The sequence below is a fragment of the Massilia sp. Root335 genome (assembly GCF_001425685.1).
In the GTDB taxonomy this organism is placed as follows: domain Bacteria; phylum Pseudomonadota; class Gammaproteobacteria; order Burkholderiales; family Burkholderiaceae_D; genus Telluria; species Telluria luteola.
In genome coordinates, this window is record NZ_LMCY01000037.1 from 1422 (window position 1) to 59092 (window position 57671).

Consider the following 57671-nt stretch of genomic DNA (forward strand, 5'->3'; position numbering starts at 1 on the left):
GGCACCGGCGCCGAATTCGCCGGCGCCATCGCCGGTTCCGGCGGCCTGACGGTGGCAGGCGGCACCGAGCAGCTCAGCGGCGTCAACACCTACACCGGCGCGACCGGCATCAACGCGGGCGCGACCCTGGGCCTGGCCGGCTCGGGCAGCATCGCGCTGTCGAGCGGCGTGGCCGACTACGGCGTGCTCGACATCTCGGCGGCCAGCAATGGCGCGCACATCCAGTCGCTGTCCGGCTCGGGCAGCGTGCTGCTGGGCGCGCAGACCCTGACGCTCACGAATGCGGCCGGGGCTTTCGCGGGTACGGTCTCCGGCAGCGGCGCCGTGACCGTCAGCGGCGGTGCACAGCAGTTCGGCGGGGCCAATACCTACGCCGGTGCGACCACCATCGGCACAGGCGGCACGCTGGCGCTGGCTGGCACCGGCAGCATCGCAACGTCGAGCGGCGTGGCCGACGACGGCGTGTTCAACATCGCCGCCACCGACAACGGCGCCGCGATCCGCACGCTGTCCGGCTCGGGCAGCGTGGTCCTGGGCTGCAAGGATCTGACACTGACCCATGCGAGCGGCAGCTTCTCCGGCACGATCGACGGCGGCTGCGGCGGCGTGAACGTCGCCGGCGGCGCCGAGGTGCTGTCCGGCGCCAACAGCTACACCGGCGCCACCACGATTGGCGCGAACGCGGCCCTGGCGCTGTCCGGCTCGGGCAGTATCGCGCTGTCCAGCGGCGTCGTCGACAATGGCAGCCTCAGCATCGCGGGCACCGGTAACGGCGTGCAGATCAAGTCGCTGTCCGGTTCGGGCAGCGTGATCCTGGGCGGCCAGACCCTGACGCTCACCAATGCGAACGGCGTGTTCGCCGGCAGCATCAACGGTTCCGGCGGCCTGGCGCTGACCGGCGGCGTGGAAACCCTGACCGGCAACACCAGCCACACCGGCGCCACCACCATTGGCCACGACGGTACGCTGGCGCTGGCCGGCACGGCATCGATCGCATCGTCGAGCGGCGTCGTGGCCGACGGCACGCTGGATATCGCGGGCATGTCCGGCCAGGCTGCGGTGAAGACCCTGTCCGGTTCCGGCAGCGTCATCCTCGGCGGCCAGAGCCTGACCCTGACCGCTGCATCCGGCAACTTCCGCGGCGCGATCTCCGGTGCGGGCGGGCTGGCGATCGCGTCCGGCACCGAGACGCTGAGCGGCACCAACACCTACAGCGGCGACACCGGCATCGGCCAGGGCGCCACCCTGGCGCTTGCGGGCGCGGGCAGCATCGCCTCCAGCCGGGTCGTGGATAACGGCACGCTGGACATCTCTGCCGCGCGCGGCGGCGCGGCGATCAAGAGCCTGGCCGGCGACGGCGACGTGCTGCTCGGCGCTAATACGCTGACCCTCAGCGCGGCCGGCGACAGCTTCGGCGGCCGGATCTCCGGCGCCGGCGGCTTGAGCGTGACCGGCGGCACCGAGACCCTGACGGCGGCCCAGGACTACACCGGCGCGACCGATGTCGCCCATGGCGCCACCCTGCTGCTGGCCGGCAGCGGCGCGATCGCCGCGTCCGGCGCGGTGACGGTGGACGGCAATCTCGGCATCGGCGCCACCACCGACGGTGCGTCGATCAAGAGCCTGTCCGGCAGCGGCCAGGTCGATCTGGGCGCCCGGACCCTGGCGCTGACCCAGGCCAACGGCAGCTTCGCCGGTACGATCAGCGGTTCGGGGGGACTGAACGTCGACGGCGGTACGGAAACGCTGAGCGGCGTGAACGCCTACACCGGCGGCACCGCGATCGCCAGCGGCGCCACGCTGGCCCTGGCCGGCCAGGGCAGCATTGCGGCCTCGTCCGAGGTCGACAATGCGGGCACCTTCGACATCGCCGCGACCAGCGACGGCGCCACGCTGCACAAGCTGACCGGCGCGGGCGACGTCAACCTGGGCGGCAAGACGCTGACCCTGAGCGACGCGTCCGGCGTCCTGGCGGGCAGCATCCATGGCGCCGGTGGCGGCTTGACGGTCAGCGGCGGCAACGTCACCCTGACCGGCAACGACGACTACAGCGGCGCCACCACGATCGCCAGCGGCGCGACCGTCGCGCTGGCCGGCAGTGGCAGCATCGCCGCCAGCACGGTGGCCGACGCGGGCACGCTCGACCTCACGGGCGCCAGCGGCAACGTCGGCATCCGCGGCCTGTCCGGCGCGGGCCTGGTCAAGCTGGGGGCCAACTCGCTGACCCTGAGCAAGGCCGAGGGCCAGTTCGGCGGCGTCATCAGTGGCAGCGGCGGCCTGAACGTCAACGGCGGCAGCTTCACGCTGGCGGGCAACAACAGCTACACCGGCAAGACCAGCGTCGACAATGCGATGCTGACGATCTCGTCGATGCTCAACCTGGGCACCGGACAGAGTGCGCTGGCGCTGAACGACGCCACCCTGCACACCACCGCCAGCATGGACGCCGACCGCGCGATCACGCTCACCAACCAGGGCACGCTCGACGTCGACGCCGGCACCACACTGGCGCAGACCGGCACGGTGTCCGGCAGCGGCACCCTGGTCAAGCAGGGCAGCGGCTTGCTGACCATGAACGGCACGCTGGCCAACAACGGCGGCCTGAAGGTTGCCCAGGGCACGCTCGCGTTGTCCGGCGTGAACAGCTATACCGGCGACACCACCGTCAGCAGCGGCGCCCACCTGCTCATCGACGGCGACGCCAGCCTGGGCGCGGCGAGCGGCAAGCTGAACTTCGACGGCGGCACCGTGCAGACCAGCGCTTCGCTCGACTCCGCGCGCGCCGTCACGGTGAGCGCGCAGGACGGCCATCTCGATACGGCGGGCGCGGACAGCGTGGTGACCCTGAACGGCAACGTCAGCGGCGCCGGCCGGCTGTACAAGGACGGCGCCGGCACCCTGGTGCTGGCGGGCGACAACGCCGGCGGCAACGGTGCACTGAACCAGCCGGGCGACGGCTGGACCGGCGGCCTGACCGTCAACGACGGCGTCGTCAAGGTGACCAATTCGTACGGCCTCGGCTGGGGTAGCGTCATGACCTTCAATGCCGGCACGATCTACGCGACCGTCGACATCCTGACCGGCCAGGCCATCCACATGGGTCACGACATCAGCATCAACACCGACTCCGGCACCACCACCACGCTGTCGGGCGTGCTGACCTCGAGCGATGTGGGCGACGGCTGCTTCACCAAGACCGGCACCGGCACGCTGAACGTCACCGGCACGGCCACCATCGACGCCACCTGCGTGGCGCAGGGCAAGCTGCTGGCCAACGGCAGCTACACCAGCAATGTCACGGTGGCGCCGGGCGCAACCCTGGGTGGCAGCGGTCACATCCAGGGCGACGTGATGGTGCGCGGTATCCTGTCGCCGGGCAATTCGCCGGGCATGCTGACCGCCGACGCGACCGTCACGATGGCGACCGGCAGCAGCTTCAAGGAAGACATCGGCGGCGACAAGCAGGCCTCGGCCAGTTCGCCGATCGGCGCCACCGGCTACTACTCCTATTTGCACGTGACCGGCACCAGGCAGTTCGTGATCCAGCCCGGATCGACGCTGGCGCCGGCCCTGAAGGACCTGTATTCGGTCAACGAGTCCGGCTACGGCTCGGCGCCGGTGACGCCGGCGATGGGCCAGACCTACCGCATCATCACGGCGGACGGCGGCATCGTCGGCCGCTTCGATACCGTGACCCAGCCGGATGGCCTGGACGGCCTGCGCATGGCGGCCTTCTACGATTACGGCGGCAACAACAGCATCGAGCTGAAGGTGCTGCCGGCCTCGTACAAGACCTGGTTCAAGGATGGCAACGGTAACGGCCGTTCGGTGGCCGCGGCGCTCGACCGCATCGTCGACCTGGACCAGTCCGGCCACGCCAGCACATTGCAGGACCAGCTGCTGTACCGCACGGCGTCCTACGATGCGGACAAGCTCGGCGTCCTGGTCAAGGACCTGTCGGGCGAGGTGCACGGCGCGCTGGCGGCCGCGGCGCCGCAGGCCGGCTGGAACCTGCAGCGCAGCGTGCTCAAGCGCGACGCCAAGGATGACGGCCGCGCCCTGTGGATCGACATCGGCGCCAACCACGGCGACTGGCGTGGCGACCGGAAGGCGTCCGGCTTCGATACCGACACCGTCCAGATCACGGTCGGCGGTGACCTGCTGCACACGCGCGGCGCGCGCCTGGGCGTGGGCGCGAGCCGGGCGAACACCAACCTGAGCGCGGGCGCCGCCTCCGGCACCCTGCATCAGAACAAGGTCTTCGTGTACGGCGAAGCCGCCACCGCGGGCCTGGTGTTCGACGGCATCGGCAGCGTCGGCCGCGACAAGGTCGACAGCAACCGTTCCGATCCGTTCGAGCAGGCATTCCTGCTGCGCGGCCACGCCGGCGGCAACAGCGCCATGCTGGGCGCCGGCGTGCGCGCGCCGCTCGAGGTGAACGGCACCAAGGTCGAGCCCTTCGCGCGGGTGACCGTGCAGAAGGCCGAGCGCGACGCCTACGCCGAAAGCCCGGATGGGCTGGGCGCCCTGGCGCTGGACCGCTACGCGGCCACCGGGACGCGCATCGTGGCCGGCCTGTCGGCCGACTCGCGCAATACCGACCCGCTGCAGGCCTCGACCTGGCGCTTCAACCTGGGCGCGGGCGTCGACGCCGGTGCGCTGGCCCGTCCGACCCTGGCGGCGTCGCTGGCCCAGACCGGCACCGCGATCGCAGGGCCGGAAAGCGGACGCGTCTTCGTGCAGGGCGGCGTCAGCGGGTCGCTGCAGATGAAGAAGGGCGCCTACCTGTACTACGGTCTGACCGGCGAAGCGCGCAGCGGCTACACCCAGCTGGGCGGCAACGGCGGCGTGCGCGTCGTGTTCTGAGCCCTGGGGCTCCACACCACAGGCCGGCTTTTTGCCGGCCTGTGTTTTTTTCGCTAGACTGCAGCCATGCTCGAAGGATTACCGCATTACTGGATCAACCGCCAGGCCGACGTCGAACGGCGCCGCCTGGCCGAAGCGGCGTTCGCGCGCGCGGGCGTCGCGCATGCGCGCGTGGAGGCGGCCACGCCCGACACCCTGCCGCAGGTGAATCTGCGCAAGCCCCTGGCCAACTCGCTGCCCGAACTGGCGATCGTCGTCTCGCACCTGCGCGCCATCGGCGCCGGGCACGCCGGCGGCGGCGCGGCCGTGGTCGTGATGGAAGACGACGTGCGCTCGCATCATGTGTACGATGCCCGGGCCCTGATGGCGTCCGCGCCGCCCGACTGGGAAATCCTGCAGCTGCACGTGAGCCATGCGCCGGTGGTGCTGGCGCTGGGCGAGCTCTACCTCGCGCACGGCATCCTGTGGCATGAATGGGAGCCGAGCTTCTATTCGGCCGGCGCCTACCTGATCCGGCGCGCGGCGATGGAGCGGCTGCTGGCGCGCTACTGTCCGGACGGCGGGCACCTGGAGCTGGGCGGGGTGCACGCGCACGGCAAGCTGGTCGCCGACCACCTGCTGTACCGGCGCAGCATTTGCTATACCGCGACCGTGCCGCTGTTCTTCAACGATGTCGCGCTGCATTCGACCCACGCGCCACAGCGCGACGCCACCCACCATCGTCCCGGCGCGGCCGGCGTCGAAGCGGTGCGCCGGCGCATCGCCGATGCCATCGCGGCCGGCCGCGGATGGCCCGGCGTCCCGGCCCGGGCCGGCTATCCGTTCGCGCTGCGGCCGTCATGAACGATACCCGCCACGCGCTCGCGGTCGTGCTGCTGACCACCTGCCGGCTGTCGCTGGCGCGCGCGCTGCGCTCGGTGTTCCGCCAGCGCCTGGCCGCCGGCGTCCGCATCCAGGTCCTGCTCGGCGTCGACGGCGATCCGCACGGCCGCCTGCAGGCCCTGCTGGCGGCGCTGCTGCCCGAATGCCCGGCGCACGTCACGCTCACCCTGATCAATCCCGGCTATTCGACCTCGCGTCGCCACGGCGGACCGCATGCCTCGTTCTACGGCGGCGCGCTGCGTTCGGCCCTGACCCTGCTGGCCGACAGCCGCGTGGTGGTCTACCTCGACGACGACGACTGGCTGAAGGAAGACCACTGCGCCGCCATCCTGCACGCCATCGACGGGAAGGCGTGGGCGTTCTCGTACTCGATCTACGCCGACGGCAACACCGGCCAGGAACTGTGCGTGGACGGGCTCGAGAGCGTCGGCGTCGGCCGGGGCATCTACGCCGAGCGCTTCGGCGGCTTCGTGCGCCCGAGCGGCCTGGCGATCGACAAGCTGCGACTGCTGCACCTGGTCCACCTGTGGTCGTGCGCCGCCTTTCCCACCGGCGACGGCGAGGACCGCCTGGTGTTCGAGCAGCTGCGCCACGAGCCGCACGGCTGCACCGGCGTCGCCACCGTCTGCTGCGCGCTCGACCCCAACGACGCGCTGCATGCGCGCCGCGTCGAGTTCATGCGCAGCCAGGGCGTCGACTACGCCGGCGCGGCCAAGATCGAATCGAGCCGCTAGGCGGCCGCCTGGGCCAGCGCGGCGCGCGCATAATCCGCATGCGGCCCGCTGGCGCCCAGGGCGGCCAGCGCCTGGTCGTAGCGCCCGGGTGTCTCGACCAGGCTGGCGGCCTGCCAGATCGCCTCGAAATGTTGCGAGGTCCAGGTGTTGGCGCCGGTCTGCACATACGTGTAGAGCCAGGGCGCATCGAGCAGCACGACCCGGCCGCGCGCCACCATCGCATGCATCACGGCGGTGTCCTCGCCGCGCGCCAGCGCCGGATAGGCCGGCACCCCGGCGGCCCGGGCCAGCATCGATCCTTCCCATTCGCGTGCGCCCGACACGCCGATGCGGCGCGCGGCCGGCGCCCACAGCATCCAGCGGCTCAGGAACAGGGTGTCGGCCTGCATCGACTGCAGGAGCAGCATGCCGACCTCGATGCGCTGCGGATGGTAGAGGTCGTCGTCGTCCCACTGGCAGATCCAGTCGCCGCGCGCCGTGCGCAGCGACAGGTTGCGCAGCGCACCGAGGCTGGCCGCGTCCGCGGCCGTTTCCGGGTACACGATGCGGATGCGGGTGTCGCCCAGCGCCTGGCAATATGCCTCGACCTCGGTGGCGGGCGCGTCGCACACCAGCACCAGCTCGCGCTCGGCCCAGCTCTGGCGCAGGAAGCAGTCGACCGCGAAGCGCGCCGGGAACAGGCGGCCGCGCGTGACCATCAGGCAGGACACCAGCGGCCGGCGCCCCGGCCAGGCCAGCAGGTCCAGCGTGCCTTGCTGGACCAGGGCGCCGTCCTGGCCGAGCTTGAAACCGAGGCCGCGGCCGGGCCGCGGCAGGAAGTCGGCCAGCGTCGTCGCCGCGGTGGACGTGCTCATGGCAGGTAGGGCCGCGCCAGCGCGGCATAGGTGCTGGCGCCGGCGCGCACGTAGTCTTCGGTCAGCAGGCCGGCGTGGAAGGTCGTGAAGTCGGTGCGCCCGGCATCCCACCACAGGTGACTCCACAGGTGCAGGCTGAAGACGTCGCGCAGGTCCGGGTCGCGCCGCTCGAACAGCGACTGGATCCCGGCCACGGTCCACGGGTGGCGGTAGAAGTAGTGGCGCGGCGCCACGTGCACCAGTTCGGGGTGCCGTTCCCACAAGCGCGTGGCCAGTTCGCAGGAATGGCTGGTCCACTTGCCGTCGAAGGCGCCGTAGGATTGCTCGAGCCAGCGCGTGACGAACAGCGAGCCGGGCGCGGCGGCGATCAGGGCATTGCACAGCGACGGGCGCAGCACGCCGCGCGGGTCCGCCAGCGCGCCTTCGTCGCCCAGCACGCAGCCGTAGTCGTACAGGTGGTCCGGCAGCGGCGCCACGAACAGCGTGTCGATGTCGGCATACACGCCGCCGTGCTCGAGCAGCACCTTGAGCCGGATGAAGTCGGCCTCGTGCGCGTAGCTCCAGCCGGCGGCGGCGATCAGTCGGCCCTCTCCGGAGCCCTGGTAGGCCGCCTGGGGCAGGGGCTCGCGCGCCACCTCGCGCAGCGTCAGGTACGGCTTGATGCGCTCCCACAGCGGGCCGTGGGGCTCGTTCGCGTAGTGGAAGAGAATCGCGTCGGGGCGGTTGACCTGGCGGCACGATTCGAGGCACAGGTAGTGCGCCAGGTGGAAGGGCTCGGTCTGTTCCTTGAGGCCGAACACGAAGTGGAAGATGCGGGGAACCATGCTGCTCATGCTCCGATGATGCGCCGGAACTGGCGCATGACAACGCCTTCGGCGTAGCGGTTGGCGATCGTCTCGCTGAGGCGCCGCGCGTGCGCGTCCGGGCGGCTGCGCTGTTCGAAGCGGGCGCGCATCCTGCGGCGTGCGTCGGCGACGTCGGCGACCGCCCACTGGTGGTCGCGGCCATAGGTGGTGCCGGGCCAGTCGATCGGTTCGAGCCTGTAGTCGATCAGGCCGGGATGGTCGCTGCCGAGGAAATCCAGGTGGCCGCTCCAGCCGGTCATCAACACCGGGCGGCCCAGGGCGGCGGCCTCGAACGCGCCCATGCCCCAGCCTTCGGCGCGCGCCAGCGAGACATACGTGTCGCCGATCTGGTGCAGGCAGTCGATCCAGGCGCCGCTGACGCCGTCGCCGGCCAGCACGGCGACCGTGGGCAGATGGGTGCGCCCCGCGCGCGCGGCGAACGCGCGCGTGGTCTCCTGCACCAGCTGCAGCGAGGTCTTGCCCTGTTCATCGGGCAGCGGGGCGTGGACCGGCTTGGCCGAGGTCTTGACGCACAGCGCGACCGGTTCGGCGGCGCCGAACTCGGCGAGGAAGGCTTCGACCAGGCGCGGCAAGTCCTTGCGCAGCATCCACGCGCCGATGGTGTAGAACACGAAGTGGTCCGGGCCGATGCCGAGCTGGCGCCGCAGGGTGTCGCGCTGGTCGGGCGCGACCTCGTCGTGCGCATGGCGCCGGATGTGCGGCACCACGTGCACCGGCGCCGAGACGCCGCCGGCGCGGAACACGTCGGCATTGAAGCGCGACGGCACCATCACGGCATCGAAGCGGTTCAGGATCGCCGGCCAGTGCGCCGGAATCTTGTCCGACTCCCAGGCGCAGTAGGCCACGTTGACCTTGCCTTCTTCGATGCAGCTGGGCAGGTAGTCGGGGATCATGTGCGATACGACGATGCGGTAATCCCTGGGCGCGGCGGTGAGCGCGAGGATGGCCGGCAGGTCGCGCAGCGCCGGATCGCCCGCGCTGGCGCGCACGGATTCGAGCAGCTGCGGCGCCATGTCCGGGCGCCAGAACTGCAGGCCATGCGCGCCCCAGAACACCGGCTGCCAATATACCTCCAGGCCGAGGTTGAGGAGCCCGCGCAGGTAGGACAGGCCGGACAGGCCGTAGCCGGTGGTGTCGCCGTATGAAATGTACTTGATCATGATGGTGTGTCGTCCGGCAGGCGTTCGATCCGCAGGCCGCGGATACGCAATTGCAACGGCCGCGCCTCGCCCTCCGCGAGTATACCGACGATGACGTCGTTGCGGGTGCCCGGCATGTCGAGCGTCAGCGCCAACGCGGCCGGCCCGGCGCCGTCCTGCCGGAGGACCGTGCGCGCCAGCACCTGGCCAGTGCCGTTGGCGGCCGCGAACAGGGTCAGGACAGCGCCCGGCGGGGCCTGCGCCAGGTCGAGCAGCACGCGGTAGGCCCCCGCGGCGAAGGGAAAGGGCATCAGGCACAAGGCCACCTCCTGCGCGGCGCCGGCGGTCGCGTCGCCGCGGTAGACCAGCTCGCCGCGTTCGAGGCTGCAGACGCTGCGCCCGTGCCGCTGCAGGGCGTCGGCGCCGAGCGTGACCGGAAAGTCGCCGGCATAGCTCAACCCCGCATGGTAGAACTCGTTGTAGTTGTTGACGCCGTCCTGCAGGCCGAGTTCGCGCAACCCGGCCATGCTCTTGGTACGATAGGCCACCAGGCGGCCATCGGTGGCGTCGACGAAGACCAGGGCTTCGGCCGTATTCCGGCCGGACACGTTGGCGACCTCGCCCAGGTGAATCTGGTCCGGTTCGCAATGCAGGGCGAGCGCCTTGCCGAACAGGACAGGCCCGGTCGGGCACAGCGGGGACGCGCCGCGGTAGCGCGTGCGGCAATGCGCGACGATCATGCGGATCGCGGCCTCGAGCGCGGGAAAGCGGGCCGGGGTGCTGATGATGGTATTGCTGACGATCCAGGGCGCGACCGTGGCGCGGTCGCGAAACACCGCAATCTTGCCGGGATGAACGGGCCAGCCCGCGTGAAAGAACACCGACAAATCGGCATACACGCCGCCGAATTCATGCAGCAGGCACAGGCGCGCCAGATCCGCGCGATAGGCATAGGGCAGCAGTTGCTCGTAAGCCCACACGACATCGGGCTCCGTGTTTTCGCGAAGAAATGCGCGAATGCCGCGCTGGTCGAACAGGCGATGCGTGGCGTCCGGGTGATGGGCCTTGAAAGACGCGATATTCCGCGCGATCGCCGGCGGCAAGGCGGCGCTATCGGCGGCTGCCTGGTCGTTGATGAGGATACTGAAGGCATTCATGGTCCGTACATGGTACCGGACCCGGCGATTCCATGCGCCCGTCGCCGATCGCCAAACCGTGCCGCGGGGGGAGCAACGGTAACGAGACCTTCTTCGCGGCGTCCCGGGCCATGGCCGCGGTGCGCGATTTCACGCAGCGCCTGGCGTCGTCAGGCGCCGCTCATCGCCGGCCCGCCTTGGCGGGTCCATCGTTGCGGCGGGTATCGACGGCGATCCAGTTCGTTTCCCAGCGCTGACCACCATCGGCGGAATAAGCCTGCTCGAAGCGCCACCTGGCGGCATCGATCGGCACGATCAGGAACCGGACCAGGACCGCGCGCCCGTTCAACGTGTCCCGGCCGTAGAAGCTGCCCTGTCCGTCCTTGAAGGCGCCGTGCATCGGGTCGGTCATCAAGCCATTGGCCAGGTTCGCGAAATGCAGGGTCCACTGGCCACTCGCCGGCTGGTACAGGCGCAGCGACACGCCCGCGATGCGGCCGGCACTGCCGCGCACATCGAGCTCGACGAGGTTGGCACGCGCGCCTATGACCGGTTTCACGACCGACGTGCCCGTGTACTCGACCCAGTCGGTCTTGCCGCTGAGCGGTTCACGCAGGCGTTTCAGGTGCGTATCCCAGTTACCGATTTCCCAATCGAAATCGTGTTGGCCGTCGCGCGGCACCGCGGACGGGCTGGCGGCCGGAACGTCCGGTCCGGCCGCATTCGCCTGGACGACCGCCAGCAAGGCAGACAGCACGACGGCAACGACGAGTGGCTTCATGGCAGGGCTCCGATCGACATGCGTGGTTGCCCAGTGTACGTGGCTTGTTGCTGTTCCGGCAACCGCGGATTCGCGGCGGGCCGTACGCACGGCGCCCGGTATGAATTTTTTCGTCGTATCTATGCCATTTCGGGCATGCCTCGCGCGCAAGGGCACCCGTCCGGACGGTGTTTTCAGGGCCCGCTCGTGCTTCCACGCCCGTGGATTCGGGCGCGGCCGCCCGGTCGGGACTGCCGCATCCGGCAACGCGAGGTAACGATAACAAATCCGCGCCCTTTTTATTGTCTTCGTGATACGATCCGCCCGCTATCGATAACACAACAGGCGGAGGAGGCGTGTCGCCGATGGCATGACAACGATCTGGTTAGCAAACAAATAAGGACAATCATGTATAACCATTCGCATCCGAGGTGGAGGGCGTTGCGCAGCAACGCGGGAGCAAACATCGTGGCGCTGGCATTGGCGGGGGCGGGGGCGCTGCCGGGCGGCGCGTACGCCGTGCCGTTCGTGGCCACGCCGATGGCGCAGCCGGTGGTCAGCAGCGCCGGCTTCCGGCATCCGGACCTGGGCTTCACGCCCGAGCAGCTGGAGTATGTGCGCCAGCAGATCCGTGCCGACGTCGAGCCGTACAAGACGTACTACAACATCCTGGCCACCGTGTGCTGCAACTACGCGAACATCAACCTGCAGCCCACGAACCGCGACGCCACGAAGATCGACACGCCGAACACCCCCAACTACAACGGGTCGACGGCGCAGACGCGCATGATCAACGATTCGCAGGGCGCGCTGACGCAGGCGCTCCTGTACTACGTCACGGGCCGCAACGAGTACCGCCGCAACGCGATGCGCATCCTGCGCACGTGGAGCAACATGAATCCGAACGGCTACGCCTATTTCCCGGATGCGCACATCCACAACGGCGTGCCGCTGTCGCGCATGCTGATGGCCGCCGAGATCATGCGCTACACGCCGGCCGATCCGACCTACACCGATTATCCGCTCGCGTGGACGGACACCGACACGCAGAAGCTCAAGGACAACCTGGTCGATCCGATGGAGCGTACCTTCTTCTCCAGTAACGAGCGGTTCCGCAACCAGCAGCAGTATTCGCTCGTGGGCCGGATCGCCGGCGCGATCTTCACGGACAACCGCGCCCGCTACGACGAAAGCGTCGAGTGGCTGACGGTGAACGCGACGTCGACGCGCCAGGACATCAACGGCGCGATCATGTCGGCGATCGCCCGGATCGACGCCGACAATCCGCTCAACAAGACCGGCAAGACCTTCTACGAAGTCGAGGAAATGTCGCGCGACGGCGCGCACGCCGGCGACAACGTCGACATCCTGGGCGGCCTGCTGCGCCTCGTCACGGCGCAGGGCACGAAGGTCGATCCGTTCACGGGCAAACCGTCCGGCAGCGGCGACGCGGTGAGCGTCTACCGCTTCGGCGACGACCGCCTGCTGCGCGGCGCGAACTCGTATGCCGAGTACATGCTCGGCTACGACACGCCGTGGGCCGACACGACGGGCGGCACGTCCGGCATCTCGACGGCGTACCGCGGCCGCCTGTACGAGGTGGACGCGATCGCCGAGATCTACAACACCTACAAATACGTCGAGGGCGTCGACGTCGACGCGGAAGCGCCTTACCTCGCCACGGCGGCGCGCCACGCCAACGGTCCCGCCATCCCGTGGGGGCCGGCGACGCCCAACAACAAGGACATGGGCCCGACCGCCATCCTGACCCTGCCGCAGGCGTTGACCGGCGTGCCCCTGCCGCCGAGCACCGCGGGCATCCTGGAAACGGAGCGCAAATCGATCTTCCTCGACGGCGACTGGACCATGCAGACGGAGGGCGAGCGCACGTTCGGCCACGGCGCCGTCACGCCGGCCGGCGCGACGATCGTGTTCCACGACGTGCAGTACGCGGACCGCTCGAAGTACGCGCCGGTCGGCATCATGGTGCGTACGAGCGCGCCGGTGACGCTGTCCGCCGGCGCCGCGCGCGACGCCAGCCCGTGGTCGCAGATGACCGTGCCGGACACGCACGGCCAGTGGCGCTACATCGTGCCCGACACGTCGGCGGCCGCCATCGGCAACCGCTGGCTCGGCGACAACATCATGTACTTCACGTTTTCCGGCCCCGAGGGCGCGACGGTGGACGTCGACTACGTGAACATGGCCGCACCGGCCCAGCTCACGCCGCCGCGCTTCGCCATGCCCGCGTTCCCGGTGACGGAAATCGTCGTGCAGGGCATCCCTTACCACGCGGCCTATACCGCGACGGACGCGAACACGGCCGACAGCGTGACGTACGAGGCCGTCAAGGTGCCGGCCGGCGCGCTGGTGAATACGTCCAGCGGTGCGTTCGACTGGACGCCGGGACCGGACCAGGTCGGGGTGCACGACGTCGTCGTCGCCGCCACGGACGGCGTGGCCGTCAGTTCGATGACGGCGCGCCTGAACGTGCAGCCGGACCGCGCGTCGGCATTCCAGGCCGCGCTCGACGGCTACGATCCGTCGGCCGCCTATACGACGCCGTCGCTGGCCACGTTCAAGGCCGAGCTGGCGCCGCTGCAGGCGTCGATGGCGACGGTGTCCGACGCCGATTTCGCCGGCTTGCTGAAGTCCGTGCAGGCCGCGGTGCGCAAGCTGGAGCTGGTCAATCCGCGCGTGGCCTCCGACGGAAGCCTGGACTGGAGCCGGAACATGGTGACGACCATCGGCTTCGGCGCGGATCGTCCGGCCTTGCTCGTCGACGGCAACTACAACAGTTATTCCGGCGACCTGCGCGCCCCGATCTACATGGATTTCGGCGAAAACTACCGGGTGGCCGTCGGCGGCTTCGGCATCCAGGCTCGCTACATGTTCGCCAACCGCTCGCAGGGCGCGAACGTGTACGGGTCGAACGACAACGTGAACTGGACGCTGCTCACGAGCCGCGAGACGACCGACACCAGCGGCCATAACTTCGAGATGGAAGTCATCCCCGTGCTGCCCGGCCTGGAGAACCAGCGCTACCGCTACTTCATGGTACGCGTCGACCATCCGGGGCCGCCCACCGATCCGGCGTATCCCGGCATTTCGTCGTACGGCGAGTTCCGTTTCTACGGCACGCGCTACGACCTGCAGGCGCCCGTGGACGTGACGGGCAGCGTGCGGATCGCGCGCTCGGGCCTCGCCATGAACCGCTTCACGCTCAAGTACACGGGCACGGTGGCCATCACGAACACGAGCGCCGCCGCGCTCGCGGGCCCGCTGCAGTTCCGGCTGGCCGGCCTGACCGGCGGCGTCACGCTCGACAACGCGACGGGCGTGAAGGATGGCGTGCCCTACGTCACGCTGGGCCAGGCCGAACTGGCGCCGGGCCAGACGGTGACCCTGACGACCACGTTCTCGAATCCCGCGAAGGCCGTGATCGCGTACACGCCACAACTCATCAACGTCAAATACTAGGAGACTCCTCATGCAGACCCTGAAACACCATGCGGCACGCCTGCTGGCCGCCACTTGCCTGTGCCTGTGCGCCGGTGCCGCGCTGGCCGTGCCGTCGGCGCCGTTCCATCACGTCGACATCGACACGTCCGCGCTGGGCACCGGCACGGCCTACCTCGGGATCGACTTCCTCAGCGTCGGCGGCGCCACGCCGGCCAGCGCGACCGTCGGCAACCTGGCCGGCGCATTGCTCGGCATCCCCGTGGCGACGGGGTCCGTTGCGGCCGATCCGGCGGGTGTGCTGACGTTCACGAGCGATGCCGGGGGCGGCGACTGGTTCCAGGCGATCCAGCTGGGCGGGCATTTCGGCTTCGACGTCAGCTTCGCGACCGGCGCCGGCAGCGACGGCAGCACGTTCAGCTGGTCGCTGTTCGACGATACGCACTACCTCGGCGTCGACGGCAACCTGGGCAGCATCGACCTGCATCCGGAGGCGCCGGCCGATGCGCGCCTGACCATCGCGCCGGACAATGCGTTCAGCACCGTGCGCGCGGTGCCGGAGCCGTCCACGCTGCTGCTGGTGGCGCTGTCCGGCTGCGGCCTGGTCGCGGCGCGGCGCCGGCGCGCGGGCTGAGCGGCGCCGGCACCCGGGCCCGGTCCATGTGCCGGGCCTGAGGTTGCCACGAGGCGGCGCGCCGCCGTACATTGTCGGTGACGGCGCGCCGGCCTCCCGCCGGCGGCCGCCCGGAGGCAACCACCATGCGCCTGCGCGACGTGTTGCGGCGTGCGCTCACCATCCGGCAATGGCTGGCGCTGCTGCTGGCGGCGTTCATCGTGCCGGCCGCGCTGGCCGTGGTGACGCTGTCCGTGCACGCCTACCAGCGCGAGCGTGCCGGCATCGAGCGCGCCTACCTCGACGTGGCGCGCGCGCTGATGCAGGCCATCGACCGCGAACTGGCCAGCGCCCAGGCCGCGATGAAGGCGTTGGCCACGTCGCCCAATCTCGACCGCCCCGACCTGCGCGCGTTCTACGGCCAGGCCACCGACGTGCTGCATTCGCGGCCGGGGAATGTCCTGCTGCTGCTGGACGATAACCTGCGCCAGGTCGTGAACACGCACATGCCGTTCGGCGCGGTACTGCCCATGCACGGCAATCCCGTCGAGTTGCGGCGGGTCATCGACAGCGGCAGGCCCGCCGTGTCCGACCTGTACGTGGGGCCGACCGTGCGGCGCCAGCTGACGAGCGTCGACGTCCCCGTCCGCCGCCGGGGACGCGTGCGCTACGTGCTGTCGATGCAGTATTTCGGCGAGCGCCTCGGCGAAATCCTCGCGCGCCAGCAGATCCCGGCCCACGCGACCGCGACGATCTACGACAGCGTCGGCCGCATCATCTGGAGCAACCGGGGCTCCCCGGGCGACGTCGGCGACCACGCGCAAGCCGCGCTCGCGGCCGCCCTCGCGCACGCGCCGGAAGGCATCGTCGACGACGGCGGCGCGGACGGGCCGGGCCACGTGACGGTTTTCAGCCGCTCGGCCCTTTCGAACTGGGCGGTGGCGATCGCGCTGCGGCGCAGCGACCTGAACGAGATCCTGTGGAATTCGCTGGTGTCGATCACGCTCGGCGCCCTGGCTCTGTTCGCGCTGGGGCTCGGACTCGTGGGGATGGTGGGTGCGCGCATTGAGCGCTCGGTGCGCGCGCTCGCCGACGCGGCCATCGCCCTCGGTTACGGCGAGACGGTGGTGGCGCCGGTGTCGCCGCTGCGCGAGGCGCGCGAAGTCGGCCAGGCCCTGGAGCAGGCCGCGGCGCTGCTGCGCGAACGGACGGCGCAGCGCGACGACGCCGAGCGCGCCGAGCGCAGCCTGCGCGAAGCCAACCGCGCGATCGAACGCAGCGAAGCGTTCCTGCGCGGGATCTTCGAGGAGACCCCGGACGGTGTGCTCCTGCTCGACGCGGATTGCCGGGTCACGCGGGCCAACGGCCAGGCGGAGCAACTGTTCGCCTATGCCCAGGGCGCGCTCGTCGGCGTGGCGGTCGACGCCCTGCTCACCGCGAGCGGTCCCGCGGCCGGATCGGTGTGCGAGCGCGTGCGCGCGGCGTCGCTGCAGCGCAGCCTCGACGGGACCATGCAGCTGCACGGCCGCAGGCGCGACGGCAGTGCGTTCCCGGCCGATGCGATGGCCAGCCCGCTGCGCGAGCGCGCGCTCGTGATCCTCACCGTGCGCGACATGACGGAGAGCTGGGCGCAGGAAGAAGCGCTGCGCCGCGCGCTCGAGGACAAGAACACGCTGCTGAAGGAGCTGTACCACCGCGTGAAGAACAACCTGCAGCTGATCATCAGCCTGTTCAACCTGCAGGTGCGTTCCGTGACCGAGGAGCAGGCGCGCCAGGCCTTGCTCGACGCGGCCAGCCGCGTGCGCGCGATGGCGCTCGTGCATGAACGGCTGTACCAGTCCGGCACGCTGTCGTCGATCCGGCTGGACGGTTACGTGACCGAGCTGTGCGAACAGGTGGCCGGCGCCGCGTCCGCCCACCAGCGCGGCATCGCCGTCGACGTCGAGGCGGCGCCGCTGGAGGTCGGGCTGGACGTGGCCGTGCCGCTGGGCCTGCTGCTCAACGAGCTCGTCACGAACAGCCTCAAGCACGGCTTTCCCGGCGACCGCCGCGGACGTGTCCTCGTGCGCCTGGAACGCCTGGAGGACGACGGCGTGCGGCTGACCATCAGCGATGACGGCGTGGGCCTGCCGCCAGGCATGGACCGAACTTCGCAACGATCCCTCGGTCTAAAACTTGTTTCGGCCTTGACCGACCAGTTGCGCGCCCGGTTCACGCTCGACAACCACGACGGCGCGGTGGCGACGCTGGCATTCCGCGTGGCCGCAGCGGGTGCGGCGCCTGGACCGGCACGGGAATGACATGACGACCATGACCGAACCAGCGGCAGCCGCGCCCCGCGTCCCGCCCACCCTGCTCGTCGTCGAGGACGAATCCGTCGTCGCGATGGACCTCGACGGGCAGCTGCACGACATGGGATACCGGGTCTGCGGCTGCGTCGACAACGGACGCGCCGCGATCGAGCGGGCACGTTCCGACCGTCCCGACCTGATCCTGATGGACATCGTGCTCAAGGGCGAGATCGACGGCGTCGCGGCCGCGGCCCAGATCGCCCGCGAGCTGCATATCCCGGTCCTGTTCCTCACCGCCTACAGCGACGACCAGACGGTGGAGCGCGCCGCGGGCGCATGGCCCTATGGCTACCTGACCAAGCCGTTCCAGAACCGCGAACTGCGCGCCGGCATCGAGGTGGCGCTGCGCAAGGCGGACGTCGAGCGCAAGCTGCGCGAGTCGGAACGCTGGCTCGCGGCCGTGCTGCGCGGCGTCGGCGACGCCGTCATCGCCACGGACGCGGTCGGGCGCGTCGGCCTCGCGAACCCCGCGGCCGAACGGCTGCTCGGCCTGGACGGGCTGGAGGGGCGGTTGGCGGCCGAGGTCGTGCGCCTGCGCGATCCCGTCGGCGGCGCCGTCCTGGCGCTGGTGCCGGACACCTTGCACGCGACGCGCCAGTGCGCGCCCGCCTGCCGTGCCGCGCTGCTCGACGGCCACGACGGCGCGGCCATCCCCGTCGACTATACGATCGGCACCATCAGCGACGACGCCGGGCGCCTCGGCGGCCTCGCGATCGTCCTGCACGACGTGCGCGAACGCGTGGCCGCGCAGGAGCGCCTGGCGCGCAGCGAGCACCGCTTTCGCGGCGCGTTCGACAACGCCCCGCTCGGCCTGGCGCTCATCGACGACGGCAACCGTTTCGTGCGCGTCAATCGGGCACTGTGCCGCCTGCTCGGCGTCGACGCGGGACGCCTCGTGGGCGCCGACCAGGCCGCGTTCGGCGACGCGTCCGACAACGCCATCGAGAAGGAATTCCTGCGCGACCTGGTGCAGGGGCGCAGCGAGGCCGTGCAGTACGAACGGCGCTACCATGGGCGCGACGGCCAGGTGATCTGGGCGCTCGTATCCGCCTCGCTGCTGCCGGCCAATGCCGACCCGGAGCAGTTTCTCGTACAAATCAACGACGTCACGGAACGCAAGCGCGCCGAGCATGCGCTCGAACACCTGGCGCATCACGATGCGCTGACCGGCGTCGCCAACCGGACCTTGCTGAACGAGGAAGTCGAACACGAGATCGCCGTCGCGCGCCGCCAGAAGTCGCGGCTGGCCGTCGTGTTCCTCGACCTCGATTACTTCAAGCACGTCAACGACAGCCTCGGGCATGAAGCGGGCGACATGGTTCTCAAGGAAATCTCAGCGCGCTTGACGCGCACCGTGCGGACGATCGACATCGTCGGCCGCATGGGCGGCGACGAGTTCGTCGTCGTGCTGTGCGGCGTGACGGACACCCGCGGCGTGCTGGCCCTCACGGACAAATTGCGGACGGAATGCGCAAAGCCGATGACGGTAGGCGCGCATGAGGTCAGGCTCGCCGTCAGCATGGGCGTGAGCCTGTTCCCGGACGACGCCCAGGATTTCCGCACGCTGCTGCGCTTTGCCGACAGCGCGCTGTACCAGGCAAAAGGTGAGGGGCGCAACAATGTGCAGTTCTACCGTCCCGAACTGACCGCGCAGATGGAGATGCGCACGCGCCTCGGCGCCGGGCTCCGCGTGGCCCTGGAGCGCAACGAGCTGGAGATGCATTACCAGCCCATCGTCGCGCTCGACGACGACCTGCCGGCCGCCGCGGAAGCGCTGATCCGCTGGCGCCATCCGGAACTCGGCCTGCTGCTGCCGGGCGTGTTCCTGCCTGTGCTGGAGGAATCGTCGATGGGAGAAGCGATCGGTGCCTGGGCGATGCTCGAGGCCTGCCGCCAGGCCGCCCGCTGGAATGCCGGCAACGCCCGTCCGCTGCGCATGGGCGTGAACGTGACGGCGGCGCAGTTCAAGTCGGGCGCCATCGTGGGCACGGTCGAGAACGCGCTGCGCGAGACCGGCCTGGCCAGCGACCGCCTGTGCATCGAGATCACCGAACACAGCCAGCTGACCGACGACGCGCACACCCGGGCCATGCTCGCCGCCCTCAAGAGCCTGGGCGTGCTGGTCGCGATCGACGATTTCGGCACCGGCTATTCCTCGCTCGGCTACATCAGCCGCCTGCGCCCGGACGAGCTCAAGATCGACAAGTCGCTCGTGACGGACGTCGACAGCGACCCGGAGCGCGCCGGCCTCGTCACGGCCGCGCTGGCCATGGCCCGCAGCCTGAACCTGGAAGTGGTGTCCGAGGGTGTCGAGACGGAGGCGGAACTGGCTTTCCTGCGCGCCCACGGCTGCGATATGGTGCAGGGCTTCCTGTACGCCCGGCCGGCGACGGCGGCGGAATTCGAGCACTGGATGGCACGCGGCGCGCCGCCCGGCGGGATGCACGCCGGCGCGTGACGGGGCCCGCCGTCGCCGCGGCTAGCGTCCGCCGGTCTTGCCGCCGCTCCCTGCCGGCGCCGACGGACTGCCGAGCACCTTGCGCAGCGCGTCGGCCTGGGCGTTGATCTCGGTGCTGTCGATGGCCTGCAGCGCCGTCGTCGGCTTGCCGTAATACGCTTCGGTCAGGCGCCGGTTGTAGCGCACGTCGTTGATGCCGACCGTGACCGCATTGCCGAACAGGCCCTTGCTGCCGGACCACACGACGACGTCGCCCGCCGTCGAGCCCTGGGCCATGCGGGCGAAGTTGACGACGGTGAGGCCGGCATCGGCGCTGAGCGAGAAATTGTTGCGGTTGCGGAAGCTGTCCACCGCTTTCTGGTTCAGCAGGAGCAGGGCGATGGGCCCGCCCTCCGCGCCGGCCTGCAGTCCGATGCTGAGGCCGCCGATGTCGAAGAACGCCGGGTTGCCCCAGGTGCCGTCCGCGCGCCTGACCATCAGCACGCCGGCGCCGCCCGCGCCGCCGACGCCGAGCGCGGCGCGGCCGTAGGTCGGGACGATGAAGACGCCGCGTGCGCGGTCCAGCAACCCGGCCATGCCGGCCTCGTTGTCCATCGTGTGCACGACGCCCACGGCATCGCTGACGTGCTTGACGGCCGTCTGCTGGCGGCGCGTGGCGGTGTCGCTGTCCGCACCGCGGGCCGCCCGGCCGGATGCCGCGGTGGCGGCCGGCAGGGCGCAGGCCAGCATGAGCAGGGCGGCGATGCCGACCAGGGCATGCCGGAGGGCGGACCGGCGCCGGTCCGTAAGCGGCGTCGGGGGTGTTGCGCGTGGCATCGTGTGCGTCATGGCGATCTCCTCGGTTCGGCCGGCCGCGGCCGGCGGTGTGCGGCGACGGGCCGGCGATTCAGGTGGAGCATATGGGGGGACCCGCATGCGCGTTTGACATGTATCAGTCGTGCGCCGGTGGCGTCCGGCCCCGTCCGCGCGCCGTATCATGGGGTCCGGCCGCAAGGAGCGTCGTCGATGGTCTATCGGTTTCTCGCCGCCCTGGTGCTGGTGCTGCACCTCGGCTTCATCCTGTTCGTCGTCGCCGGTGCGGCCCTCGTGCTGCGCCGGCGACGGCTGTGGCCGCTCCACCTGGCCGCCGTCGCGTGGGGTATCGCGATCGAGGTCACGGGCGCGGCCTGTCCGCTCACCGCGCTCGAAATCCGGCTGCGGCTGCTCGCGGGGGCGGCGGGCTATGCCGGCGGCTTCGTCGACCATTATCTGGTCGGGCTGATCTACCCGGCGGGCCTCACGCGTGGCATGCAGTGGCTGCTGGCGGCGGCCGTGCTGGCGCTGAACGCGGTGTTCTATGTGCGCATCTTGCGCGGCGCGCGCGCCGGCGGGCATTGACGCAGGTCTGGCGGACGCACGGAACCGCCGGCGTGCCGTCCGATCCAATCACACGACGGCCGCGTTGCCGGCCCGGGAGAAAGCGCATGGAAAGCATAATCGTTCGTCCATGGGTGGCGCGCTCGTGGTGGGTGCCGGCCGTGCGCGCCAGGCCGGCGGGCACGCGCGGGACCTGATAGCATGAGGCCGTATCGTTCCACGATGGGAGACGCGCATGCCGATCAACATGAAGATGCCTGGCCCCGACCACCCGATCACGATCGGTCCCGCGAGCGGCCGTGTGACCGTCCGCGCGGGCGGTGCCGTGATCGCCAGCAGCGACCGCGCGCTTGCGTTGCGCGAGGCGAACTATCCACCCGTGCTGTACATCCCGCGCGAGGATGTCGCGATGGACCGCTTGCGGCGCACCGATCAGTACACCCATTGTCCGTACAAGGGAGATTGCGCCTATTTCTCGGTCGCGGCGGCCGGGCCGCAGGGCGAAAACGCGGCGTGGAGCTACGAGTCGCCGTATCCCGCCGTCGCCGCGATCCGCGGACACCTGGCGTTCTATCCCGACCGCGTCGACGCGATCGAGACCAGCTGAGCCTGTTACCGTGGCACGATGAGCGGCACGGCGTCCAGAAGCTGGACGGGCGGGGGACCTAGACCGCGGCGCGGTTGAGCCGGTGCACGCCGCCGGCGTCGGCGCGGCCCGGGCGCGGGGCCTGCGGCGTCAGGTGCAGGGTGGTGCGGGCCAGCGCGTCCATGCGCACGCCGAGGGGACGCCGGGCCGGACCGGGTTCCAGGCGGGTGGCGAACATCCACAGCACGGGATAGTCCAGTGTCGCCGGCACGGCCACGTTCAGGATCATGGCCAGTTGCCAGTCGGCACACTGGAGATCGTCGATGCAGATGAGCAGTGGCTGCTTGCCGCCGTTGTGCTGCACCCTGTGCTGGAGCAGGGCGCACAGGGCGGCCGTCTGCAGCAGCTGGGTCGCCGGCAGCGGCCAGTCCGGCACCGTGTCGATCAGGCTGACGCAGGCGTCGACGTGCGCCGCAGGCAGGGCCAGGGCGGCGCAGCGTGCGCGCACGAGGTCGGCCAGCTGCGCGTCGTCGGCCGCGGCGTCGGGCGCGAGGCCGAGCAGGGCGAGCATCAGGCGCGCGGCGGTGTGGGCGACGGGCTGGCCGGCCGTGCCGCCGTCGAGCACGACGCAGGCATAGCCGCGCGCGCGGGCATCGCTGGCGCCGAACGCGAGCAGTCGCGACTTGCCGGCGCCTTCCGCGCCCTGGATGTCGATGATCCGGCCGCGGCCCGCCACGTGGACGGCGTCGATGACGGCGCGGCACTGCAGGCGTTCGACGTCGGACGGGTCCGGTGCCGGACGCGACGGCGGCGTGTGGTGCTGTGGTTCGGCGTCGATCAACGACTCGACGCCGATGCCGTAGAACGCGGCCAGGTGGCGCACGGTGCGGTAGGGGACTGGCTTGCCGGATTCCGCCCGGTTGAGGGCGGCGCGGGTGAGGCATTGGCGCCGTTCCTGGAACTGTTCGGACAACGCCTCGCGTCCGCCGCGGCGCTGGCGCAGGGCTTTCAGGTTGTGCACGTCGAGCATGACGCGGGCGTCAAGGGGCAGGATGGGCGAGGAAGCGAAGTTGAGTGTCATGGCACGTTCAGGAAAATGGCGCCGCCCCGATGGCGGCACTACCACTATTGCAAGCGCCGTGCCATGCTGATAACCAGGCTTATGAGGGGTGTGCGACCCGGTTTACGGCCCTTCCGGTGTTTCTGAGTGTAAAATTGCCATGTGTTTTTACATGTAAAAGTGCATCCTGACGTGCCGCGCATGAGCGATTCCACCGAATACACCCAGACATTGCAGTTGTCCGCCCAAGGCATCCCGGCGCGGCCGCTGCTCGCGCTGACGATCCTCTGGCACCCGGACGCGGCGCGCATCGGCGAGCAGTTCGTCGGCGATCCGGCCGCGCTGGACGTGAACCGCTACGGGCCGCTGTTCTATCGGCCGGGCCAGGCCGGCCTGCCGCTCGGCCACGGCACGATCTCGCGCGACCCGGTGCGGATCGTGCGCGACGGCGAGGGCGTCACGCTGCACCTGCCCGCCACCCGCATGCCGGTCGAACTGAACGGACGGGCCACGACGGGCCAGGTGCGGTTCGACGCGTCCGAGGTCGCGCGCGGCCAGGTCTTGATGCTGGGCCGCGCCGTCGTGCTGTGCCTGCACTGGATGCATTGCCTGCCCAAGCACAATCCCGTGCCCGGCCTCGTCGGCGTGGGAGCGGCGGCCATCGGGCTGCGCGACCAGATCCGGATGGTGGCGCCGACCGACATCCCCGTGCTGCTGCTGGGCGAGACGGGCACCGGCAAGGAAATCGCGGCGCGCGCCATCCACGCGCTCGGCCAGCGCGCCCAGACGCGGCTGGTGGCCGTGAACATGGCGGCATTGAACGAATCGCTGGCGGCCGCCGAACTGTTCGGCGCGGCGCGCGGCGCGTACACGGGCGCGCAGGAGCGCCGCGGCCTGTTCGCCGAGGCCGACGGCGCCACGCTGTTCCTCGACGAGATAGGCAACGCACCGCCCAGCGTCCAGCCGATGCTGCTGCGCGTGCTGGAAGGCGGCGATTATCGCCCGCTGGGCGCGAGCCACGACCGCAAGACGAGCGCGCGTCTGATCGCGGCGACCGACCAGGACCTGGACACGGCCGTGTTCAACCAGGCCCTGCTGCGCCGCCTGGAGGGATTCGCGATCCAGCTGCCGCCGCTGCGCGAGCGGCGCGAAGACATTGGCGTGCTGATCGTGCACCTGTTGCAGGCGCATGGCGCCCAGCCGGCGCTGCCGGTGGAACTGGTGGTGGAGATCGCGTGCTACGACTGGCCGGGCAACATCCGCCAGTTGGGACACACGCTGCGGCGCGCGGCACTGCTGGTGCAGCATGGCGGCGCGCCGCAGCTCGAACAACTGGTGCGCCTGACGCCGGCGCCGTCCGGCAGCGCGGCGCGCCTGATGCCAGCCGTGGAGGCCGCGCCGGCGCCGGCGCCGGCGCCCGCCGCGGTTGCGGCCGAACCGCCGCGCCGCAAGCCATCCGAGCTGACCGACGCCGACGTGCTCGAGGCGATGGCCGGCAACGACTGGAACATCCAGGCCGCGTCGCGCGCCCTCGGCATCTCGCGGCCGACGATGTACAAGCTGCTCGACGCCCACGCGGAGATCCGCTGGGCCGAACGGATTCCGGCCGATGAGATCGAGCGGACACTGGCAGCGTGCGACGGCGACGTGGCGCGCTGCGCGGTGGTGCTCAAGACGCCGACGGAGTCGTTGCGGCGGGAGGTGAGAAGGTTGCGCGAGAGTGTTTGATCAGCAGTGCGACCCGACGATCACCTCGGGATCTGGCAGGTAGTAAAACGCTGTCGTGCCGTCGTCATTATGAGCAGAGAAGGAAACGGTGAAGCCCCAGGCACCGTCTCCGGGTTTGATGTTTAACGTGGAGTTTGCCTTCAGATTGATGCGGTTTCCTTCTGCAAATGGGGAAGAGCCGCGGCAGCCGCTTTCCATTTGTCCACTGATCAGTACGCACTCTGCAATATCACCTGGGCCTTCAAATTGGAAAGCGACTTTGTCTCCTGGTTGCGCTGGGAACGAATCGCCGTCTTGGCACGATACGCCGTTCAAGCTCCAGGTCGCGAGGGTCTGGCCCTGAACGTAGGTCACGGTGAGTTGATGAGTTTGAGGCATGATCTTCCTTTCGGTTGGACAGCGGATAAATGGGATGAGCTGGCGTTAATCAGAGCGGTAGCCCGGGTCGCGACGCAGAGCAACCAGGTCAGGCTCTGCTTCTATGTATTTGCTCGGGTACCCCAGCCGGAGTGCTTTTGTAATCGCCGCCAGCGCGAGAGAGCGTTTGCCCAAAAGTTCATAGGAAAGACCCGCGCGAAATTGGATGTCGGGACTGTTGGGCGAAAGCGTGACGGCTCGGGCTGCGAGCTCGAGAGCGCGGTTCGTGTCACCGGCACGAGCCGAATACAAACCCATGCGCGACACGAGAAGGACATCGTTCGGGGCGCGTTCGAGACGAGGAGCAAGCAGCCGGCGCGCCTTGTCGTAGGCCTGTCGTGCTTCCGGTGCGCGGCCTGGGATCCAGAGTAACGTGTCGCCGAGGTTGGCCCAGTTGAGGTACAAGCTCGGGTCGCCGTGTTCGGGTGACACTGCGTTTTCAAAGGCATCGGCTGCGCCGACGTAGTCTCCGCGCAGGAACAGTACATTGCCAAGGTTGGTGTAGAGGGTTGCGTAAGAGCGTAGCTGGAGCCCTTGTTGCAGCACGCGCGCAGCCTCGTCCAGCCGATTCTCGCGCAACAACGTGGCGGCGAGGTTGGCATAGGCGACCACCGCATCAGGCTCCAGCACGATACTGCGCCGGAATAGCTGTTCGGCCGCCGCGTCATTGCCTTGGTCATACTCGACGCTTCCGAGCTCATCAATAAAAACACGCTCCCGAGGGAAGCGGTGGATCGCCCCGGCCAATGTGGCACGAGCGTCTTGAAAGCGACGCGCGTGCCGTAGTGTTTCCGCCTTGACATACCAGGCGAAGTGATTCGCCGGGTCGAGCCGGAGCGCGCTGTCGCAGGCCGCAATGGCGTCGTCGAACCGTCCTTGTCCCGCGCGCACCGCGGCAGTCGCCACGTGAGCCAGTGCGAGCTGATCGTCCAGTTTGGCGGCTTGCTGCGCGCTCGCATCCGCTTTCTGAATCCAGGTTTCGTCCTGACTGTCGCCTGCAAAGCGCAGGCTCTCCACCAGCGAAATCCCGGCCACTGCCGCTGCATTTTGCGGCGTCCGCGCGAGGATACGTTCAAAATGGCGCTGCGCGGTGTCAAGTGCGCCGGGCCGGTCGAAGAACCTGAGCGAGGCCAGGCCCTGGTCCATCTCGACGGCTTCGGAATAGGGTGTGATCGCCTCATGCATCGTCATCTGGAGCGCAGCCAGATGCGGCTCGCCCCGCCACCACGCGATCCCGCCGATTGCGACGGTGACCAACGCACCGGCGGCGAACTTCGCCACACGTGGACGCAGGCGTCGATGCATTGCAGGTGTCGGCGAGTGTGTGTTCGGGGACGCTTTGCCGCCCGTCAGCTCCGCCAGTCGCTGAACGACCTCGTCCATGCTCGCGATCCGCTGCTCCGCCTGCCGCGCCGTCATCGCGCGTATCAGCGCAATCAACGGCGTGTCGAGACTGTCCGGATAATCCCACCCGTCGGACGACGTCTGGACGAGCGCGGCCGCGAGCGCCAGCCCGTGCAAGGTCGCGAAAGGCCGCTTGCCGCACACGAGTTCGTACAGAATGACGCCGAGCGCATACACGTCCGCGCGCGGATCGGGCGTCGCGCCCTGCAGGCGTTCGGGGGCCATGTAGGCGATCGTGCCCTGGGGGTCGGTCTGGCCCGTGGATGCGGTCGCGCCCAGCGACACGGTTTCCGTCGCCAGCGCGTCGTGGCGCAGCGCGAGGCCGAAATCGAGGATGCGTACGCGGCCGTCGTCCTCGACCATGAGGTTGGACGGCTTGATGTCGCCGTGCACGAGCCCGGATGCGTGCGCGGCGCGCATCGCTTCCGCGACCTGGCCGACGTAGTCCAGTGCGGTCGACACCGGCGCCGTGCCGTCCTGCAGGATCTGTTTCAGCGTGCGGCCGTGCACCAGTTCCATGACGATGAACTGGCCGGTCGCGTCGTCTTCGACGGCGTGGACGTTGACGAACGCCGGATGCCGCAGCGATGCGGCGAGACGCGCCTCATGCACGAGGTCGGTGCCGACGGAGCCGCCGTGGCGGATCGTCTTGATCGCGACGCTGCGGTGCAGCCGGGTGTCCCAGGCTTCGTAGACCTCGCCGAATCCTCCCTCGCCGAGACGGGCGCGGAATTCATAATGCCCCGGCTGCCCGGGCCGGCGCTTCGGTTCGGATGTTCCGTCTGTTTGAGGAAGAATGCTTGCCGCCATGACCGGAAATATGTGATGTACGGCAACATTATAGCGATAAAGCAACTCCGCGGAAGGGATATCGTGACCCGTCCGATAATATTTGTTGTGTTTTGGTCGACGGCTGGAATTAACTTCGCGCCGCCCGCTCCGGCGCCACGAACGCCAGCGCCTCCTCGAACGAGCGCAACACGATATCGACGTGCTCCTCGACGGTCGGTTGCGGCACCGGCGACTGGTCGAACGGCAGCTTGACGGTGGCCAGCAGTGCATCCGGCAGGTGGGTGCGCAGTTCCGCCGCCGCGTTCAGCCAGTCGCCCAGCCGTTCTTCGACCGGGTAGGGAAGGATCACGGTGGAGATCAGCTCCGCCTTTTCCGGTCCCGGGCGGTCCGCCGAGCCCAGCAGGGTGCTGCGGGCGTCGATGTCCGCTTCGCGCAGGGCGGAAACGAGCAGCTCGCTCATCAGTTCGTCGCGTTCCACCGCGAGGGCGGCGCACAGCACCACCGAGTGGGCCGGAACGTCGAGCGAGCCCTGCCACCGGCCTTGCCGGGTCTCGCGCATCTGGCGCAGGTAGGCGCCCAGGTTGGCGTCGAGCAGCGAGACGTCGCGCCGGCGCCGCGTGCGCGCGGGCGTGCGGCCTTCCGGGTTCAGGGTCGCGGCCACGCGCCCCATCGCGGCGCGCATGGTTTCCATCTGGCCGGCGTCGATGCGGCCGGCGCGCATGTCGGCACCGGCCAGCGCGAGGCCGGGCAGCAGCACCTTGTCGCAATAGCGCGCGAAGCTGGCGCGGCGCAGGTAGGCGTGGGCGTCGCGCACGATGGTGTCGCTGTCGGCCGTCAGCAGGCGCTGGTACAGGCGCTGGGCGCCGGAGACGTTCGGCGCGTCGCCCAGCAGGATCGTCACCGGCTCCAGGCCGCGCACGTGGCGTCCGGCCACGACGAAGCACAGGGTCAGCGGCGTCGACAGCAGCAGGCCGACGGGACCCCACATCGCGCCCCAGAACACGGCCGAGATGATCACGGCGAGCGGCGACAGGCCCGAGCTGTGGCCGTAGACTTTCGGCTCGACGACGTTGGCCACGAACAGTTCGAGCGCGACGAACAGGGCGATGCACGACAGCGCCAGTTGCCAGCCGGGGTCGATGGCCGCGACGAAGACGGCGATGACGGCGCCCGCCGCCATCACGCCCAGGTAGGGCACGAAGCGCAGCATGCCGGACAGTGCGCCCCACAGGCCCGCGTGCGGCACGCCGGCCAGCCACAGCAGCACGCCGATCAGCGTGCCGAAGGTCAGGTTCACGGTGAACTGCGACAGGAAGAAGCGCGACACGCCCTGCGCCGCGTCGCCCAGCGTGCGGATCGTGCGGTTGATTTCGGTCTGGCCGGCGAGCCGGATCAGGCGGTCGCGCAGCGAGTCGTGTTCGAGCGAGATGAAGACGAGCAGCACGAGCACGAGGCCCGCCTCGCCCAGCGGGCCCCAGGCCATCGCGAACAGCCGGGCGAGCGAGTCGCGCGTGGTCAGGCGCGGCTGGCGGATTTCGACGGGCAGCGGCTGCGTCGGGCTGACCGTCACCGTGTTGATGCCGCGCCGGCCGCTGACGGTGCCCCGTTCCTGCGGTTGCACGGCGCTGATCTCGGCCTCGATGCGGGCGAACGGCCGCTCCGTCAGCTCGCGCACGGCCGCGACCTTGGTGCGGATCGCGGCACGGTATTTCGGCAGGTCGCCCGTGACGGCCACGAGCTGGAAGGCGAGCACGATGCCCAGGCCGACGACGCACGTGCCGATCATCAGCACGGACAGCATCGTTGCCGGCACCTGGCCCAGGCCGATGCGGCGCAGGGTGCGGATCAGCGGCGCGATGACGAGGCTCAGGATCACCGCCAGCGCCAGCGGTTCGAGGACGTCGCGCCCGAAATAGAGCAGGCCGAGCACGCAGCAGGCGGTGACGATCGCGCTGGAGGTCAGGTGCTTGAACAGAGTGGAATCGCGCATTCGCGGCGGGCAAAGGCCCCAATGTAGCAAAAAAACGTGGCCGCAACCAAGTTTCGTAATGGAAATATTTTTCGGGTCGGGTAAACCGTCAGCGCGCGACGATCAGGCGCAGGCCCAGTGCGATGAAGATGGTGCCGGCGGCGCGGTCGAGCCACTGCCCGGCCCTGGGCCGGCGCGCCAGCCATTGGCCGATGGCGCCGGAGAAGAAGCCGAGCAGGCCGAACAATACGACGGCCTGCAGGGTGAACGTGAGGCCCAGCAGCGCCGTCTGCAGGTTGGCGTCGCCGCGCTGGGCGACGATGAACTGCGGCAGGAACGACAGGAAGAACAGGGCGACCTTGGGATTGATCGCATTCGCGAAGAGGCCCTTGAAAAACAGCTTGCGCGCCGGGTCGGCGGATGCCTGGTCCGCATCGATGCGGGCGCCGCCGCGGCTGCGGAGCGCGTGCCAGCCCATCCAGGCGAGGTACAGGCCGCCGCACACCTTGAGCGTCGTGAACGCCAGCGGCGACGCGGCGATGAGGGCGGACACGCCGATCACGGCCAGCAGCGTGTGGCTGAGGCAGCCGAGCGCGCACCCGAGCCCGAACGCGATGCCCCGCGCCCGGCCCTTCGACACGCCCACGCTCAAGACCATCATGTTGTCCGGCCCCGGCGTCAGCGTGAGCAGGATGGCGGTGGCGAGGAAGGCGAAGAATTGGTCGGGTGTCAGCATGGGCGGTTCCTGTTTAATGAGCAATGTTACCGTGGCTAGCTCAATTGCACCAGTGCGCGGAGAGATGGCGACAAAGAGGAGGGCGTTCGTGTACAGTGCGATTTTTACAAGCTTCTTCCGCATGCCCAGGCACAAGCACCAGCGTCCCATCCGCAACGCGACCGAACGCATCCTGAACGCCGTCCTGATGAATGGCTGGCTGGCCGGACTGAGCTACCGGCTCGGCGGCCAGGGACGCGTAGGCGTGACGTACCAGGACGTCGAGCTGGGGGCGGAACGACGGCTGGCGCAGCCGCTGCGCATCGGCTTCGCCTCCGATTTCCACGCCGGCCCGACGACGCATCCGGCGCTGTTCGACGACCTGCTGGCGGCGATCCGCGCCGAGCGTCCGGACGTGCTGCTGCTGGGCGGCGACTACGTGTCGTTCGACGCCCATAACGTCGACAGCCTGCGCGCCTTCCTGGAGGGCGTGCGGGCGCCGCTGGGCGTGTATGGCGTGGTGGGGAACCACGATATCTGGAACGGCCGCGGCGTCGTCGAGGATGCCCTGCGCGCGGCCGGCGTGGAGGTGCTCGTCAACCGCAACGCGGCGTTGCCGGCGCCGTTCGGCCACGTCAGCATATGCGGCATCGACGATCCGTGGACGGGCGACCCCTCCGCCGGCGCCACGTTCGACGGCGCGGGCGCCGTCCGGATCTACCTGATGCATTCGCCGGACGGCTTGTTCCGCCTGGAGCGCCAGCGCTTCGACGTCGGTTTCGCCGGCCATACCCACGGCGGCCAGATCGCGCTCCCGGACGGTGCGCCGCTGTTCCGCCCCAGCGGCCCGTGCTCGCGCGAATACACCTATGGCCGCTACGACCTGCCGGACAACGGACCGCTGATCGTCAGCCGCGGCGTCGGCTGTTCCGGCATTCCACTGCGGCTGAACGCCGATCCGGAACTCCTGGTCTGTACGCTGCGCTAGCTTTTTCGCGCGTGCCCGTTCGGCGGGGCCGTAAATATTGAGTATTTCCTTTGATTCTCGATAACAGAATGGAGATAATGGCACGCCGCTAAGTTCCTGACCGGCACTGTTTTTGCATGTCAGGCTGCTTGACGGTCCGAGCCCGAGGAGGAGACCCCCTTCGGCGTATGTATGTGCAGGCCAACCGCCTGCCCGCCGCGCGCACAATAATCAGGGACCGGGATCTATCTACTATCGATTGGAGAAAGCAGTGAGTCTTTTCAGAACCAAGAATCTCGACAACATGGTCGCAGCTTCCCGTACCCCGGGCGGGCTGAAGAAAGTGCTGGGGCCAACCGACCTCATCCTCATGGGCATCGGGGCGATCGTCGGCACCGGTATCTTCGTGCTGACCGGGACCGGCGCCTTGACGGCCGGACCGGCGCTGACCGTGTCGTTCATCGTCGCCGCCATCGCCTGCGGCTTCGCGGCCATGTGCTACGCGGAATTCGCGTCCACCGTACCGGTCGCCGGTTCGATCTATACCTACAGCTATGCCGTGCTGGGCGAACTCGTCGCCTGGATGATCGGCTGGGACTTGCTGCTCGAATACGGGCTGGCGACGTCGGCGGTGTCCGTCGGCTGGTCCGGCTATTTCCAGTCGCTGCTCTCCGGATTCGGCATCGCCATCCCGCAGGCGCTCAGCGCCGCGCCGGGCGCGCTGCCGGGCGTGCACACCATCATGAACCTGCCCGCGCTGTGCATCATGCTCGTGCTGACCGCGATGCTGTCGTGGGGTGTGCGGGAATCGGCCCGCGTCAACAACGTCATGGTCGTCATCAAGATCACCGTCGTGCTGCTGTTCATCTTCGTGGGCGTCAAGCATGTCACGCCGGCCAACTGGCACCCGTTCGCGCCGTTCGGCGGCAAGGGCATCATGGGCGCCGCCGCCGTCGTGTTCTTCGCATTCATCGGTTTCGATGCCGTCACGTCGGCCGCCGAGGAAGTCAAGCGCCCGGAACGCGACCTGCCGATCGGCATCATCGGTTCGCTGACCATCTGTACCATCCTGTACGTGATCGTGTCCGCGATCATGACCGGCATCGTTCCGTTCCGGCTGTTCGAGGGCCATATCGACCACCCCGTCTCGCTGGCGCTGCAGTATGCGGGCGAAAACTGGTTCTCCGGCTGGGTCGACCTGGGAGCGATCCTGGGCATGACCACCGTGATCCTCGTGATGGCGTACGGCCAGACCCGCATCATCTTCGCGATGTCGCGCGACGGCCTGCTGCCGGCCAGGCTGTCGACCGTGCACCCGAAATTCGGCACGCCGTTCTTCGCCACCTGGGTCGTGGGCATCCTGTTCGGCTTCATCGCCGCCTTCGTGCCGCTGAACGTGCTGGCCGAACTGGTCAACATCGGCACCCTGGCCGCGTTCTGCCTCGTCTCGGTCGCCGTGATCGTGCTGCGCAAGAAGCGCCCGGACCTCAAGCGCGCATTCCGCTGCCCGGGCGTGCCGATCGTGCCGGGCATCGCCGTCGTATTCTGCCTGGCGCTGATGTCGTTCCTGTCCGCGATCACCTGGGTGGCCTTCGGCATCTGGCTCGTGCTGGGCCTGATCGTCTATTTCGGCTATGCCCGTGCCCGTTCCGTGCTGAACGGCGCGACCCAGTCGTAAAAAGCATCGGGGCGGCGCGAGCCGCCTTCGTCGCCCGGGCGGCGCTGCGGCGCCGCCCGTCGTTTCCAGCCCCATCCGAACGATACAATTCTTGTAATCTCTGTCCGACATTCCGGAGGGAAGCGTACCGATTACGCCAATAACGCCGGGTCCGCATAATCGTGGTTGAACATTGACCACAAGATTTATTATGACCTCCACGTACGCCGTCGACAGCCAGCAACGCGCCGCCGCGCGCGATGCCCGTCCCGCCCAGGTGCCGGCCGCCAGGGCCCTGTATTTTTCCCTGCTGGACGATCCGGCCGGATGCCGCGCCGCGGCGCATGCGTTCCTGCAGGCGCAGATCGGGCTGGCGCGGGCCGAGCCGTGCGAATTGCCGGACGCGGTCTGGCAGCTTCAAGGCTGGATCCAGGGCCGCGCCGAGTCCGTCGGCATCGCCTACCGCGAATATCTGGCCGCACGCAAGAACGGCGCGCCGCGCCGCTACTTCACCAATAAGGCGCATGCGCTGTACTTCATCAAGGGCGTCGCGCCGACCAAGCTCGTCGACGGCGCCTGGCTGTACGGCCTGCTGCGGCGCTGGGACGATCCCGACTTCCACCCGCTGATCAAGACCTACCTCGAAGAGCTGGGCGACGGCGTCCCGGACAAGAACCACGTCACGTTGTACCGCCGCCTGCTCGCGGCGCACGGCTGCGAACACTGGGACGCGCTGCCCGAGGACCACTTCGTGCAGGGCGCGATCCAGCTGGCGCTGGCCCATCATGCGGACGATTTCCTGCCGGAGGTCGTGGGCTACAATCTCGGCTACGAGCAACTGCCGCTGCATCTGTTGATCACGGCGTACGAGTTGAACGAACTCGGGATCGATCCGTATTACTTCACCCTGCACGTCACGGTGGACAACGCCGGCAGCGGCCACGCGCACAAGGCCGTGCAGGCGCTGCGCAACCTGATGGCGCAGTCGTCCGACCCGGCCGCGTTCTTCGGGCGCGTGCTGGACGGCTACCGCCTGAACGACCTGGGCGCCTGCACGACGTCCGTCATCGGCGGGTTCGACCTGGAAGCGGAACTGGTCGAGATCTTCTCCGCGAAAGCGGCCATCGGCAAGAACATGCACTCGGATTACTGCCGGGTGGGCGGCCGCTCCGTCAACGACTGGCTGGCGGACCCGAAACAGATCCCCGCGTTCCTGACGGCGCTGGAAGACGCCGGCTGGATCCAGCGCGGCGAAGATGTCGAGCACAGCCGTTTCTGGCGCCTGATCCAGGGCGAGCGCGCCGAGATGTTCGGCGTATTTTCCAGCTACGAGCAGCAGGTGCTGCACGACTGGATCGCCACGCCACGGGCCGCGTCGGCCACGGCCCGCACCACCCGCGTGCTGAGCCACCGCGCCCGCCAGCGCACGCTCGACAGCCTCACGCAGCACGCGCAGCGCGGCGGTTATCCGGAGCGGGGCCTGATCCGGCGCCGCGCCGCGGACACCAGCGGCGACACCGAACTGCACCAGCTGGAACGGCGCGTGGCCGATGCGGCGGGCAAGCCGGAGGCGATGGCCATGCTGGCGCGCCTGATGTCGCCATCGGTGCATCATACCGCGGTGGGCCTGATGGCCACGCGGATGTATTCGCAATTGCTGGACGCCTGAGCACGACCGGGCGACACGAGGATATCCTGTGCAAATACTCGAACAACGCTTCCTGCGCGGACCCAACATCCACGCCGCCACCCCGTGCCTGTTGTCCGTGCTGGACCTGGACGACCTGTACGGCATCTCCACGCGCGACCTCCCGCGCTTCAACGACGCGCTGCTCGACCTGCTGCCGTCGCTGGCCGACTACCTCGTGCCGACGGGTCAGCCGGGCGGCTTCGCGCAGCGCCTGCGCGAAGGGACGTATCTCGCCCGCGTGATCGAACACGTGACACTGGGCCTGCAATGCCTGGCCGGCGCGCCGGTCGCATTCGGGCGCACGCGGCCCGTGACCGGCGAGCCGGGCCAGTTCCGCATCGTCTGCGCCTACCAGCTGGAAAAGGTCGCGCAGCCGGCGTTCGCGCTGGCCGTGGACATCGTCGACGCGCTCGCGCACGACGAACCGTTCGACCTGGCGCCGCGCCTGGACGAGCTGCGCGCGCTGACGGAACACTATGCCGTCGGCACGAGCACGGCCGCCGTGCTGGCCGCCGCGCAGGACCGGGGCATTCCGGTCACGCGCATCACGGAGGACGCCAACCTGTTCCAGCTGGGCTGGGGCGTGAAGCAGAAACGCATCCAGGCCACGGTCACGGGCGACACCGGGACCATCGCCGTGCGCATCGCCGGCGACAGGCAGCTGGCCAGGCGCCTGCTGGCCGAGGCGGGCGTGCCCGTGCCGGAGGGCGAAGCCGTCGCCACGGTCGAAGACGCGCTGCGCGTGGCGCGCGAGCTGGGCGCGCCGGTGACGGTCAAGCCGCTCGACGCCACCGAGGGCGAAGGCGTCACGGTTGCATGCGGCACGGACGACGAGATCGAGCGGGCCTACGTTCATGCGCGCACATTCGGCCGCCACGTCATCGTCGAACGCTGCATCGACGGCGCGGCGTACCGCATCCTGGTCGCGGGCGGCAAGGTCGCGGCGGCGTCGCTGCGGCCCGCGCACGCCGGCGGCACGGCCGACGACGTGACGGCGCTGCTGCCGGAATCCACGCGCCGCCTGTGCGTGCGCGCGGCCGCGAAGATCGGGCTGGACGTGGCGGGCATCGACATCGTCTGCCGCGACATCGCCGTGCCGCTGGCCGACCAGGGCGGCGCCGTGGTCGGCCTGCACGCGGCGCCCGGCCTGGACCTGCACCGGGAGCCCGGCGGCGCGGCGCGCGACGCGGCCGACGCCATCGTCACGGGGCTGATGGGCGATTCGGACGGCCGGATTCCGATCATCGCCTGCACGGGCACGAACGGCAAGACGACGACCACGCTGCTGATGGCGCACACGGCGCGCCTGGCGGGCCGCGTGACCGGCGTGGCGACGACGCACGGCGTCACCATCGGCGGCAAGGAAGTCACGAAGGGCGATTGCACGGGCTACTGGTCGGCGCGGACCGTGCTCTCGTCGCCGGACGTCGAGTTCGCGGTGCTGGAGACGGCGCGCGGCGGCATCCTCAAGCGCGGCCTGGCGTTCGACCGCTGCGACGTCGGCATGGTGCTGAACGTGGCGCCGGACCACCTGGGGCTGGACGGCGTCGACACCGTCGAAGACCTCGCGCAGGTGAAGGCCGTCGTGGCGCTGGCCGCGCGCCGCGCCGTCGTGCTGAACGCCGAGGACCCGCTGTGCGTGGCGATGGCGCGCCGCGTGCACCCCGACGTGGAGGTCGTGTATTTCTCGATGGAGGCCGACAGTCCGGTGCTGCTGCGCCACCTGGAGGAGGGCGGCTGTGCGGTCTACCTGCAGGACAATTCGATCGTCGTGGCCGACGCCACCTACCATCAGGAGTTGCTGCGGGTGGAGACGATGCCCATCGCGTTCGGCGGCCGCGCGCGCTACAACATCGCGAACGGCCTCGCGGCGGCGGCCGGGCTCATGGCGGCGGGGTTCAACAGTCTGCAGATCGCCACGGGCCTGTCGACGTTCGTCAGCGACGGCAAGACGAACCCGCTGCGCACGAACGTGTTCGACGTGCGCGGCGTGACGGTCATCGTCGACTATGCCCACAACCCGGCGGCCTACACGGCCCTGGCCGAGTTGGCGCGCGCGCTGCTGCCCGGCCAGCTGGTGGGCATCGTGACGGCGCCGGGCGACCGCCGCGACGCCGACCTGTTCGAGGTGGGCCGCGTGTGCGCCGCCCGCTTCGACGAACTGGTCGTGTACGAATCGGCCAGCCGCGGCCGCGACTACGGCGCCGCCGTCGACCTGATCCTGCAGGGCGCCGAGGACGTCGTCGGCAAGACCGACACCCTGCACCGCGAACTGGACGTGGGAGAAGCGATCCGCCTCGGCCTGTCGCTGTGCCGGCGCGGGGACGTGCTCGTGTTCGCGTGCGGGTCGTCGCTCGACGTGTTCGTGGAGGCGATCCGCCAGGCGGACCCGGAGAGCGCGGCAAGGATCGCGGCGCAGGTCGGGTAGGGCGGACGGCGCGCCGTCCACCCGTTCACATCACGTGTTCAGACGGCCCCGGCTTCGATCCGGCTCGCCGTCGCCGGCGACGTGGGCCGGATCGCTTCGGTGAGCTCCGTGATCGACGACCCGCACCCGAATACGAGCACGTCGCCAGGGACGCAGCGCGCGAGGCCCGCGCGGATTGCCTCATGCGCGTTCAGCTGCACCTGCAGGTGATCGGCCTCGAATTTGCCGACGTGCGCCCCCTGCACGAGGAGCGCCGCCACCTCGCCGGCCGCACGGCCGCGATTCTCCGTCTCGTACACGACCAGTTCGTCGAAGCCGGCCGCGCAGGTCTCGCCGAGCGCGATCAGGTCTTCGTCGCGGCGGTCGCCGGGGGACGCGACGACGCCCACGAGACGGCCCGGCGTCAGTGCGCGCGCCGTCTCGGCCAGCGCCGCGTATGCGGCCGTGTTGTGCGCGTTGTCGAAGATGACCGTGACGCCGTCGACGTCGAACACGTTCGAGCGCAGCGGGTTGTGCTTCCAGTCGGAGACGAACGTGCGCAGGCCGGCCGCGATCTCGGGGTTGCCGAAGCCCGTCGCGGCCAGCGCGGCGGCGGCGGCCAGCCCGTTGGCGATGTTGTAGCGCGCCGCGCCCCGCATCGTGCACGGCATCGTGCGCACGTCCAGCAGCGCGTCGTGGCGCGTGCCGTTCGCCAGCACGATCATATTGTCTTCCAGGTAGACGGCGCGGCCGCCGTTTTCCAGGTGGCGCAGCAGCACGGGGTTGTCGGCGTCGAGCGCGAAGTACAGGATCTCCACGGCGTGGCGCAGGCTCGATGCCATCGCGACGCAATGGTCGTCCTCGGCGTTCAGCACGACGGCGCGGCGCGCCCGCTCGGCGATGACGTATTTGACGCGCGCCAGTTCCTCGACCGTGTCGATGCCGTCCAGGCCCAGGTGGTCGGCCGAGACGTTCAGCACGACCGCGACGTCGCACTGGTCGAACGCGAGCCCGTGCTCGAGGATGCCGCCGTGCGCCGTCTCCAGCACGGCGAAGTCGACGTCCGGCGCGGCGAGCACGGTGCGCGCCGGGCGGTAGCCCGTGCAGTCGCCTTTCGCGATGCGCTCGCCGTCGACGTACACGCCTTCCGTCGTCGTGACGCCGGTGGACAGGCCGGCGAGGCGCGTCGCGTGGGCGATCAGGAGGCTCGTCGTCGTCTTGCCGTTCGTGCCCGTCACGGCCACGACGGGAATGCGGCCGTCGTCCTCGCCGAACAGCGCGTCGACGATGGCGGCGCCCGCGTCGCGCGGCGTGCCGCGGCTCGGATACTGGTGCATGCGGATGCCCGGCGCCGCGTTGACTTCGATGATGCCGCCGTTCTGGTCGCGCAGCGGCCGGGCGATGTCCTGGCAGACGATGTCGATGCCGGCGACGTCCAGGCCGATCGTGCGCGCGGCGCGGATGCAGATGTCGCGGGTCTCTTCCGGCAGCAGGTCGGTCACGTCCTCCGCCGTGCCGCCGGTCGACAGGTTCGCGTTGCCGCGCAGGTCGACCTGCGTACCGGCCGCCGGGACGGTATCGAGGTCGTGGCCCTGCCGTGCCAGTACCTGCAGCGCGAGGTCGTCCAGCGGGATTTTGGTCAGGATGTTGGCGTGGCCGTCGCCGCGCGCCGGGTTGCGGTTTTCGGCTTCGACGAGCTCGCGCACCGTCGACACGCCGTCGCCCGTCACGTGCGGCGGACGGCGCCACGACGCGGCGGCGACCTTGCGGCCGGCGACGAGCACGCGGTAGTCGCGGCCCTGCAGATGTTCTTCGACGATCACCTGGGGCCCGTACTGGCGGGCGAAGTCGAATGCGCGCGCGATGTCGTCCGGCGTCGCGCAGGCGACCGTGACGCCCTTGCCCTGGTTCGCATCCAGCGGCTTCACGGTGACGGCGCCGCCGAGCCGGCGCGCCACGCACAGCGCCGCATCCGGCGTGGTGACGGTGGCGCCGGCCGGCACGGGCACGCCGGCCTGGTCGAGCAGGGTCTTGGTGAGCTGCTTGTCGCCGGCGATGCCGACGGCCACGTGGTTGGTGGCGCCGGTGATCGTCGCCTGCAGGCGTTTCTGGCGGCTGCCCCAGCCCAGCTGGAACAGGTTCGCTTCCTCGGTCAGGCGCAGGCTCGGGATGCCGCGCCGGTGCGCGGCGGCCAGCACGGCGGCCGTGCTCGTGCCGATGGCGTGGCGGTGCGCGGTGTCGCGCAGCTCGTCCAGGGCCGCGTCGAGGTCGAAGGCGTCCTGGCGCGCGCAGGCCCTGATCAATGCCGCGGCCGTGCGCAGCGCCTGTCCGGCCACCTGCTCGATCGTGTAGCCGCAGACGACGCGTGCCCGCTGCGGCCGGGCGGGGTCGGTCAGCATCAGGCTGAACGGGCCGGGCGCGCCCGCCAGGCGCTGCAATTCCATCACGACGGGTTCGAGGGCCTCGTGCGCGGCCTGGCAATCGGACAGGCGCGCGGCCGCCTCGAAGGAAATCGCAGGCAACAGGGCCAGCAGGCGGCTGCCGAGGCCGGCGGCGTTCTGCTGCGCGGCGGTGTCGACGATGGCCAGCAGGCAGGGCGTCGCGGCATACAGGCTCGGACCGCGCAGGAAGCGATGTTCTGCGATTTTCATGAGATCGGATTCCGTTTCGTGATGTTTTCCAAAAACTCGAGCAGCGGCGGGGGAATGCGGCGGGCGTCCGCCGTGCCGCCGGCGCCCGGCAGGGCATACCGGCTGCCGGCCGGGAGCAGGTGCAGGCGCACGTCGATCAGTTCCGGCGTCGCGTGGTCGGCGATCTCCGCCACGTTCGTCGACATCGAGCGGCCGTCCACGATGGTGACGGCGCCTTCGCCCAGCACCTCGATGCCGACACCGCGTTCGACGACGAGCGCGGTGTCCTCGTCGATGCCGATGCCCTGCAAATACGGGTTCTGCGCCACGACGGACAATAGCCGCGACAGGCGCTGGCGCTCGGAGAAATGCTGGTCGATGACGACCCTGTGCAGGAAGCCGAGGCCCGCGCCCAGGCTCACCGAGCCCTTTTCCGGATGCAGCTCGGCGCGGCCCTGGGCCAGCATGTGGCCGGACATCGCGGACGCGCCGGCGCTCGTGCCGCCGATGCAGGCGCCGCGCAGCTTGAGGGCGGCGTGCATGGCGGCGTCGAGCGCGGTGCCGCCGACGATGGCGAGCAGGCGTTTCTGGTCGCCGCCCGTCATGAAGATGCCGTCCGCGTCGGCGACGTCGCGGATGAGCGCCTCGTCGTTGGCGTCGTGGCGGCTTTGCAGGTGCAGGTGCACGTGGCGGGTGACGCAGAGGTCGCTGAACGCGCGGTCGTACGTCTCCCACATGTGTTCGCACGCGGCGCTGGCCGCCGTGATGACGACGATCTTGGCGGACGGACCGCCGCACAGTTCGACGAAGCGCGTGAGGATCGCCATGTCGTCCTGCTTGTCCTCGCCGCCGCCGATGATGACGAGGTGGCCGTGGCTTCCGGCCACCCGGTCGGCCTGTTCGGCCTCGGCGATGGCGCTCTGCTCCTGGGCGGTCATGGCGCGACGATCCTCGCGCTGGGCATGTCCTGGTTGCTGTGGCTGCCCGCGTCGGTGCGGCTGGCGGCGATCAGGCCGACCGGCACCTTGGGATCGAACAGGTCCACGCCGCGCCTGAGCGCCTGGTCGAGCGGCATGCCGTCTTCGATCCAGCCGTAGACGGTGCGCGCCAGCAGGTGGCGCACGATCTGTTCGCCGATGCCGGTGGCGGCGACCGCGCCCGCCGGGCCGGCATAGAAGCCGCTGCCGATGATCGGGGTGTCGCCCACGCGGCCCAGCAGCGACGGTGCCGAACCGCCGGTGGACAGCGCCACGGCGAAATGGCCGTCCGGGCCGCGCACGACGGCGCCGACCGTGTCGCAGGCCGCGTGCGCGGGCAGGTCGAGCGGCGTCTGGTAATTCCAGAAGCGCAGGAACGCTTTCGCTTCCGGCGACAGGCCCGGCATCGCGGGCACGCGGCCGGCCAGTTCGCGGACGACCTTGGCGTGGGCGGCGCGCTGGCGCTCCGAAATCGTCGTGTGGGCCGGATGGCCGATGGCGGCGGCGAAGCGGTTCGCGCCGTCGCCCGCCAGCAGCCAGTGCGGCGTCTCGGCGACGGCCCGCGCCAGCAAGACCGGGTTCTTGACGCCCTGCACGCAGGCGACGGCGCCGAGGCGGCCGCGGGTGTCCATGATGGAGGCATCCATTTCGACGGTCGCGCCGTCCAGGCACAGGACCGATCCGCTGCCCGCGTTGAAGCGGCCGTCGTCTTCCATCGACGCGACCGCGGCGATGGCGGCGTCGAGGGCGTCCGCGCTGATCGTCAGTTCTTCCACGGCCAGTTGCGCCGCGCGCGCGCAGCCGTCGGCGTACGCGCGGGGACTGCCGGCGCCGCCGTGCACGACGATTGCATATCCTTGCGTCACACTCATGTTGTTATTTTCTCCTTGCAACACTTGCCCCGTGCGCGCGCTGATGCGATGCGGCACGGCAGATACCGAATTATGCAAAACATAAACTATTAGAAACATCGGTAGCGTGGCCGTGTGGTTGTCGGACGCGGCTTACACGGCTCAGTCGGGCAGGCTGGCGCTCCGCTAGCGCATCGCGGACACGCTGCGCAGCGCCTGGCGCAGCTCGCCGGCCACCTGGCGGCGCCGGCTGTCGTCGACGAAGCGGCCGATCTCGACCTTGACGCCGCGCGATTCCAGCCGGATGAGCGCGCGCGGGCGTTCGTCCGGCACGACGACGCGGGTCCACAGCGGATCGAGCCGGACGAGCTCGCGCCTGTCGGCCTGCACGCATGTGACGAGCAGGCCGGATTCGGACAGCGCGATGCGCTCGTGGTCGGTCGCATGGCGCGCATGGACCAGCATGGCGAGACCGACGAGCGCCAGTTCGAGCAGGGAAAATGCGAGTACGCACCAGATGCCGTGGACCAGGAAGCCGACGGCGACGGCGAGCGAGCCGACGCACAGGACGGCATAGGCGCGTGCGACCTGGCGCGGGGACAGCGAGCAGTTGCGCCGCAATGTCCATTCGCGCGTCATGGCGGGCCCCGCGGGATCACTTGACGAGCGGCGGCGTCTCGAAGGTGTGAAACGGCGCCGGGCTCGGCACGGTCCATTCGAGGCCTTCCGCTCCCTCCCAGGGCTTGGGCGGCGCGGGCGGCCCGCCGCGGACGTTCGGGATCACGACCCGGAACAGCCAGTACACCTGGGAGAGCCCGAACAGGAAGGCGCCGGCCGACGTCAGGGCGTGGAAGTCGGTGAACTGGACGGGATAGTCGGCATAGCGGCGCGGCATGCCGGCCAGCCCGAGGAAATGCATCGGGAAGAAGGTCACGTTGACCCAGACGAGCGAGTTCCAGAAATGGAATCGTCCCCGCCGTTCGTCGATCATGTGTCCCGTCCATTTCGGCGCCCAATAGTAATAGCCGGCGAACAGGGCGAACAGCGACCCCGCCACCAGCACATAATGGAAGTGCGCGACCACGTAGTAAGTATCCTGCATCTGGATGTCGACGGGCGCCACGGAGAGGATGAGCCCCGTGAAGCCGCCGATCGTGAAGACCCAGATGAAGCCGACGGCGAACAGCATCGGCGTTTCGAAACTGAGCGAGCCCTTCCACATCGTCGCGACCCAGTTGAACACCTTGACGCCGGTCGGTACGGCCACGAGCATCGTCGCGTACATGAAGAACAGCTGGCCGGTGACGGGCATGCCGGTCGTGAACATGTGGTGCGCCCACACGATGAACGAGATGATGGCGATGGCGGCCGTGGCGTACACCATCGACGCATAGCCGAACAGGGGCTTGCGCGCGAACGCGGGAATCACCTGGGAGATGATGCCGAAGCCGGGCAGGATCATGATGTAGACCTCGGGGTGGCCGAAGAACCAGAAGACGTGCTGGAACATGACGGGGTCGCCGCCGCCGGCCGCGTTGAAGAAGGTGGTGCCGAAATGGCGGTCGGTGAGGATCATCGTGACGGCCGTCGCCAGCACGGGCATCACGGCGATCAGGAGGTAGGCCGTGATCAGCCAGGTCCAGCAGAACATCGGCATCTTCATCAGCGACATGCCGGGCGCGCGCAGGTTCAGGATCGTCGTCACGATGTTGATGGCGCCCATGATGGACGACACGCCCATCAGGTGGACGGCGAAGATGGTCATGTCCATGCCGGGGCCCATCTGGACCGACAGCGGCGGGTACATCGTCCATCCGGACGCGGGCGCGCCGCCGGGCACGAAGAAGGCGCCGAGCAGCAGCAGGGCGGCGGGCGCCAGCAGCCAGAACGAGAAATTGTTCATGCGGGCGAACGCCATGTCGGCCGCGCCCACCTGCAGCGGCACCATCCAGTTGGCGAAGCCGACGAAGGCGGGCATGATGGCGCCGAAGATCATCACGAGGCCGTGCAGGGTGACGAACTGGTTGTACAGTTCGGGCTCGAAGAACTGGATGCCGGGCTGGAACAGCTCGAGGCGGATCAGCAGCGCCAGCACCCCGCCGGCCATGAACATGACGAGCGCGAACCAGAGGTACAGGGTGCCGATGTCCTTGTGATTCGTGGCGAGCAGCCAGCGGCGCCAGCCGTGGGGGTGGACGTGCGCGCCGGCATGGGTGCCGCCGGGGGCGAAATCGGAACTGCCGGCCGTGGTGGGCATGGGTCCTCCGTGTCGGGTTGGCGCCGGCGCGCGCAGCGCAGTGGTCTGCATGAGACAACCCGGCCCGGCGTTGGTTCCATGCCAATGCGCGAGCCGGCCACAGGTGCCGCGCCGGCCGGAATCTGGTAACATTCCGCCCCTTTTCATCGAAAGACTTCCATGGCGAACGCTTGCGGCGTCGATTTCGGCACGTCCAACTCCACAGTCGGCTGGGTGCGGCCCGGCCAGCCCACGCTGCTGCCCCTCGAGGACGGCAAGTCCACCCTGCCGTCCGTCGTGTTCTTCAATGCCGACGACGAGCAGGTGCGCTATGGCCGTGCGGCGCTGGCGGACTACCTGGAAGGCTACGAGGGGCGCCTGATGCGGTCGCTGAAGAGCCTGCTGGGCACGAGCCTGATGGAAGGCCAGACGGAGGTGGCGGGCCGTTCGTTGCCGTTCCGTCAACTGCTGGGCCACTTCATCGGCGAGGTCAAGCGGCGCGCCGAGCGCGAGGCGGGGCGCGCCTTCGACTGCGCCGTATTCGGCCGGCCCGTGTATTTCGTCGACGACGATCCCGACGCGGACCGCCTGGCCGAGGACACGCTGGCCGACATCGCCCGTTCCGTGGGTTTCCGCGACATCGGCTTCCAGTACGAACCGATCGCCGCCGCGTTCGACTACGAATCCCGCATCGGGCGCGAGGAACTGGTGCTGATCGCCGACATCGGCGGCGGCACGTCCGACTTTTCGCTCGTGCGCCTGGGGCCGGCGCGCACCAGCCGCACCGACCGCCGCGACGACATCCTCGCCACGGGCGGCGTGCACATCGGCGGCACCGACTTCGACAAATACCTCAGCCTGGCCGCCGTCATGCCGCTGCTGGGCCACGGCAGCGCGCTGCTGTCGGGCGCCGCCGTGCCGTCGAGCTATTACTTCAACCTGGCGACGTGGCATACGATCAACCAGGCCTATACGCGCAAGAGCATCGTGCAGCTGGCCGACCTCGTGCGCGACGCGGCCGAGCCGGACAAGCTCAAGCGGCTGCAGCGCCTGATCGACGAGCGCGCCGGCCACTGGCTGGCGATGCGCGTGGAGGAGGCGAAGATCGCCCTGTCGGACACGCCGGAGGTCGACCTCGACCTCGACCGGCTCGCCCCGCCCGAGGTGCTGCGCGTGGGGCGCGACCTGTTCACGGCGTCGATCGGCGGCATGATCGACAGCGTGGGCGCGACGGTGCAGCGGCTGCTCGACGAAGCCGGGATCGCGCCGGAGCGCGTCGACACCGTGTTCTTCACGGGCGGCTCCAGCGGCGTGGCGAGCCTGCGCGAGCGGATCGCCGCCACCGTCCCCGATGCGCGCCGCGTCGAGGGCGACCTGTTCGGCAGCATCGGCGCCGGCCTGGCCATCGACGCCGCCCGCAAGTTCGGCTGATTTCAAACGGAAAGGAAGCACCTTGTTCGAACGCCCCATCGTCATGCTCGACTTCGAGACCACCGGCCTGTCGCCCGACGGCGGCGACCGCATCACGGAAGTGGCGGCCCTGCGCATCGCGGACGGCCAGGTCGTCGAGCGCTACGTCTCGCTCGTGAATTGCGGCGTGCGCGTGCCGTCGTTCATCACCCAGCTCACGGGCATCACGCAGGCGATGGTCGACGGCGCGCCGCCGGCGGCCGAGGTCGTGCCGGCGCTCATCGACTTCATCGGCGGCGACGTCCTGGCCGCGCACAATGCCAGCTTCGACGAAAAATTCCTCAAGGCCGAGGGCGCGATGCTGGGCCACGGCTGCCGTCACGGCGGCCTCGTGTGCTCGCTGAAGCTGTCGCGCCGCGTGTTCCCGGGCCTGCCGAGCTACAAGCTGGGCCAGCTGGCGCATGCGCTCGGCATCGCGTTCAACAGCCGCGCCCACCGCGCCGAGGCCGACGCCGAAGTCGCGGCCAGGCTGCTGCTGCACATCGGCCGCCACCTGGGCGACGCCTACGGCCTGCGCGCAGTCGATCCGGACCTGCTGGTGTCGCTCAACCGGGTTGCCGCGGCGAAGGTCGGCGCCTTCATGGGCGTGTACGCGGCCGGGCGGCGCGTGCCGGCCTGAGCGGCGGCATCCGCCCGCATTATTTCCTGCAGTTAGCACGTCTTCGTAGCGTGCCACTGGACTTGTCGGCCGACCCGTCGCGCCGACGTCGTTTTCGCGCCCGTCCATCCCCTTCACGTTGGCGCAAGTCAAATCCATGATGCATCGCATCATTACACTTTTGGCAATTCTTTGACTCCCTGCGTGGGCGGCCGGATTGCCGGCGGCGCGCGCGCGGGGCCGGCCACGCTTGCCGTCAGGAGCAACCGCATGCACAGTCACGAGTCCCTTCCGCGCGCCGGCGCGCTCGCCTGGTACGCCCGCGCCGCCGCGCGCGGGAACCCCTATGCGCAGTTCAATCTCGGCATGATGTACAAGGATGGCGACGGCGCGCCGCAGGACGACGTCGCGGCCTGCCGGTGGCTGGAGCGGGCCGCCCGCAAGGGTCTCGTGTTCGCCCAGAACCACCTGGGCAGCATGTATTTCCAGGGGCGTGGCGTGGCGCAGTCCGACCACGAGGCGGCGTACTGGTTCCGCCTGGCCGCCGCCCAGGGCGACGCGTCGGCGCAGCAGAACCTCGGCGACCTGTACCGGACCGGGCGGGGCGTGCCGCGCGATCCGGCCCTGGCCGTCGCCTGGTATTACAAGGCGGCCGAGCAGGAACTGCCCAGTGCCCAGCGGCTGCTCGCCGCCTGCTACCTGGACGGCGAAGGCGTCGCGCGCAGCCAGCCGCTCGCGATGGCGTGGTTCCGCAAGGCGGCGCTGCTGGACGATGCCGAGGCCGAGGTCTGCCTCGGCCTGATGTACCGGCGCGGGCAGGGCGTGGCGCCGAGCGAGCCGGAGGCGCTGTACTGGTTCCGGCGCGCCGCCGCGCGCGGCCATGCGCCCGCGCAGCGGCTGCTGGGCCTGTCGTACCTGGCGGGACGCGGCGCGCCGGCCGACACGCTGGGCGCGCAGGCATGGCTCGAATGCGCGGCCGAGCAGGGCGATGCGGAAGCGCAGTTCAGCCTCGCCCAGTTGCTGGGTGCGGCCGATGCCGACGCCCTCGCCGGCGCGCACGGCAAGGGCGCCGGGGCCGCGCACGGTGCGCACGGTGCGCCCCGGGACGGCGCGGCGCTGGCCTGGACGCTGGCGGCGGCCGAGCAGGGGCACGTGCCGGCCCAGGTCAACCTCGGCCACCGGTACGCCTACGGGCGGGGCGTCGCGCCCGACCCCGAGCGGGCGCTGTACTGGTACCGGCGCGCGGCCGAGCAGGGCGCCGCCAAGGCCCAGTTCACGCTCGGCGTGATGTATGCGAACGGGCAGGGCGTGCGGCGCGACGAGGCGCAGGCAGCCGAATGGTACCGCCGCGCGGCCGAGCAGGGCGACGCGAGCGCCCAGAACAACCTCGGTGTCATGCTCGCGAACGGGCAGGGGGTGCCGCAGGACGACGAGCAGGCCGTGTACTGGTATCGCCTGGCGGCCGAGCAGGGCCATGCGCTGGCGCAATACAACCTGGGCGGTATGTACAGCAGCGGCCGCGGCGTCGCGCGCGACACCGTGCGCTCCTATATGTGGATGTTGCTGGCGGCGGATGCCGGCGACGCGGCCGCCAGCGCCGGCAAGGCCATCGTCGCGCGCCGCCTGTCGCAGGAGCAGATCGAGAGCGCGATCGACATGCGGCGCCAGTGGCGGGACGCCCGGCTGTACGCGGGGCCGGAGCGGCGCGCCGCGTGACCGCGGCGCGGCGGGATATAAGCCGTGGTGATCCCGGTTGTTGCCGGCCGTGATATGGCCGTGGGTGAGAAATCAGGAAAACGTATTGCGGAGATCGGAAATGGAAATTGGATTTATATCTGGCGTCGCCGTAAACTGCAATCATCACTGAACGAATCGACGACGGAGTTGACATGAACGCCTACACCACGAACACGACCACGAGCCGGATCGCCACCGAGAGCACCATTGCCCGCCTGTTCCGCGCGTTCTGCGTGGAAGCGCGCCGTGCGATCGAAATCGTCGGGGCGGCCTACCAGAACGGCCTGCAGCCGCCGCTGTAAGCCTGCGCACCGCGCACCGTGCAAGACGACCCCCGCCCCGAGCGGGGGTTTTTGTTTGCCGGTTCCTAACGGTGCACGACCACCAGCAACGCCTTCGCCTCGGTCTTCCCGGCATTCCGGATGACATGATTCTGGTCGGCCGGATAACGCGCCGTCGCGCCGTGCTTGATTTTTCGCTTCTCGGTCCCGACCTCCAGTTCCACCGTCCCAGTTACCACAGTCAAGTGCTCGTTCGTACCCGGATCGTGGGCCTGCGATGCCAGTTCGCCGCCCGGCTGCAACGTCAGCTCATACCATTCGTACTTGCCGGCAAGGTCCATCGGTCCCAGGATGCGCAGCGAGTAGCCCGCGTGGCTGCCGGGCAGGGTGGGGATCTCGTGGGCGTCGACGACACGGATCAGGTCGACGGCGCGCACCTCGGACGACAGCAGTTCGCCGATCTGCACGCCGAGCGCATTGGCCAGGCGCCACGTGATGGCGATGGTGGGGTTGGCCTTTTCGCGTTCGATCTGCGACAGCATCGATTTGGAGACGCCGGCGATGCGCGACAGGTCTTCCAGGGTAAGGCCGCGCGCGAGGCGCATGCGCTGCAGGGTGGCCCCGACTTCGGGAGGGGCGCTGGTGGTGACCGTTTTGTTCATGGAGCTTGCTTGCCAAGTTCAATGGCCGGGAGTAATATTCAATATATTGAAATTCTGTTCGAAATATAGAACAAGTTCCATACATCGAACGAATCCACACTATACCATTCGCCAACCGACAAGGACGAGGAAACATGAGCGACCCAGCATTCTATAGCGGCCTGCAGCAGAAACTCGACACGCTCAAGACCGAAGGCCTGTTCAAGCCCGAACGCGTGCTCGCATCGCGCCAGGGCGCCGAAGTGGTCGCCGCGGACGGCCGCACGCTGATCAATATGTGCGCCAACAACTACCTCGGCCTGTCGGGCGACCCGGACACGCAAAAGGCGGCCGAGGCGGCACTGCAGAAATACGGCTACGGCCTGTCGTCCGTGCGCTTCATCTGCGGCACGCAGACGGTGCACAAGGAGCTGGAGAAGAAGCTGTCCGAATTCCTCGGCACGGAAGACACGATCCTGTACGCCGCCGCCTTCGACGCCAACGGCGGGGTGTTCGAGCCGCTGTTCGACGAGAACGACGCCATCATCTCGGACGCGCTGAACCACGCGTCGATCATCGACGGCGTCCGCCTGTGCAAGGCCGCACGCTACCGCTATGCCAACAACGACATGGCGGACCTGGAAACGCAGCTGCAGGCCGCGACGAGCGCCGGCAAGCGCCACAAGATCATCGTCACGGACGGCGTGTTCTCGATGGACGGCACGATCGCGCAGCTGGACCGGATCGTCGAACTGGCGCAGAAATACGGCGCGCTGACGATGATCGACGAATCGCACGCGTCGGGCTTCATGGGCCGGACGGGCCGCGGCACGCACGAGCACTGCGGCGTGATCGGCAAGATCGACATCATCACGGGCACGCTCGGCAAGGCGCTGGGCGGCGCGATGGGCGGCTTCACTTCCGGCCGCCGCGAAGTCATCGAGACGCTGCGCCAGAAATCCCGGCCCTACCTGTTCTCGAACACGCTGGCGCCGATGATCGCCGGCGCCTCGCTGGCCGTGCTGGAGCGCATCGGCAAGTCGACCGAACTGCGCGACCGCCTGCATGAAAACACCGCATACTTCCGCCGCGAGATCGAGCGCATCGGCTTCACGATCAAGCCGGGCACGCACCCGGTGGTGCCGGTGATGCTGTTCGACGCGCCGGTGGCGCAGAAATTCGCGGCGCGCATGTTCGAACTGGGCGTGCTGCTGTCGGGCTTCTTCTACCCGGTGGTGCCGATGGGCCAGGCGCGCGTGCGCGTGCAGCTGTCGGCCGCGCACACCCGCGAGCAGCTCGACAAGGTGCTGGCCGCCTTCGAGCAGGCCGGGCGCGAACTGGGCATCATCAAGGCCGCGTGAGCGGCGGACGGGATCACCGATCGGCCGGACGGCGCCGCCCACGAAGCGGCGCGCCGGAAACAGGCTCACGAAGCCGCAAAAGAGCAAGGACAACAAGCATGGAACGCATCCTCATCATCGGCGCCAACGGCCAGATCGGCAGTGAACTGGTGACCGCCCTCGCGCAGCAGCATGGCGCGGCCAACGTGATCGCCGCCGACATCGGCACCGACAACGTGTACGGCGCGGCGCGCTACGTGCGCGTCGACGTGCTCGACCAGGACGCGGTGGCGCGGCTGATCGCCGACGAAGGCGTCACCCAGGTCTACCAGCTGGCGGCGCTGCTGTCGGCGACGGGCGAGAAGGCGCCGTTGAAGGCATGGAAGCTGAACATGGACGGCCTGCTGAACATCCTCGAGATCGCGCGCGAGCGGGGCGACGCGGGCAAGCCGCTGAAGGTGTTCTGGCCGTCGTCGATCGCCGCGTTCGGCCCGAACACGCCGGCCGAGTCCACGCCGCAGTACGCGGTCATGGACCCGACGTCGATCTACGGCATCAGCAAGCTGGCGGGCGAGCGCCTGTGCGAGTACTACCACGCGAAATACGGCGTCGACGTGCGCAGCATCCGCTACCCCGGCATCATCAGCTACAAGTCGCCGCCGGGCGGCGGCACGACCGACTACGCGATCGCGATCTTCCACGCGGCGCTGCGCGGCGAGACCTATGACTGCTTCCTCGGCCCGGAAACGACGCTGCCGATGGTCTACATGCCGGACGCGATCCGCGCCACCGTCGAGCTGATGGACGCGCCCGCGGAGCAGGTCGCGATCCGCTCCTCGTACAACGTGGCGGGCGTCTCCTTCAATCCGCGCGAACTGGCGGCGGCGATCCAGAAGAAGGTGCCCGCGTTCCGTATCGCGTACAAGCCGGACAGCCGCCAGCAGATCGCCGATTCCTGGCCGAAGAGCCTCGACGACAGCCGCGCGAGTGCGGACTGGGGCTGGCAGGCGCGCATCGGCGTCGACGAGATGGTCGCGGACATGCTGGCCAACGTCGACGTGGGCATGAGCAAGGCGGCCTGATTTCCGAATGAAAGCGCTGCGCGCATTCACCACAAGTGGAACGCGTGGAAAGACCGTCGTTCCCGCGCAGGCGGGAATCTGATTTCCAGCCGCAGCGGCAACGCACGCAGGATTGGGTTCCCGCCACCGCGGGAACGACGTAGTGGGGCGGTGTCCACGAAACGCCGATCAGCCCATCAACAAGTAAAACCAGGAGACAGCTCATGGACATGAGCGTATTTGACCTTTTCAAGATCGGCATCGGCCCATCGAGTTCGCACACGGTCGGCCCGATGGCGGCGGCGCGGCGCTTCCTCGTCGAATGCGGTCCGCTGGACAATGCGGTCGGCGTGGAAGCCCATCTGTACGGCTCGCTGGCGCTGACGGGCGTCGGCCACGCCACCGACAAGGCCGTGATCCTCGGCCTGATGGGCGAGACCCCGCAGGACGTCGACCCGGACACCGTCGACGACAAGCTCGCCGAGGCCGAGCTGGACGGCGTGCTGAACCTGCTCGGCGCGCAACCCGTGCCGTTTTCCAGCCGTACGGGCCTTGTCTGGCACAAGCAGTCCACCTTGCCCGACCACCCGAACGGCATGCGCTTCGTGCTGAAACTGGCGGACGGCAGCGTCATCGAGCGCATCTTTTATTCGATCGGCGGCGGCTTCATCACGGCGCCGGGCGAAACCCAGGCGACGCGCGAGGCGGCGCCCATCCCGTTCCCGTTCGACACGATGCGCGACCTGCTCGAGCACGGCAGCCGGCAGGGCCTGACGATTCCCGCGATGCTGCGCGCCAACGAATGCGCGCGCATGTCGAACGACGCGCTCGATGCCGGCATCGATCGCATCTGGGAGGTGATGCGCGGCTGTATCGCGCACGGTCTCGTCACGGAAGGCGAGCTGCCGGGCGGGCTGAACGTCAAGCGCCGCGCGGCCAAGCTGTGGCGCCAGGAACGGGAAGCGCGCAACGCGGCGAACCACCTGCCGCACGATGCCGTCAACCAGGTCAGCCTGTACGCGATGGCCGTCAACGAAGAGAATGCGGCGGGCGGGCGCGTCGTGACGGCGCCCACGAACGGCGCGGCCGGCATCATCCCGGCCGTGCTGCGCTACTACGCCGAGGATTGCCGCCCGACCGACGCGCGGCGCGGTATCCACGACTTCCTGCTGACGGCGGCGGCCATCGGCATGCTGTGCAAGAAAAACGCATCCATTTCCGGGGCCGAGATCGGGTGCCAGGGCGAGGTCGGCGTCGCGTGCGCCATGGCGGCGGCGGGACTCGTGGCGGCGCTGGGCGGGTCCAACGGCCAGATCGAGAACGCGGCCGAGATCGGCATCGAACACCACCTGGGCATGACCTGCGACCCGATCGGGGGCCTCGTGCAGATCCCGTGCATCGAGCGCAACGGCATGGGGGCCATCAAGGCCATCACGGCGGCGTCGCTGGCGCTGAAGGGCGACGGCACCCACTTCGTCAGCCTGGACGATGTCATCGAGACGATGCGGCAGACGGGTTTCGACATGCAGGCCAAGTACAAGGAGACGTCGCTGGGCGGACTGGCCATCCACGTTGTGACGGTCAACCACGCCGCGTGCTGATCGGGCGGGGGGGCGCCCACCCAAGGCTATTCGATGCACCCGGTGATGGCCTGCCGTCGCGTGGGCGGGGGCCGCCCACCCTACGTTGTTCGATGCTCCCGGCAATTTCCTGCCGTCGCGTGGGCGGGGGCCGCCCACCCTACGTTGTTCGATGCTCCCGGCGATGGTCTGCCGTCGCGTGGGCGGGGGCCGCCCACCCTACGTTGTTCGATGCTCCTGGCGATGGCCTGCCGTCGCGTGGGCGGGGGCCGCCCACCCTACGTTGTTCGATGCTCCCGGCGATTTGCTGCCGTAGGGCGGGCACCCCGTGCCCGCCGGGCGCAAAACGTATCACGAGTGTGCGAATCTGGTGAACAATATTCGGCAAAAAGACAATATTGCCCGGTCCAGACTATAATAAATATCCAACGCCAGCCAACTCCGATCTTTTCTACCGTATGCAATATGTGTCCACCCGCGCGACGAGCGCGTCCGCAGCACGTAATCCCCAATCCTTTTCCGACATCCTGCTGGGCGGCCTGGCGCCGGACGGCGGGCTGTACCTGCCGGCCGATTACCCGCAGGTCACCGGCGCCGAGCTCGATGCATGGCGCAAGCTGTCGTATGCCGAACTGGCCTACGAGATCCTGCGCAAGTTCGCCACCGACATCCCGGACGCCGACCTGAAGGCGCTGACCGCGAAGACCTACACGGCCGACGTGTACAAGAACGCGCGCGCCGACGAATCCGCCACCGAGATCACGCCGCTGCGCGTGCTGGAGCAAAGCCCGGACCGCACCCTGATCCTGCAAGCCCTGTCGAACGGCCCCACGCTGGCCTTCAAGGACATGGCGATGCAGTTGCTGGGCAACCTGTTCGAATACGCGCTGGCGAAGAACGGCGACGAGCTGAACATCTTCGGCGCCACGTCCGGAGACACGGGCAGCGCGGCGGAATACGCGATGCGCGGCAAGCGCGGCATCCGCGTGTTCATGCTGTCGCCGCACAAGAAGATGAGCGCATTCCAGACGGCGCAGATGTTCAGCCTGCAGGACCCGAACATCTTCAACATCGCCGTCGAAGGCGTGTTCGACGATTGCCAGGACATGGTCAAGGCCGTCTCGAACGACCTCGAATTCAAGGTCCGCCACAAGATCGGCACCGTCAATTCGATCAACTGGGCGCGCGTCGTGGCGCAGGTCGTGTACTACTTCCGCGGCTACCTGGCGGCCACGACGTCGAACGACCAGAAGGTGTCGTTCACGGTCCCGTCGGGCAACTTCGGCAATATCTGCGCCGGCCACATCGCTCGCATGATGGGCCTGCCGATCGCGAAGCTGGTCGTCGCGACCAACGAGAACAATGTGCTGGACGAATTCTTCCGCACCGGCGTGTACCGCGTGCGCAAGTCGGCCGAGACCTATCACACGTCGAGCCCGTCGATGGACATCTCGAAGGCGTCGAACTTCGAACGCTTCGTGTACGACCTCGTCGGCCGCGACGCGGATCGGACGCACGCGCTGTTCCGCAAGGTCGAGACGCACGGCGGCTTCGACCTGTCCGGCGGCCCGGGCAGCGACGGCGACGAATTCCGGCTGGTCGCGAACTACGGCTTCCAGTCCGGCTGCTCGACGCACGAAGACCGCCTCGCGACGATCCGCGACATGGCCGACGACTACGGCATCACCATCGACACGCACACCGCGGACGGCATCAAGGTCGCGCGCGAGCACGTGGAGCCGGGCGTGCCGATGATCGTGCTGGAGACGGCGCTGGCCGCCAAGTTCAACGAGTCCATCCTGGAGGCGCTGGGCACCGACGCCGAGCGTCCGGCCGGTTTCGAGGACATCGAGACGCTGCCGCAGCGCTTCGTCGTGATGCATGCGAACGTTGCCCAGATGAAGGAATTCATCGCGGCGCACACGGGACTGGCCAAGTGAATCCGCAGGCTGTCCACCTTGCGCGCAAGCCCTTGATGCCGGTGCGCGCGGCGCTCGACTTCCTGCTGGCCGCGGCGCGCGTCGTGGACGGCGTGGAGGAAGTCGACACGCTGGCCGCCAACGGCCGCGTGCTGGCCGTCGACCAGGTGTCGGGGCTGAACGTGCCGTCCGCCGACAACACGCAGATGGATGGCTACGCGGTGCGCTCCCACGACTGTGCGAGCGGGGCGGCCACGTTGCGCATCGCCCAGCGCATCCCGGCGGGTACGGTCGGCCTGCCGCTCGAGCCGGGCACCGCGGCGCGCATCTTCACGGGCGCCCTGATTCCGGCGGGCGCGGATGCCGTCGTGATGCAGGAGCAGTGCGAAGCGGACGGCGATCAGGTCACCGTGAAGCACGCGCCGCAGCCGGGCGAATGGATCCGCCGCGCCGGCGAGGACATCGTGGCCGGCGCCGTGATCCTGCCGGCCGGCACGCGGCTGCGCAGCCAGGAACTCGGCCTCGCCAGTTCCGTCGGCCTCGCGCGCCTGCCCGTGCGCAGGCGCCTGCGCGTTGCCGTGTTCTTCACGGGCGACGAGCTGGCGATGCCGGGCGAAGCCCTGAAGCCGGGCGCCATCTACAATTCGAACCGCTTCACCTTGCGGGGCCTGCTGGAAAACCTCGGTTGCGACATCGCCGACTACGGCATCGTGCCCGATTCGCTGGAGGCCACGCGTGACACCTTGCGCGCCGCCGCCGCGCGGCACGACCTGATCATCACGTCGGGCGGGGTGTCCGTCGGCGAGGAAGACCACATCAAGCCGGCCGTGGAAGCGGAAGGGCGGTTGAACATGTGGCAGATCGCCGTCAAGCCGGGCAAGCCGCTCGCGTTCGGCGAGGTGCGCCGCGCCGACGGCAACGGCCATGCGTTCTTCCTGGGCCTGCCCGGGAATCCGGTGTCCAGCTTCATCACCTTCCTCCTGTTCGTGCGGCCGTTCCTGCTGCGCCTGCAGGGCGTGACGGGCGCCGTCGAACCGCGCACGATCCCGCTGCGCGCGGACTTCGACTGGGCGAAGCCGGACCGCCGCAACGAATTCCTGCGCGCCCGCATCAACGACGCCGGCGGCCTCGACCTGTTTCCGAACCAGGGTTCGGGTGTGCTCACGTCGACCGTGTGGGCGGACGGCTTGATCGACAATCCGCCGGGCCAGGCGATCGCGCGGGGCGACATCGTGCGCTTCATCCCGTTCAGCGCGCTGCAGTACTGAAAGACGACCATGAAGATCAATCTGCGATTCTTTGCCAGCGTGCGCGAAGCCGTGGGCAGCCCGGGCGAGACCGTCGACCTGCCGGCAAGCGTGGCGACGGTGGGCGCCGTGCGTGACTTCCTGATCGCCCGTGGCGGCGCGTGGGCCGCTGCGCTCGCGCACGAGCGCGCGCTGCGCATGGCGTTCAATCAGATGATGTGCGAGCCGGGAACGGCCATCGCCGAAGGCGGCGAAGTGGCGTTCTTCCCGCCGGTGACCGGCGGTTGAACCCGAGTTACATGGCACTGCCGCCTGGCGTGCCGTAGTCCGTCGTTCCCGCGCAGGCGGAACCCACTTGCGCAGCGCTGCCGAGGGGTACGCAGCACCCCGTCGTTCCCGCGCAGGGGGGAACCCAATTTGCGCAGCGTTGCCGAGGGGTACGCAGCACCCCGTCGTTCCCGCGCAGGGGGGAACCCAATTTGCGCAGCGCTGCCGAGGGGTACGCAGCACCCCGTCGTTCCCGCGTAGGCGGGAACCCAATTTACGCAGCGTTGCCGTGAGGTGCGCAGTACTGCCGGCTTCACTTGGGTCCCCGCCTGCGCGGGGACGACGTTTTCAAGTAATGTAGTCGATCAGACGATCGTCTTCTCCGCCAGCGCCAGCAGTTTCGCGCAATCTGCATTGCGCTCGGCGTAGTCGCGCCACGCGGTCGTGCGCGCGAGGTCCTGCCACTTGCGCAGCGAGTCGCCGTTCAGGTCCACCGTGCGGCCGCCGGCGCCCTGGAACAGCGCGGCCACGGCCGCATCGTCCATCTGGGCCGATTTGCGCGCGAACGCTTCCAGGTCGGCGCCCACCGAGAGCAGCACGGCCTGCTGGTCGCGCGGCAGCCGGTCGAAGGCGGCGCGCGACATGATCAGGGGCTCCAGCATGAACCAGTAGGTGCCGCCGCGCGCCGTCGTGACGGACTTGCTGACTTCGTCGAGGCGGAACGAGATCAGCGACGAGGACGACGTCATGGCCGCGTCGAGCTGGCCTTTTTCGAGCGCACCGCGGATGTCGTTCGACGGCATCGACACGACGTTGGCGCCCGCTTCCTTGAGGATCATGTCCATTTCGGGCGAGCCGCCGCGCACCCGGAGGCCCGCCGCGTCTTCCGGGTCGACGATCGGCTTGCCGCGCGACGCCATGCCGCCCGCCTGCCAGATCCAGCTCAGCAGGATGAGGCCCTTGTCGGCCAGCACCCGCTTGAATTCAGTGCCGATTTCTTCGTTTTTCCAGGCATAGCCCTGTTCGTACGACGTGACGAGGCCCGGCATGAGGCCGATGTTCACTTCGGGCAGGTCGGCGCCGGCGTACGACAGCGGTACGAGCGAGATGTCCAGCGCGCCCTTCGCCAGCGCGGGAATCTGGGCTTCGCTCTTCATCAGCGAGGAGTGCGGGTAGATCGAGAATTTGACGCGTCCCTTGGTCCGCCGTTCCGTCTCGGTGGCGAACATGCGGCACAGGCGGTCGCGGAAATCGCCTTCGGCCACGCTGCCGCCGGGGAATTGATGGGAAATCTTGAGATTCGTGGGCTGGGCCCATGCAGCGTGCAGCAAGAGCGGGCTGGCCGCGATTCCGACCAGCAATGTCCTACGCGTCAATACCGACATAAACATCCTCCAAGATGATATTACGGACTACCGGACGAATCGTGGACCCCTCTTGACGACCGCCTGAGGCGTACATCGTTCGCGATTTCACATTATGTTGTGCGTATAAGAATAGGCTCAGCCGTAGGCTTGTCAAGAAAATATTGCAATAAAAAACCGTGCGTCGCAGCATAAAAAATGCAGGAAGAATCAAGCGGCCAGGGAGGCAGTATCGCGCGCGGGAGTCGCTGCTCCTTGCGCTGGATCTGATGTGCGCCCGGTTCGCGTTTGCTGCGGCGCCGCGAATCTCGCGGCCGTCACCGGACGGGCGTTAGCGTTTTTTGACAGATCATGCAGAGTGGGGCGGGGAACCGGGGCGGCGCGGTGCCGCCCGGCATGCGCCCCGCATGGCACGGGGCGCGGCCCGGTCAGCGCGCGGGGAGCGGATACGTGGCCGGACTGACGTTGCCGTCCTTGTCGACGGCCTGCACGCCGAACAGCAGATTGTCCTTCGACAGGTCGAGGCGGTAGTTCGTCACGTTGCCGACGAACTTCGCGCCCTGCCACAGCGGGGCCGTCGTGTCGCGCCACACGATGCGGTAGCCG

General features: G+C 69.1%; 44 protein-coding genes (1 of these 44 only partly in view). 25 read left to right on the forward strand and 19 right to left on the reverse strand.

Translation table 11 applies throughout. From position 1 onward, the window contains the following. The 3 genes from ASC93_RS19750 to ASC93_RS19760 form a co-directional block, all read left to right on the forward strand. On the forward strand, positions 1 to 4866 hold a 4866-nt coding region (locus tag ASC93_RS19750), incomplete at its 5' end, for an S-layer family protein (protein WP_056446292.1). Between the two features lie 66 nt (positions 4867 to 4932). Continuing rightward, complete coding sequence (locus tag ASC93_RS19755) at positions 4933 to 5709, forward strand: hypothetical protein (RefSeq protein WP_056446294.1); 777 nt, start codon at positions 4933 to 4935, stop codon at positions 5707 to 5709. Beyond that, positions 5706 to 6482 (forward strand): hypothetical protein, encoded by a 777-nt coding sequence (locus ASC93_RS19760; protein WP_056446297.1) that lies wholly within the window; start codon positions 5706 to 5708, stop codon positions 6480 to 6482. The genes ASC93_RS19755 and ASC93_RS19760 overlap by 4 nt, the downstream gene beginning before the upstream one ends. Here the strand turns inward: ASC93_RS19760 and ASC93_RS19765 are convergent. The 5 genes from ASC93_RS19765 to ASC93_RS19785 all read right to left on the reverse strand — a co-directional run bounded on the left by ASC93_RS19765 (position 6479) and on the right by ASC93_RS19785 (position 11258). Further along, positions 6479 to 7336, reverse strand: a complete 858-nt coding sequence (locus ASC93_RS19765; protein WP_056446301.1) for a glycosyltransferase — start codon at positions 7334 to 7336, stop codon at positions 6479 to 6481. The two genes, ASC93_RS19760 and ASC93_RS19765, sit on opposite strands and share 4 nt — an antisense overlap. After that, positions 7333 to 8160 (reverse strand): glycosyltransferase, encoded by an 828-nt coding sequence (locus ASC93_RS19770; RefSeq protein ID WP_162251928.1) that lies wholly within the window; start codon positions 8158 to 8160, stop codon positions 7333 to 7335. The genes ASC93_RS19765 and ASC93_RS19770 overlap by 4 nt, the downstream gene beginning before the upstream one ends. Positions 8161 to 8165: 5 nt before the next feature. Next, complete coding sequence (locus ASC93_RS19775; RefSeq protein ID WP_056446313.1) at positions 8166 to 9362, reverse strand: glycosyltransferase family 1 protein; 1197 nt, start codon at positions 9360 to 9362, stop codon at positions 8166 to 8168. Next, the gene (locus ASC93_RS19780) at positions 9359 to 10444 is read right to left on the reverse strand and encodes a glycosyltransferase family 32 protein (RefSeq protein ID WP_162251929.1); all 1086 of its coding nucleotides are present in this window, start codon (positions 10442 to 10444) and stop codon (positions 9359 to 9361) included. Before ASC93_RS19780 ends, ASC93_RS19775 begins: the two co-directional genes overlap by 4 nt. A 214-nt stretch (positions 10445 to 10658) precedes the next feature. Next, the gene (locus ASC93_RS19785) at positions 10659 to 11258 is read right to left on the reverse strand and encodes a hypothetical protein (protein ID WP_056446318.1); all 600 of its coding nucleotides are present in this window, start codon (positions 11256 to 11258) and stop codon (positions 10659 to 10661) included. A gap of 387 nt (positions 11259 to 11645) precedes the next feature. Here ASC93_RS19785 and ASC93_RS19790 point away from each other — a divergent pair, with 387 nt between their 5' ends. From ASC93_RS19790 to ASC93_RS19805, 4 genes are all read left to right on the forward strand, one after another. Next, the gene (locus ASC93_RS19790) at positions 11646 to 14717 is read left to right on the forward strand and encodes an alginate lyase family protein (RefSeq protein WP_157202027.1); all 3072 of its coding nucleotides are present in this window, start codon (positions 11646 to 11648) and stop codon (positions 14715 to 14717) included. A gap of 10 nt (positions 14718 to 14727) precedes the next feature. Continuing rightward, positions 14728 to 15330: an NF038129 family PEP-CTERM protein gene (locus ASC93_RS19795; RefSeq protein WP_056446324.1), complete on the forward strand. Its 603-nt coding sequence runs from the start codon at positions 14728 to 14730 to the stop codon at positions 15328 to 15330. Between the two features lie 125 nt (positions 15331 to 15455). Beyond that, positions 15456 to 17609: a histidine kinase dimerization/phosphoacceptor domain -containing protein gene (locus tag ASC93_RS19800; RefSeq protein ID WP_056446327.1), complete on the forward strand. Its 2154-nt coding sequence runs from the start codon at positions 15456 to 15458 to the stop codon at positions 17607 to 17609. Between the two features lies 1 nt (position 17610). Continuing rightward, positions 17611 to 20118, forward strand: coding sequence for an EAL domain-containing protein (locus ASC93_RS19805; protein WP_056446330.1), 2508 nt, complete (start codon positions 17611 to 17613; stop codon positions 20116 to 20118). A 21-nt stretch (positions 20119 to 20139) separates the two neighbouring features. Here the strand turns inward: ASC93_RS19805 and ASC93_RS19810 are convergent, their stop codons facing one another. Then, on the reverse strand, positions 20140 to 20946 hold the full coding sequence (locus tag ASC93_RS19810; protein WP_056446333.1) for a lipid-binding SYLF domain-containing protein: 807 nt from the start codon (positions 20944 to 20946) through the stop codon (positions 20140 to 20142). 177 nt (positions 20947 to 21123) lie between these two features. Between ASC93_RS19810 and ASC93_RS19815 the strand changes: the two genes are divergently transcribed. Continuing rightward, positions 21124 to 21495: a DUF2784 domain-containing protein gene (locus ASC93_RS19815; protein ID WP_056446337.1), complete on the forward strand. Its 372-nt coding sequence runs from the start codon at positions 21124 to 21126 to the stop codon at positions 21493 to 21495. Positions 21496 to 21709: 214 nt separating this feature from the next. Next, complete coding sequence (locus ASC93_RS19820) at positions 21710 to 22081, forward strand: DUF427 domain-containing protein (protein WP_056446340.1); 372 nt, start codon at positions 21710 to 21712, stop codon at positions 22079 to 22081. 58 nt (positions 22082 to 22139) lie between these two features. Here the strand turns inward: ASC93_RS19820 and ASC93_RS19825 are convergent, their stop codons facing one another. Next, on the reverse strand, positions 22140 to 23141 hold the full coding sequence (locus ASC93_RS19825; protein WP_056446343.1) for an AAA family ATPase: 1002 nt from the start codon (positions 23139 to 23141) through the stop codon (positions 22140 to 22142). Between the two features lie 180 nt (positions 23142 to 23321). Here ASC93_RS19825 and ASC93_RS19830 point away from each other — a divergent pair, with 180 nt between their 5' ends. Further along, positions 23322 to 24848: a sigma 54-interacting transcriptional regulator gene (locus ASC93_RS19830; protein WP_056446346.1), complete on the forward strand. Its 1527-nt coding sequence runs from the start codon at positions 23322 to 23324 to the stop codon at positions 24846 to 24848. Here ASC93_RS19830 and ASC93_RS30970 read toward each other — a convergent pair whose 3' ends face one another. The 4 genes from ASC93_RS30970 to ASC93_RS19845 form a co-directional block, all read right to left on the reverse strand. Further along, positions 24849 to 25226, reverse strand: a complete 378-nt coding sequence (locus tag ASC93_RS30970) for a hypothetical protein (protein ID WP_157202028.1) — start codon at positions 25224 to 25226, stop codon at positions 24849 to 24851. Between the two features lie 45 nt (positions 25227 to 25271). Beyond that, a complete protein-coding gene (locus ASC93_RS19835; RefSeq protein ID WP_056446348.1) occupies positions 25272 to 27479 on the reverse strand; it encodes a serine/threonine-protein kinase in 2208 nt (735 codons plus the stop codon). Positions 27480 to 27588: 109 nt separating this feature from the next. Further along, positions 27589 to 29451, reverse strand: coding sequence for an AI-2E family transporter (locus tag ASC93_RS19840; RefSeq protein WP_056446351.1), 1863 nt, complete (start codon positions 29449 to 29451; stop codon positions 27589 to 27591). Between the two features lie 88 nt (positions 29452 to 29539). Then, positions 29540 to 30166 (reverse strand): LysE family translocator, encoded by a 627-nt coding sequence (locus ASC93_RS19845; protein WP_056446354.1) that lies wholly within the window; start codon positions 30164 to 30166, stop codon positions 29540 to 29542. 88 nt (positions 30167 to 30254) lie between these two features. Here ASC93_RS19845 and ASC93_RS19850 point away from each other — a divergent pair, with 88 nt between their 5' ends. From ASC93_RS19850 to ASC93_RS19865, 4 genes are all read left to right on the forward strand, one after another. Then, positions 30255 to 31133, forward strand: coding sequence for a metallophosphoesterase (locus ASC93_RS19850; RefSeq protein WP_229412806.1), 879 nt, complete (start codon positions 30255 to 30257; stop codon positions 31131 to 31133). A 250-nt stretch (positions 31134 to 31383) separates the two neighbouring features. After that, positions 31384 to 32790, forward strand: coding sequence for an amino acid permease (locus tag ASC93_RS19855; RefSeq protein ID WP_056446357.1), 1407 nt, complete (start codon positions 31384 to 31386; stop codon positions 32788 to 32790). A gap of 190 nt (positions 32791 to 32980) precedes the next feature. Beyond that, positions 32981 to 34438: an iron-containing redox enzyme family protein gene (locus ASC93_RS19860; protein WP_056446360.1), complete on the forward strand. Its 1458-nt coding sequence runs from the start codon at positions 32981 to 32983 to the stop codon at positions 34436 to 34438. Positions 34439 to 34466: 28 nt separating this feature from the next. Continuing rightward, complete coding sequence (locus ASC93_RS19865) at positions 34467 to 36887, forward strand: Mur ligase family protein (protein WP_056446363.1); 2421 nt, start codon at positions 34467 to 34469, stop codon at positions 36885 to 36887. Positions 36888 to 36925: 38 nt separating this feature from the next. Here the strand turns inward: ASC93_RS19865 and cphA are convergent, their stop codons facing one another. From cphA to ctaD, 5 genes are all read right to left on the reverse strand, one after another. Continuing rightward, positions 36926 to 39517, reverse strand: a complete 2592-nt coding sequence (gene cphA / locus ASC93_RS19870; RefSeq protein ID WP_056446364.1) for a cyanophycin synthetase — start codon at positions 39515 to 39517, stop codon at positions 36926 to 36928. Then, on the reverse strand, positions 39514 to 40434 hold the full coding sequence (locus ASC93_RS19875) for a cyanophycinase (protein WP_056446367.1): 921 nt from the start codon (positions 40432 to 40434) through the stop codon (positions 39514 to 39516). The genes cphA and ASC93_RS19875 overlap by 4 nt, the downstream gene beginning before the upstream one ends. Continuing rightward, complete coding sequence (locus tag ASC93_RS19880; protein ID WP_056446370.1) at positions 40431 to 41345, reverse strand: isoaspartyl peptidase/L-asparaginase; 915 nt, start codon at positions 41343 to 41345, stop codon at positions 40431 to 40433. The genes ASC93_RS19875 and ASC93_RS19880 overlap by 4 nt, the downstream gene beginning before the upstream one ends. A 165-nt stretch (positions 41346 to 41510) precedes the next feature. Beyond that, positions 41511 to 41963 (reverse strand): DUF2244 domain-containing protein, encoded by a 453-nt coding sequence (locus ASC93_RS19885; protein ID WP_056446373.1) that lies wholly within the window; start codon positions 41961 to 41963, stop codon positions 41511 to 41513. A gap of 16 nt (positions 41964 to 41979) precedes the next feature. Then, positions 41980 to 43581, reverse strand: a complete 1602-nt coding sequence (ctaD, locus tag ASC93_RS19890; protein WP_056446376.1) for a cytochrome c oxidase subunit I — start codon at positions 43579 to 43581, stop codon at positions 41980 to 41982. Between the two features lie 159 nt (positions 43582 to 43740). On the opposite strand from ctaD, the gene ASC93_RS19895 reads away from it, so the two are divergent. The 5 genes from ASC93_RS19895 (at position 43741) to ASC93_RS30980 (ending at position 47667) form a co-directional block, all read left to right on the forward strand. After that, complete coding sequence (locus tag ASC93_RS19895; RefSeq protein WP_056446379.1) at positions 43741 to 44991, forward strand: Hsp70 family protein; 1251 nt, start codon at positions 43741 to 43743, stop codon at positions 44989 to 44991. Positions 44992 to 45013: 22 nt separating this feature from the next. Beyond that, positions 45014 to 45649, forward strand: a complete 636-nt coding sequence (locus tag ASC93_RS19900; RefSeq protein ID WP_056446382.1) for a PolC-type DNA polymerase III — start codon at positions 45014 to 45016, stop codon at positions 45647 to 45649. Between the two features lie 249 nt (positions 45650 to 45898). After that, positions 45899 to 47344, forward strand: a complete 1446-nt coding sequence (locus ASC93_RS19905) for a tetratricopeptide repeat protein (protein WP_056446385.1) — start codon at positions 45899 to 45901, stop codon at positions 47342 to 47344. Between the two features lie 24 nt (positions 47345 to 47368). Next, entirely contained in the window at positions 47369 to 47521 is a 153-nt protein-coding gene (locus tag ASC93_RS30975) for a hypothetical protein (protein ID WP_157202030.1), read from the forward strand. After that, a complete protein-coding gene (locus tag ASC93_RS30980; RefSeq protein WP_157202031.1) occupies positions 47518 to 47667 on the forward strand; it encodes a hypothetical protein in 150 nt (49 codons plus the stop codon). The genes ASC93_RS30975 and ASC93_RS30980 overlap by 4 nt, the downstream gene beginning before the upstream one ends. Positions 47668 to 47732: 65 nt before the next feature. On the opposite strand, the gene ASC93_RS19910 is transcribed toward ASC93_RS30980, so the two are convergent. Continuing rightward, positions 47733 to 48308, reverse strand: a complete 576-nt coding sequence (locus tag ASC93_RS19910; protein WP_056446388.1) for a helix-turn-helix domain-containing protein — start codon at positions 48306 to 48308, stop codon at positions 47733 to 47735. Positions 48309 to 48442: 134 nt separating this feature from the next. Here ASC93_RS19910 and kbl point away from each other — a divergent pair, with 134 nt between their 5' ends. The 6 genes from kbl (at position 48443) to moaD (ending at position 55722) form a co-directional block, all read left to right on the forward strand. Next, on the forward strand, positions 48443 to 49648 hold the full coding sequence (kbl, locus tag ASC93_RS19915) for a glycine C-acetyltransferase (RefSeq protein WP_056446390.1): 1206 nt from the start codon (positions 48443 to 48445) through the stop codon (positions 49646 to 49648). A 98-nt stretch (positions 49649 to 49746) separates the two neighbouring features. Then, entirely contained in the window at positions 49747 to 50709 is a 963-nt protein-coding gene (locus ASC93_RS19920) for an NAD-dependent epimerase/dehydratase family protein (protein WP_056446393.1), read from the forward strand. Between the two features lie 203 nt (positions 50710 to 50912). Continuing rightward, positions 50913 to 52289 carry an L-serine ammonia-lyase gene (locus ASC93_RS19925; protein ID WP_056446396.1) on the forward strand — a complete coding sequence of 459 codons (1377 nt, stop codon included), beginning with the start codon at positions 50913 to 50915 and terminating at the stop codon, positions 52287 to 52289. A gap of 437 nt (positions 52290 to 52726) precedes the next feature. Then, entirely contained in the window at positions 52727 to 54208 is a 1482-nt protein-coding gene (gene thrC, locus ASC93_RS19930) for a threonine synthase (protein WP_056446399.1), read from the forward strand. 35 nt (positions 54209 to 54243) lie between these two features. Beyond that, on the forward strand, positions 54244 to 55455 hold the full coding sequence (glp, locus tag ASC93_RS19935; protein ID WP_056446974.1) for a gephyrin-like molybdotransferase Glp: 1212 nt from the start codon (positions 54244 to 54246) through the stop codon (positions 55453 to 55455). A 9-nt stretch (positions 55456 to 55464) separates the two neighbouring features. After that, positions 55465 to 55722, forward strand: coding sequence for a molybdopterin converting factor subunit 1 (moaD, locus tag ASC93_RS19940; protein ID WP_056446402.1), 258 nt, complete (start codon positions 55465 to 55467; stop codon positions 55720 to 55722). A 344-nt stretch (positions 55723 to 56066) separates the two neighbouring features. On the opposite strand, the gene dctP is transcribed toward moaD, so the two are convergent. Both dctP and ASC93_RS19950 read right to left on the reverse strand, forming a co-directional pair. Continuing rightward, complete coding sequence (dctP, locus tag ASC93_RS19945; protein ID WP_056446406.1) at positions 56067 to 57086, reverse strand: TRAP transporter substrate-binding protein DctP; 1020 nt, start codon at positions 57084 to 57086, stop codon at positions 56067 to 56069. 407 nt (positions 57087 to 57493) lie between these two features. Further along, positions 57494 to 57671, reverse strand: the final stretch of a protein-coding gene (locus ASC93_RS19950) for a M28 family peptidase (RefSeq protein ID WP_056446409.1). The gene runs 1187 nt beyond the window's last position; 178 of the gene's 1365 nt are visible here — the last part of the coding sequence; its start codon lies beyond the right edge, outside the window; the stop codon is at positions 57494 to 57496.

Bases quoted from the DNA above. Each gene is read 5' to 3' on its own strand.
- ASC93_RS19860 (WP_056446360.1), top strand. From the start codon at position 32,981: ATGACCTCCACGTACGCCGTCGACAGCCAGCAACGCGCCGCCGCGCGC.
- dctP (WP_056446406.1), bottom strand. From the start codon at position 57,086: ATGTCGGTATTGACGCGTAGGACATTGCTGGTCGGAATCGCGGCCAGC.
- kbl (WP_056446390.1), top strand. From the start codon at position 48,443: ATGAGCGACCCAGCATTCTATAGCGGCCTGCAGCAGAAACTCGACACG.
- ASC93_RS19875 (WP_056446367.1), bottom strand. From the start codon at position 40,434: ATGACCGCCCAGGAGCAGAGCGCCATCGCCGAGGCCGAACAGGCCGAC.
- ASC93_RS19815 (WP_056446337.1), top strand. From the start codon at position 21,124: ATGGTCTATCGGTTTCTCGCCGCCCTGGTGCTGGTGCTGCACCTCGGC.
- cphA (WP_056446364.1), bottom strand. From the start codon at position 39,517: ATGAAAATCGCAGAACATCGCTTCCTGCGCGGTCCGAGCCTGTATGCC.
- ASC93_RS19825 (WP_056446343.1), bottom strand. From the start codon at position 23,141: ATGACACTCAACTTCGCTTCCTCGCCCATCCTGCCCCTTGACGCCCGC.
- ASC93_RS19885 (WP_056446373.1), bottom strand. From the start codon at position 41,963: ATGACGCGCGAATGGACATTGCGGCGCAACTGCTCGCTGTCCCCGCGC.
- ASC93_RS19905 (WP_056446385.1), top strand. From the start codon at position 45,899: ATGCACAGTCACGAGTCCCTTCCGCGCGCCGGCGCGCTCGCCTGGTAC.
- ASC93_RS30980 (WP_157202031.1), top strand. From the start codon at position 47,518: ATGAACGCCTACACCACGAACACGACCACGAGCCGGATCGCCACCGAG.
- ASC93_RS19770 (WP_162251928.1), bottom strand. From the start codon at position 8,160: ATGGTTCCCCGCATCTTCCACTTCGTGTTCGGCCTCAAGGAACAGACC.
- ASC93_RS19925 (WP_056446396.1), top strand. From the start codon at position 50,913: ATGGACATGAGCGTATTTGACCTTTTCAAGATCGGCATCGGCCCATCG.
- ASC93_RS19765 (WP_056446301.1), bottom strand. From the start codon at position 7,336: ATGAGCACGTCCACCGCGGCGACGACGCTGGCCGACTTCCTGCCGCGG.
- ASC93_RS19790 (WP_157202027.1), top strand. From the start codon at position 11,646: ATGTATAACCATTCGCATCCGAGGTGGAGGGCGTTGCGCAGCAACGCG.
- ASC93_RS19835 (WP_056446348.1), bottom strand. From the start codon at position 27,479: ATGGCGGCAAGCATTCTTCCTCAAACAGACGGAACATCCGAACCGAAG.
- glp (WP_056446974.1), top strand. From the start codon at position 54,244: ATGCCGGTGCGCGCGGCGCTCGACTTCCTGCTGGCCGCGGCGCGCGTC.
- ASC93_RS19920 (WP_056446393.1), top strand. From the start codon at position 49,747: ATGGAACGCATCCTCATCATCGGCGCCAACGGCCAGATCGGCAGTGAA.
- ASC93_RS19800 (WP_056446327.1), top strand. From the start codon at position 15,456: ATGCGCCTGCGCGACGTGTTGCGGCGTGCGCTCACCATCCGGCAATGG.
- ASC93_RS19820 (WP_056446340.1), top strand. From the start codon at position 21,710: ATGCCGATCAACATGAAGATGCCTGGCCCCGACCACCCGATCACGATC.
- ASC93_RS19775 (WP_056446313.1), bottom strand. From the start codon at position 9,362: ATGATCAAGTACATTTCATACGGCGACACCACCGGCTACGGCCTGTCC.
- ASC93_RS19840 (WP_056446351.1), bottom strand. From the start codon at position 29,451: ATGCGCGATTCCACTCTGTTCAAGCACCTGACCTCCAGCGCGATCGTC.
- moaD (WP_056446402.1), top strand. From the start codon at position 55,465: ATGAAGATCAATCTGCGATTCTTTGCCAGCGTGCGCGAAGCCGTGGGC.
- ASC93_RS19805 (WP_056446330.1), top strand. From the start codon at position 17,611: ATGACGACCATGACCGAACCAGCGGCAGCCGCGCCCCGCGTCCCGCCC.
- ASC93_RS19895 (WP_056446379.1), top strand. From the start codon at position 43,741: ATGGCGAACGCTTGCGGCGTCGATTTCGGCACGTCCAACTCCACAGTC.
- ASC93_RS19785 (WP_056446318.1), bottom strand. From the start codon at position 11,258: ATGAAGCCACTCGTCGTTGCCGTCGTGCTGTCTGCCTTGCTGGCGGTC.
- ASC93_RS19755 (WP_056446294.1), top strand. From the start codon at position 4,933: ATGCTCGAAGGATTACCGCATTACTGGATCAACCGCCAGGCCGACGTC.
- ASC93_RS19830 (WP_056446346.1), top strand. From the start codon at position 23,322: ATGAGCGATTCCACCGAATACACCCAGACATTGCAGTTGTCCGCCCAA.
- ASC93_RS19795 (WP_056446324.1), top strand. From the start codon at position 14,728: ATGCAGACCCTGAAACACCATGCGGCACGCCTGCTGGCCGCCACTTGC.
- thrC (WP_056446399.1), top strand. From the start codon at position 52,727: ATGCAATATGTGTCCACCCGCGCGACGAGCGCGTCCGCAGCACGTAAT.
- ASC93_RS19845 (WP_056446354.1), bottom strand. From the start codon at position 30,166: ATGCTGACACCCGACCAATTCTTCGCCTTCCTCGCCACCGCCATCCTG.
- ASC93_RS19760 (WP_056446297.1), top strand. From the start codon at position 5,706: ATGAACGATACCCGCCACGCGCTCGCGGTCGTGCTGCTGACCACCTGC.
- ASC93_RS19910 (WP_056446388.1), bottom strand. From the start codon at position 48,308: ATGAACAAAACGGTCACCACCAGCGCCCCTCCCGAAGTCGGGGCCACC.
- ctaD (WP_056446376.1), bottom strand. From the start codon at position 43,581: ATGCCCACCACGGCCGGCAGTTCCGATTTCGCCCCCGGCGGCACCCAT.
- ASC93_RS30970 (WP_157202028.1), bottom strand. From the start codon at position 25,226: ATGCCTCAAACTCATCAACTCACCGTGACCTACGTTCAGGGCCAGACC.
- ASC93_RS19880 (WP_056446370.1), bottom strand. From the start codon at position 41,345: ATGAGTGTGACGCAAGGATATGCAATCGTCGTGCACGGCGGCGCCGGC.
- ASC93_RS19810 (WP_056446333.1), bottom strand. From the start codon at position 20,946: ATGACGCACACGATGCCACGCGCAACACCCCCGACGCCGCTTACGGAC.